Raw genomic sequence first — 57671 nt, 5'->3', positions numbered from 1 at the left:
GTTAGACAGTTTGATGGAGCTTTTAGAGCAAGTCAAGGCTTCTGGTCATCGCCCTTTGATTTTCTCACAGTTTACCAAAACCTTCCCTTATATTGAAGAAGCCATGGAAAAATTGGATCTCACAGCTTATAAGCTAACGGGTTCAACTCCAGTCAAAGAACGGTTAGAAATGGTACAAGCCTTTAATGCTGGAAGTCGTGATGCTTTCCTCATCTCACTGAAAGCAGGTGGTGTAGGTCTGAACCTTACAAGTGCTGATGTTGTTATCCTGGTCGATCTCTGGTGGAATCCAGCGGTTGAGGAACAAGCCATTGCAAGAGCTCATCGTATGGGGCAAAAGAGTACTGTTGAAGTCATTCGCTTGATTACACAAGGAACGATTGAAGAAAAAATCATGGAGATTCAGGAACGTAAAAAAGATTTGATTGCAAATGTTTTAGACGGTGATGTGATTGATAAGACGCTCAGCGAAGCAGAAATCAGAGAAATTTTGGGACTATAACTTTAAAAATCACTGAAAATGCGATATAATAATAATTGAAACACTTACCTAAGAAAAAAATAAGATTAAACAAACTTTTTAAGGAACGTAGAGGAAAAGTTTCAAGACAAACAAAAAATTAAGTAGGGCAAGCAATGAACGAAGGAAGAAGAGTCGTATTTCCAATCATCGATGATGATGAAATGCTTGAAAAAGACACACGCGTCATCATGACAAATTCACAACTGATTACTAAGAATCCTAGTCAACAAGACGAGGCTTCTTTTGGTGGTGTTCAAATGTCTGATAAAAAACGTTCAGATGTCTATAAGCCAATAAAAACAAAGGTCAGCTATAGCACTCAACATCGTCCATTAAATAGCAATCATAGTGGGTATAGTTCTTTTGATAAAATGCCTAAAAAAACGAGTGTTGATGAATCAAAAGAAAAGGCCAAAAGAGAAGCAGCGGTACCTCCTAAACGTCCAAAAGGCTATGTTCATCCGCTAGAGCGTGATAAAGATGATTTTTCTTTGCGCCGTTCATCAGCAGTACTTAATGCAGCGAAACCGGCATCGAGTGAAAAGAAGACAATCGAACAAAAGCCGATGTCTCCAAGACGTCCAGCCACTAATAATCCGATTCGGGATATGAAAAAACGAGGATTAAACCTCGACGAAGCTATTATTTCTGGCTCTCCTCAAAAAGGAGAAGATAAGGCTAAAACTGCAAAAAATGAGTATTTCGATAATAAACGGAAGAACTTATTTGACCGCGGACTTTAAATAAAAGAAGGAGAAAAGATTTCAGTTCCGACTGAAATTTCTTATTTATCATGGAAAAAGTATATCATTTTATAGGAATTAAAGGCTCAGGTATGAGTGCACTCGCTCTTATGCTCCACCAAATGGGTAAAAAAGTACAAGGTTCGGATACAACTGACTACTATTTTACACAACGTGGACTTGAGGAAGCGGGTATTCCTATTCTTCCTTTTGACGAGAAAAATATTACACCAGAAGTTGAGTTGATTGCAGGGAATGCTTTCCGTACGGACAATAATGTAGAAATTGCTTTTGCTGAAAAAAATGGCTTCACTTTTAAACGTTACCACGAGTTTTTAGGTCATTTCATGGAAGGTTTTATCAGTGTTGGGGTTGCGGGGGCGCATGGTAAAACTTCAACGACAGGAATTTTAGCTCATGTCATGAAAAACGCTGTGGATACGTCATACTTGATTGGTGATGGTACAGGACGTGGAAATGCGGACAGTGAGTATTTTGTTTTTGAATCTGATGAATATGAACGTCACTTCATGCCTTATCATCCAGAATATACAATTATTACAAATGTTGACTTTGACCATCCTGATTATTTCCAAAATATCGATGATGTAGCTTCTGCATTCCAAGACTATGCTCAAAATATTAAAAAAGGTATTTTCGTTTTTGGAGAAGATCCTTATTTACGTAAAATTACAGCAGAAGCACCGATTTACTATTATGGTTTTGAAGATGGAGATGATTATCAAGCAAAAGATATCATCCGCTCAACACGCGGCTCATCTTTTGATGCTTATTTCCGCGGTGAAAAAATCGGACACTTTGTCGTGCCTGCTTATGGGAAGCACAATATTGCAAATGCTTTAGCGGTAGTTGGTGTAACACATCAGCTTGGCTTGGATATGAATGATATTGCTGATCATTTGTTGACTTTCTCTGGTGTAAAACGCCGATTTACAGAGAAAAAAGTTGGCGAAACAATCATTATTGATGATTTCGCCCATCATCCTACCGAAATCGAAGCAACGATTGATGCAGCGCGTCAAAAATATCCAGATCGTGAAATTGTAGCCGTTTTCCAACCTCATACATTTACACGAACAATCGCCTTTGCAGATGAGTTTGCTCAAGTCCTTGATTCTGCAGATACTGTGTATCTTGCTGAAATTTATGGCTCTGCGCGTGAAGTTGACCACCATGAAATTACAGCACAAGACCTAGCGGATAAAGTACGTAAGCCTGCTCGTGTTATTTCAGTGGAAAATGTTTCGCCACTTTTGGATCACAACCGCGGTGTTTATGTTTTCATGGGCGCAGGCAATATCCAACAATATGAAGCAGCCTTTGAGGATTTGCTCAGTCAGTTGACAAAAAATACATTGTAAAAACAAAAAGACTTCCTCAACAGGAAGTTTTTTTATTTGTTAAAGTAGAAGATAAATGATTTAAAAGTAACAATCATTATCCCCAAAAAACTAGCACCATTAAATTATATACCCCAATCTGTAAACCTATACCGCTTATCAGCTCTATGATATAATAAAAGTATGCTAACATTTCCACTGGTCAATGATACGTCACGAAAAATCATCCATATTGATATGGATGCCTTTTTCGCTTCAGTAGAAATACGGGACAATCCAGAATTAAAAGGTAAGCCTGTGGTTATCGCACGGAATCCACTGGAAACAGGAGGACGTGGCGTTGTTTCAACGTGTTCCTATGAAGCTAGAGCCTTTGGAATCCACTCGGCTATGAGTGCAAAAGAAGCTTATGAACTCTGTCCACAAGCTGTTTTTATCAGTGGAAATTATGAAAAGTATCGTGCCATATCGGAACAAGTTCGGGAAATTTTTAATCGTTATACCGATGAAGTAGAAGCGGCATCCATTGATGAAGCTTATCTGGATGTTACGCGAAATAAGATTGGATCAACAAGTGCAATCAAAGTGGCGAAACTTATACAGCGTGATATTTTTATTGAGCTTGGTTTGACTTGCTCAGCAGGGGTTTCCTATAATAAATTTTTAGCAAAAATTGCTTCGGATTATGAAAAGCCTCACGGTTTGACTGTCATCTTGCCGGAGGCAGCAAAAGATTTTCTAGCAGAACTGCCAGTGGAAAAATTTCACGGTGTGGGTAAGGCTACTGGAGCAAAGCTGCATGAGCTGGGAATTTTTACCGGCGCGGAAATTCAAGCAGCTGACCCATTACTCTTGGCTGAACGCTTTGGGGTTTATGGCTGGAATCTTTTTTTGAAAGCCAATGGTATTCATCATGCTCCAGTTGTGACAAGTCGTCAAAGAAAGTCAGTAGGTAAAGAAAGAACTTATAGCAAACTCCTCTATAATAGTGAAGATATTAAGCAGGAACTCGCTAACCTCTCCGAACGTGTCTCTACTAATGTGAAACGCCACCAACTTCTGGGTGATACAGTTGTACTCAAGTTACGTTACTCTGATTTTAAGACAATTACGAAACGCAAAAAACTTTCCGAGAAGATAAATGAAGCAATTACACTTGCACATGTGGCTCAGGATTTACTGGAAGAGATTGATTATGATGAAACAATAGGAGTCCGCCTTCTTGGAGTGACCCTTACGGGATTTGGGGCAGAAGAATTACGATTAGATATGCAAAACTGAGAAAAGGAATAAAGGGGAGTTTTTTCCTTTTTTTAATGAGTAAAAAACATAGGCCAAACACACAAGCCATTTGGATAAGTAGGAGTATTTCTTCTAAAGATACAGAAAAAGATACCAAGAAAAGCCAGAGGAAGTCGCCAGCACCAATCCCAATATTGATAAAAAAAGAAACACAAGCAAGACCGAGCCAGAAATAGCTTATGGGACTGATAGGAAAGAAAATAAAAAAACAAGCAGTAAAGCCTAAACCAATATTTAAAGGATAAGAGTAAGTATCAATATCAAATTTGCTCAAAAGTAAGCTTATGGAGAGGGTTAAAAAGTGGATTAAGTCTAAATCAAACCAAAGTGCGCCAAAGAGAATTCCGGTAAGAAATTCTAAGATAAAATAACTGTAAGAAAATTTTTCTCCACAAAAGGCGCACCTACTTTTAAAGATGAATTGAGAGATTAAAGGAAGGAGTTGCCACCATTTGAGGACTTTTTGGCAAGAACTACATTGTGAACGCCCAAAAATAATTGAGGCCTCTGTACCCCAGCGCTCACTTACTAGACCGAGGAAAGAGCCAAAGATGGTCCCGATAATGAAGTAAAATATAAGCATGTTTATTAATACGATAAAAAGATAAAAAACTCACAATCTTAAGCAGAATATTTTATAATTGACCTCTTTTTTTATATAATTGTAATAGAAATAAAAAATTGGAGGTTTCTATGTCTAAGGAAAAAACACAAGAAGTTTTGAATCAAACAGTTGCAGATTTATCTCAAGCAGCAGCACTTGTTCATCAAACACACTGGTATATGCGTGGTTCTGGTTTCTTGACTTTGCATCCTAAAATGGATGAGTTCATGGATGGGCTTAACGAGCATTTAGATGAATTTGCTGAACGTTTAATTACGATTGGTGGTTCACCAGTTTCAACGCTTAAAGAGTTTGATGAGAAGTCAAAAATTGAACTTCAACCAGCAACTTGGGATAAATCAATGTCTGAACGTTTGCACGGTGTCTTGGATACTTACAAATACTTGGCTAAACTTTTCCAAGAAGGCATGGATATTGCTGAGTCTGAAAATGATGCAGTTACTGTTGACCTTTATACGGTTGCACTCGGAGATGTTGAAAAAACAATCTGGATGCTCGAAGCAGAACTTGGATAATAAAAAAGACCTTACACACGCGGTAAGGTCCTTTTTTATTATCCGTTTTTAATTTTTCCAGGCCAGTTGTTCAAGCCAGTTTTAAGAATATAAACTTCTGGTACGCCAGCTTTTTTGAGTTGTTTAGCAACTTTGACTGAAGCTGTTGGTTTACCATTTTCATAAAGTAACACAGGTTTCTTTTTGTTGATTGCGTTCAAACTTTGTTCTATTTGAGAAGCAGGTAAATTACGAGCACCAAGGATGTGTTTTACTCGGAAATCTGCTGCTTCGCGTACATCGATAAGTTGCGAAGTAGCCATCAAACGTTCAAATTCAGGTGCTTCAACAACTTTGGCGTTACGTTTGAGTGTCCAACGTGGATAGAGAAAGAAGACGACAATGAGGGCTAAAAGTATAAAGTCAATGATCCAGATCATTTAAGTTCTCCTAAGATTATTATTTGAATTTTAAAGCAAGGCTTGCGGCACCGATGATACCAGCATCATTTCCGAGCTCAGCAAGTTTAATTTTTGTAGAATCACGTACTGTTGAGAACGAATATTTTTGGAAATAAGTTTCAACTTTAGAACGAAGAAACTCTCCAGCAGCAGAAACGCCACCACCGATGACAATAGCAGCAGGATTCAGGGTACTTCCAAGGTTAGCACAAGCAAAACCAAGGTAATAAGCAAATTTATCCACAACGCTAAGTGCAAAGGCATCACCTGCTTCTGCTGCAATAAAGATGTCTTTTGAAGTTACTTCGTCACCATTGTCGATACTTGCTTTAATTTGGCTGCTTCCTTCGTATTCTTCAGCGAATTTTCTTGCAAGACGTACGACGCCAGTAGCAGAAGTGACTGTTTCTAAGCAACCATGGTTTCCACAAGTACAAGCAAAACCATCATGTGGTTCTACTACGATATGTCCGATTTCACCGGCAGCGCCAACAACACCGTGGATAAGATTTCCAGCAGCAACAATACCGCCACCAACTCCAGTTCCTAAAGTGATAAAGACAACATCTGGCTGATTTTCACCAGCTCCGACCCAACGCTCGCCTAAAGCTGCAACATTTGCATCATTGTCAAGAATGAATGGTAGACCGACACCTTCGCTAATAGGCGCACCAACTTCTTGAATATCGGCCCAGTTAAGGTTAAATGCACCTCGGACAGTAGCAGCTTCAATATCTACGGTACCAGGCGTGCCCATTCCAATACCAATAAAGTCAGACTTATCCAAGTTGTAAAGATTTAAACGGTGATTGATAGACTCAATGATATCAGGGACAATATGTTTTCCGTCACTGAGAATATTTGTCGGGATAGCCCATTTATCTTGAACTTCACCTTCAAGTGTCAAAATACCGAACTTGATAGAAGTTCCGCCGAGGTCAATACCAATAATTTTGTTAGCCATTTAGTTTTTCCTTCTCAATTCTTTCTTCACGACGTAAAATAAGTTGGGCAGTGAGGTATTCTTTATCACTTTTCTCAAAAATCCCCTGTTCAACCATATTTGTAAGTTCCTGTTGCATAAAATAAATCGCATCTAAGCGATTGGTCATGAAATTAATAAAACCGTATTTTTTTAACAATTCCTGTACATCATAAAGTGTTTTCATTGTTCTATTTTACCCTAACTGTAAGCGGTTTTCAAGTGTTGATAAGTTTTTAAGTGACTTTTTTGTCGTTATTTTTCTTAACCAACTGTTAACTTGTTTGGACTATTTCAAAAATATAAACTAATTTTCATAGTAGGAAGTGAGTCAAATTTGTTAATTTTATCCCTTAGAAAACTTGTAAACGCGTGCATTTTCGCCTTTGACAAAAAGTGTGCTATAATAAATCTGATATATTGTTTGGGCGCACCATAAAAGCTAGCGTTCAAGCTACGGAGACGCGATTTCCGTATGAATTTTTCGAAAGAATAGGTAGAAATAAATTGACTAAATTACGCGAAAACATCAGAAACGTTGCGATTATTGCCCACGTCGACCACGGTAAAACAACTTTGGTTGATGAGTTACTTAAACAATCACAAACGCTTGATGCCCGTACAAACCTTGCTGAACGCGCAATGGACTCTAACGCCCTTGAACAAGAACGCGGGATCACAATCCTTGCTAAAAATACAGCTGTAGAATATGGCGACACACGCATCAACATCTTGGACACACCAGGACACGCGGACTTCGGTGGTGAAGTAGAACGTATCATGAAAATGGTCGATGGTGTTGTTCTTGTCGTAGATGCTTATGAAGGTACAATGCCTCAAACACGTTTCGTGTTGAAAAAAGCTTTGGATCAAAACTTGACACCAATCGTTGTCGTGAACAAGATTGATAAACCATCTGCACGTCCACAAGAAGTTGTAGATGAAGTGTTGGAACTTTTCATCGAACTTGGTGCCGACGATGATCAATTGGACTTCCCAGTTGTTTATGCTTCAGCTATTAATGGATCATCTTCATTGAGCGATGATCCCGCAGATCAAGAAGCAACAATGGATCCAATCTTTAATACAATCATCGAACACATCCCGGCTCCTATCGATAACTCTGATGAACCTTTGCAATTCCAAGTTTCTCTCTTGGACTACAATGATTTCGTGGGTCGTATTGGTATCGGACGTGTTTTCCGTGGCACAATTAAAGTTGGGGACAATGTAACACTGTCTAAACTTGATGGTTCAACTAAAAACTTCCGTGTAACAAAACTTTTTGGTTTCTTTGGCCTTGACCGTCAAGAAATCACTGAAGCAAAAGCAGGTGACTTGATTGCTGTTTCTGGTATGGATGATATCTTCGTAGGTGAAACTGTTACACCTACAGATGCCATTGAACCATTGCCAGTTCTCCACATTGACGAACCAACACTTCAAATGACTTTCCTTGTAAATAACTCACCATTCGCAGGCCGCGAAGGTAAATGGGTAACTGCACGTAAAGTTGAAGAACGTTTGCAAGCAGAACTTCAAACAGACGTATCACTTCGTGTTGAAAATACTGATTCACCAGATAAATGGATCGTTTCAGGTCGTGGAGAATTGCACTTATCTATCCTTATCGAAACAATGCGTCGTGAAGGCTATGAACTTCAAGTTTCACGTCCAGAAGTTATCGTTAAAGAAATTGACGGTGTAGAATGTGAACCATTCGAACGTGTACGTATTGATACACCTGAAGAATACCAAGGATCAATTATCCAAGCCCTTTCAGAACGTAAGGGTGACATGTTGGACATGGAAATCACAGGTAATGGTCAAGCACGTCTAGTCTTCTTGGTTCCAGCACGTGGTTTGATTGGTTTCACAACAGAATTTATGTCAATGACACGTGGATATGGTATCATGAACCACACATTTGACCAATATATGCCAATGGTTAAAGGAACAATCGGTGGACGTAGCCGTGGTGCTTTGATCTCTATGGACCAAGGTTCTGTAACATCTTATGCTATGGGATACGTACAAGAGCGTGGTACACTTTTTGTTGAAGCGGGTACAGAAGTTTATGCAGGTATGATTATCGGTGAGCACTCACGTGATAATGACTTGACAGTTAACGTTACAAAAGCTAAACAACAAACAAACGTTCGTTCATCTAATAAAGACTCAACTTCAGTCCTTAACGCTTCTAAAATCTTGTCTCTTGAAGAATCATTAGAATTCTTGGGTGATGACGAATACATGGAAGTAACACCAGAATCAATCCGTTTGCGTAAACAAATTCTTGACAAAGCAATGCGTGAAAAAGCAACGAAAAAGAAAAAAACTGCTGAATAATAGTTTGCATATGGCGCTTGAAACAGCAGAGGAATTTGAGGAAAGACTAAGAAGCCAAAAATAAGGAGAAAAGCATGTTTTATCTGATACTTTTAGTTTTATTTGCCTTGGGCTATATCTTTTTAATGCCGAAGGATGTGAGAAGAAGTGCAGATATCTTTGTTTTTGCATCTGTGTCTGTCCTCATCGTGGCTGTAGCCATCGGTCAAGCGGTCAGTCACCGTGCTGCTTTATATGAAATTGCAATGGTGATTGCACTCTTAGCCCTCGCTGTTAAGGCTCTTGTGGAAATTGAAAAATTATAAAATAAGAAATAGTTTGTCTCGGGCAGACTATTTTTTGGAGGTTACATGGATATAGAGAAAATCGAAAAAGCCTTTGGATTAGTTCTTGAGAATATTATGGCAATTCAAGCAGAGCTCTTGACGGATTTTTATGATGCTTTTGTGGAACAAAATGCAGCTTACTTAGGCGCTTTAGAATTTGCGTCACTGACGAAGGAAAATAATGATAAGGTTCGTTCAATGAACCTCACGAAAAGTGAATGGCAAAAGCTGTTTCAGTTTGTTTTGCTTCAGGGGTCACGTGTCGCACCAATGCAGGCAAATCATAATTTAACTCCGGATTCTATTGGTTTCATCTTTAATTTTATCATTGAGGAGTTACACAAAGAAAGAAAGATTCGTTTACTAGAATTTGGCTCAGGAACGGGGAATTTGGCGGAAACGCTTTTGGTTCACATGCAAAAAGAAGTAGACTATGTTGGTTTTGAAGTAGATGACCTCTTGTTGGATTTGTCCGCTTCAATGTCAGAAGTCATGGGAACAGAAGCAAGTTTTCTCCAAATCGATGCCGTTAAACCACAGCCCTTGGAACCTGTGGATGTTGTGATGAGTGATCTCCCAGTTGGTTATTATCCAGACGATGAAACAGCCAGCCATTTTCAAGTGCATGACAAATCAGAACATACCTATGTGCACCATTTAATGGTTGAGCAATCTTTCAAATATCTGAAAGAGAGTGGTTTTGCGCTCTTCTTAGCTCCAGATAATCTTTTGACAAGTGCACAGTCTGAGTTTTTGAAGGCTTGGATTAAAGAGCATGCGCATGTTGCTGCAGTTATTACATTACCTTCATCACTCTTTAAAGGTGCAGGGAAATCAATTTATTTATTAAGTAAAAACCAGACAAATACACCGACTTTTGTTTACCCCTTGTCTGATTTAGCAGACCGTTCTATTTTGCAAGAATTTATGTCTGAGTTTGTGAAAAATGTTAAGATTTGACCAAAAACTCTTGGCCAGTCACTGCCTTCAAATTGGTTTTGTGATATAATTTAAGAGAAATTTGAAAGAAGAAGGATAGATAAAATGACAAAAACTCTTGCGGTTAATGCTGGTTCATCATCAATGAAATGGCAAATGTATGAAATGCCAGAAGAAAAAGTTCTTGCAAAAGGTTTAATCGAACGTATTGGCTTGAAAGATTCAGTCACAACCGTTAAATTTAATGATCAAAAAGAAGAACGTGTGTTGGATATTGTAGATCATACACAAGCCGTTCACATTTTACTTGAAGACTTGAAACGTTTCCATATTGTTGAAGAATTTTCAGAGATTACAGGAGTAGGTCACCGTGTTGTCGCTGGTGGAGAGTTATTTAAAAAATCTACTTTGATCGATCAGGAAGTACTGAAACAAATTGAAGAGCTTTCACCGCTTGCTCCCCTTCACAATCCAGCAAATGCTGCTGGTATAAAGGCTTTCTTGGAGTTGTTGCCTGAAGCAACAGCGGTAGCTGTTTTTGATACGGCTTTCCACACAACAATGCCTGAAAAAGCTTTCCGTTACCCATTGCCTAAAAAATATTACACTGAAAATGCAGTGCGTAAATATGGAGCACACGGAACTTCACACATGTTTGTGGCACAAGAAGCTGCAAAAATGTTAGGCAAAGATATTAAGGATACAAAAATCATTACTGCTCATATCGGTAATGGGGGCTCAATCACTGCTGTAAAAGGTGGCAAGTCCATCGACACTTCAATGGGCTTCACACCCTTAGCAGGTATTATGATGGGAACACGTACAGGCGATATGGATCCTTCTGTTTTCCCTTATCTTATTGCTAACGACGATTCACTCAAGGATGCTCAAGACGTTGTCAACATGATGAATAAAGAGTCAGGACTATTTGGTGTTTCTGGTTTGTCTTCTGATATGCGTGAAATTATTACTGCTCGTGATGCTGGGGATACAGATGCAGCCTTAGCATTCGAAATGTATGTTGATCGTATTCAAAAATTCATTGGTCAATACTTGGCTGTTTTGAACGGTGCCGATGCGATTGTATTTACAGCAGGTGTAGGGGAAAACTCAGCTCCAGTACGTGAAGGCGTCTTAAAAGGTTTGTCATGGTTTGGTATTGATGTTGACTTCTCTAAGAATGTTTTTGGATTTGAAGGAGAAATGTCAACACCAGAATCACGCGTTAAAGTCTTTGTTATTCCAACTGATGAGGAGCTTGTAATTGCACGCGATGTTGAAGCGGCAAAAGCGAAATAAAATAAAACGGCGTGTAAAATGCCGTTTTTTTAATATTTCTTTTAAGATATTTTTTAAAGTTATGTTATACTAGTAAGACAAAAAGAAAACACTTACATATTGAAGGGATTTTTAAAATATGGAAAAAACACTCGCTGTTAACGCTGGATCATCATCACTAAAATGGCAACTTTATGATATGCCAGAAGAAAAAGTTATTGCTAAAGGTATTTTTGAACGTATTGGTTTGAAAGATTCTATTTCAACAACGAAGTTTGATGATCAAGTGCATAAAAGAGAGCAGGATATTGTTGACCATCGTCAAGCAGTCTTGCTTTTGATGGACGAGTTGATACATTTTAAACTCATTAGTAGTTTCCGTGAGATTACAGCTATTGGTCACCGTGTTGTTGCGGGTGGAGAATTTTTCAATACGTCTACTGTAATTACTCCTGAAGTTTTAGAAGAGATAAAAAACCTTTCAACTTTAGCCCCTCTCCACAACCCAGCAAATGTGCTAGGGATTGAGGCTTTTAAACGATTACTTCCAGATGCACTTGCTGTAGCTGTCTTTGATACAGCTTTTCACACGACATTGCCAGAAAAAGCCTTCCGTTATCCCATTCCAACAAAATACTATACGGATTATGCTATTCGTAAATATGGAGCGCATGGAACTTCACACATGTATGTGTCACGTGAAGCAGCAAAAGTTTTAGGGAAACCATTAGAAGACTTAAAACTTATCACCGCTCACATTGGTAATGGTGCTTCGATTACTGCTATTGAAGGCGGAAAGTCTGTTGATACTTCAATGGGCTTCACACCACTAGCGGGTGTTATGATGGGCACACGTTCAGGAGAAATGGACCCTTCGGTGATTTCTTATATGCTTGAAAGTGATCCTAGCCTACGCTCAGCGCAAGATGTTATTGATGTGCTCAATAAAAAATCTGGCTTACTTGGTGTATCAGAGTTTTCAAGTGATATGCGTGACCTAGAGGAAGCACGTAACTCTGGCAATGAAAAAGCTATCTTAGCTTATGAAATGTTTATTGACCGTTTGAAGAAATTTATCGCACAGTACTTTGGGGTCCTCAATGGAGCAGATGCGCTTATCTTTACAGCAGGTATTGGGGAAAACGATACTGATGCTCGTCGTGATATTGTAGCAGGCTTGTCCTGGTTTGGTATGGAAATTGACCCAGAAAAGAATGTCCGCGGGGCGAATGGCATCATTTCTACTCCAGAATCACGTGTTAAAGTTTTGGTTATACCAACAGACGAAGAATTGGTTATTGCGCGTGATGTTGAAGCTGCAAAAAATAAATAATCTTGTTAAAAGACCATATGGTCTTTTTTTCAGCTAAATTTTATGGTAAAATAGTAGGGATAAAAAAGAATAGAGAAGAGATAGGTAACTATGGCTGATATTAAATATAAACGCGTACTTTTGAAACTTTCTGGCGAAGCTTTAGCTGGAGAAAAGGGTTTTGGAATTGATCCTGAAACAGTGAAAAAAGTTGCTGAAGAGCTCAAAGAAGTATACGCTCTTGGTGCAGAAATCGCCATTGTTTGTGGCGGTGGAAATATCTGGCGCGGCGTGACCGGTGAAAAGATCGGTATGGAACGTGCCCAAGCAGATTATATGGGCATGCTAGCTACGATCATGAACGGCTTAGCTCTTCAAGATACACTTGAAGCACTTGGTGTACCTACTCGTGTTCAAACAGCTATCGAAATGAAAGCTGTCGCAGAGCCTTATATCCGCCGTCGCGCTGAACGACACCTTGAAAAAGGTCGTGTCGTTATTTTTGCAGGTGGAACAGGTTCGCCATACTTCTCCACAGATACAACATCAGCACTTCGTGCAGCAGAAATTAATGCGGATGTTATTTTAATGGCTAAAAATGGTGTCGATGGTGTCTATAATGCAGATCCAAAACTTGACGAAACAGCAGTTAAATTTGACAACCTTACACACATGGACGTCATCACAAAAGGTCTTCACGTTATGGACTCAACGGCTTCAACAATGTCAATGGACAACCACATTCCACTTGTTGTCTTCAATATGAATGAATCTGGAAATATTAAACGTGTTGTTCAAGGTGAAGAAATCGGAACAACTGTAGAATAAATTTATAATAAAATAAAAAGGAAAAATCATGGCAAACGAAATTATTGATAATACAAAAGAACGTATGAATAGCTCATTGAACAGCTTGCAACGTGACCTTGGTCACATCCGTGCAGGTCGTGCCAATGCGAGCTTGCTCGACCGCATCTCTGTGGAGTACTATGGCGCACCAACACCACTAAATCAAATGGCATCAATCACAATTCCAGAAGCGCGTGTTTTGATGATTACACCATTTGATAAAACAATCTTGAAAGATATCGAGCATGCCTTGAATGCCAGTGATATTGGAATTACACCAGCAAATGATGGTTCAGTTATTCGCTTGGTTATCCCAATGTTGACAGAAGAACGTCGTAAAGAGTTGGTTAAAGAGATGGGTAAATACATCGAAGGTGCAAAAGTTGCAATCCGTAACATCCGTCGTGATGCTATCGATACAGCGAAAAAACAAGAAAAAGCAAAAGAAATCACAGAAGATGATTTGAAAGTACTTGAAAAAGACATTCAAACTATAACAGATAATGCTGTTAAAGAAGCAGATAAAATGGCTGCTGAAAAAGAAAAAGAACTTTTGGATGTTTAAGTTTGTATCGTCATTTGATTGTAAAAGATTTTATTCTATATAATCGAGAGAGAGCAAAAAAAAACAATCAGAAATAAACGGCTCTGCGGAGCCGTTTTTAAGGAAACAGAATGAATAATTTATTAGCAACAACATTTTCAGCGATTATTACAGCTGAGAATGATCAATTTTACTTTTTGCAGAAAGATGATAATATCATACGTCTTGCAAAATCAGAAGGCGAACACCAGGTAGGGGATATCGTCACAGGTTTTGCCTATGTGGATAAATCTGACAAAATGTGCATGACAACGCAAGAACCAACAGCAACACGTGAAAAATTCGGCTGGGGCACAGTGACCGATATTCGTCGTGACTTGGGAGCTTTCGTTGATATTGGTTTAGCTGGGAAAGATATCGTGGTTTCGCTTGATGATCTTCCGCTACCAGAAGATAAAGATCAATGGCCTAAAAAAGGGGATAAGCTCTTTGTTAAAATCGTCGTTGATGCGAAAGATCGTCTTTGGGGTAAATTAGCTTGGCACCAAGATTTCTGGGAAATGTCAGGACCGGCCTATGACAATATGCAAAACCAAGACTTACGCGGGATTGTTTACCGTAACAAAGAAACGGGCTCTTTCGTCTATCTTCCAGATAATAATATGCTTGGTTTCATCCATCCTAACGAAGCTTTTGGCACACTCCGTATCGGGCAAGAGCTTCAGGTACGTGTCATTGGCTTCCGTGATCAAGACCGTAGTTTAAACCTTAGTGCGAGACCACGTGCTTATGAAATGTTGGATGCTGATGCACAGATGATTCTCGCATATCTTGAGAGTATGGGTGGAAAAATGCCTTTTAATGATAAGTCAGCGCCAGATGATATCAAAGCGACATTTGGTATATCTAAAGGACAATTTAAAAAAGCGCTTGGCGGTTTGATGAAGAATAAAAAAATTAAACAAAGTCCAGAAGGTACAGAGCTCATTTGATAAAAACACTAAAAAGTTGGATTCATCCAGCTTTTTTTTCCCATAAATAAAAGCCGTTTGGAATTTAAAGAAAAAAATAAGTGCATGATAGAGTGAGTTTTGTTATAATATCTTCAACTAAGAAGAACGGGGAAAGAGTATGAGTAAAGAAAGAGCAATATTTGCCGGTGGCTGTTTTTGGTGTATGGTACAGCCCTTTGAGGAACAAACAGGGATTCTTGCTGTGACAAGTGGTTATACAGGCGGTCATGTTGATAATCCAACTTATGAGCAAGTTTGCAATCATCAGACAGGCCATACTGAGGCAGTGGAGATTATCTTTGATAATGAAAAAATCACTTACAAAGATTTAGTGGAACTTTACTGGGAGCAGACCGATCCAACCGATATGTTTGGTCAATTTGAGGATCGTGGCGATAACTATCGTCCAGTTATTTTCTATACTGCTGACTCACAGAGAGAAGTCGCTGAAAAGTCAAAAGAAGCACTTCAAAATTCTGGGCGTTTTGATCGTCCTATTGTTACCACAATAGAACCCGCACAAAAGTTCTGGCCGGCAGAGGATTATCATCAAGGATTTTATAAAACAAATCCTGAGCGTTATGCTTTGTCCAGCCGCTTACGTCATAAGTTTTTGGAGGAAAACTGGAAATGAGACAGCCTTTTTATACTTATTTGATGCGCCATCGGGCGCCAGTTGAGGTGGATGATGTCACACGTTTGGCTAATCTTGCCTTTGCAGATACACAGTTTCCCAAACAATCGAAAGACTTTGATGAAGTCTCCACATATCTGGAAACCTATGCTCCTTTTTACTTTAACTTGGGACTTTTTGACGATATCTGGGCAATGTACCTAGAAGCCTAAAAATGGAGGAAAACACAATGAAAATGGCACACACTTGTTACCGCGTCAAAGACTTGGATGCTTCAATCAAGTTTTATCAAGAAGCTTTCGGCTTTGAGGAAAAACGTCGTCGTGACTTTTTAGAATATGAATTTACTTTAGTTTATCTGACTTTACCTGGTGATGACTACGAATTAGAATTGACTTATAATTACAATCATGAAGCGTATGATTTGGGTAATGGCTATGGACATATTGCTATTTCGGTTGATAATTTGGAAGAACTGCATACAAAACAAAAACAAGCAGGGTTTGAAGTTACCGAACTTAAAGGCCTTCCTAACTCCGACACACGCTATTACTTTATTATTGATCCAGATGGCTATAAGGTTGAAGTGATTGCAGAGTAAATAAAAAAGAATAAAAAGACTGAATTATTTCAGTCTTTTTTTGATTTTCGCCTAAATGTAGCAGCCGCATTTTTCAAGCTTAAAGTATTTCTACTTTTTCATGAAAACTAAATGTAGAGGGAAAATTATCAGAGGATTCTCGTGTTAGACTAATAAATATAAAATAAAGGAAGGAGGCTAAAAAGTACTGTTGTCCTAGAAAAAAATAGTTGTATTTGAAAGGAAGCTTTATTATGAAAATCAAAAAAATTATTGCCGTATCAACTTTAGGGCTAGCTCTTTTTGGGGCAAGTCAGATTGCGACTGCTGAGAAAATATCTGCCGATGGTGTTTTTGGCGATAGTGTTGAAAAGATGGAACGTGCTGTTCGTATTTTGCAAAATAATTTTACGAAACACGGCAAACAGGTGGCATATTATAAAACTTTTCCAGATGCCGCTTTGGGGAAGAAAACCTTGACATCAGAGTATTATAATTGGGCTGTAAAGCATCAAAGCACTGCTTATGTCCAAGGCGGAGGAAATCAAAGTAGTGGCTGGTATCCGGCAGGTTATAAAGTTTGGGTATCTTCTACAGGTTATCGTTATGGAGGATATAGCTGGGGCTATCAGGCAGTTGGAAATAAATGGTAAATCGTGATGAATAAGCTGTTGAAATTTACCTTATTACTCCTTTTTTCTTTGATTACTTGCATGATTGCTTATATGCGTTATACCGATAAAGAAGCCACACGGTTGAGGGAAGCTGTTCAACTTCCAAATTATACCCAGATTTATCAGCCCAAAATAAATAATCCCAATAATGACCTTAACGACCTTGATGTGAAGGTAGAGTTTATAAATCGTAAAGATTTTATTAAGGCAATAAAAGAGGTTTCGCAAGAATTTGATGTTCCTTTTATTATCCGTGTGCGTTTTCTAGGGCATAAAAATGATGGAAAAGGTAATGTTGATTATGGATCCCCTCTATCAAATATTACTTATTTTGAAACACACTATCATCCTAGAAAAGAAAAGAAGTTTAGAGACCTCGATTATAAGGTAAAGATAAATAATAGCCCTATAGAAGATTTGACAGATGAGCAATATCAAGGAGCCAGTATATTTTTCAAATCTGACGATAAAAAAAGAGTTTTAGAAGCTTTATCCCAAAAGTTTAATCAAATCTCAAAAGTTCAAACAAGCTCTGCCAGTTTAGAGAATCAGCCGTCATGGTATATTCCGAGCAGTCCAATTATTAGAGTCAGTGATATCTATGTATTCCTTATTAAAGTTGTTCTTTTCTTTTCTTTTACTTTGTTTTTATGTTTATATGGATAATTTTAAGAAATAAAGAAATAGCTATATTTTCTCTTAATGGCTTGAGCAACTTCATAATCCTCAAACGAATCTATCTTAAATCTTTTGTTGGAACACAGCTTTTGGTACTTTTTTTGGCAAATATACTGATAATAAGAGCAATTGATACAGAATACATAGGATTGATTTTTTTAATTTCAATTTTGAGTGTGTTTGGTGTATTGCTTATTATTGGAGTTATTGTGAGGTTTTCTCTGGCTCAGCAAGTCAATAATAAACCATTTTTTAAAAGATTTTATGTTGCTGTCTATCTTGTCAAGGTATATATTTTTGCAGCAAGTGTAGCAACAAGCATGGGATTGATGCTCTTGTTCAACAGTAGTATAGGAGTGTTACAATCCTCGCCTATAAAAGGTTATGGTACTTTTCATGGCGGCGGTTCGGGTTATTTAGAAAGTTTGAAGAGTCATACACAGCACGAATCCCTTTTTAAATACATGGAGAATAATGGTGGTTTACACGCTGCAAAGAAATTTTTACCGCAGAAATTTTTGGAGAAATATCAAGGCATGGAAATTAATTCAGCTTATCTTCAAAAATATAAGATAGAAGATGTTAATGGAAATGATATTAAAATCCCGACTGAAACAAGTGAAGCGGTGATTTTAATTAACGAACGCTATAAAGATAAGTTGCATGAGATAAAAAAAGGATATTTGGAACTTCTAGATATGTCTGGTCTTTGGTTTAAAGGAAAGAATAGTCGTTTCATTATCATCAAAGATAAGCAAAAAATACCAGCTTTTCAAGGGGAACGAGGCGGAATTTTTTCTAATGGAAGAAAAGAGGAAATACGAGCAGATATAGTAGAGGTCCATACGGTAAATAATGCGGGAGTAAACACCTACATCAATATGTTTTATAATGGGAACACTCTTGGTGCTTTATTTCCTATTAAGAAAAGTGCGGAAAAAACTTATTTAGATCTACTCCCTAGTTTAAGGAAGGATAAGGTAGAAGCTAGTTTTACTTCATTTGTTTCTAGCTCAAAAATTGCAGAGAATGATATGAAGATGTATATTGGAGAGCGCTGGTCATGGGTATTTATGAACCTTCTGGCATTCATTCTCTTTATCATCATGATACTATCCACAACAATGATTTATTTCAGAGTCAATAAAGAAAAGCTTGCCCTTTTTCGGATACAAGGATTTTTCTGTCTAAGAAGCTATCGCTTTCTATTTATAATCATTATCATTCAAAACATAGTGTTTTTTACTCAATCGATGATTTTAGGCTATGATTTCACAGTCATTGAGGCTTATATACTTTATGCTTTGATTGAGATATTTTTAGTCTTCCACCTCCTCACTCGCCTCGAAAAGAAAGAGTTAGTCAACACCTTGAAAGGAGCATAATACAGCATGATAGAACTGCAAGAAGTGAGTAAAAAGTTTGGGAAACATCAGATTTTTGAAAATTTTTCCCTCAGTATTCCAGCTCAGAAAATGACAGCGATACTCGGAAGAAGTGGCGCCGGAAAGTCCACGCTTCTTAATCTTATCGGACTGATTGAAGGCGCAGATTCTGGGAGGTTATATATATCAGGGAAAAAAGCACCTAAGATAAACAGCAAAGAAGCGTTACTTATGCGGCGCAACCTGATAGCATTTCTTTTTCAAAACTTTGCCTTGATTGAAGATGAGAGCATTGAGCGAAATCTCAATATCTCTCTAGTGTATGAGAAAATAAAAGGCAAAGAAAAGCAACGTAGGATGAGAGAGATTTTAAATCAAGTAGGTATTGCTCATAAGCTAAGCGAAAAAGTATACGCTTTGTCTGGTGGGGAAAAACAGCGTGTAGCTCTGGCGCGTGCTTTGTTGAAACGCAGTAAGATTATCTTGGCTGATGAGCCGACCGGCTCTTTAGATGAACAAAATAGATCCTTGATACTGGGATTGTTACGCCAAGAAGTAGAAAAGGGAAAAACAGTCATCATTGTCACGCATGACCCAGCTGTTGTTGCAGCATGTGATGAATTCGTTGAAATATAGAGACTTGACAAAAATAACTATATTTGGTAGACTGTTTAAGTATGTTTTTAGCATATAGGCGTGGAAGATAGAATGGTCTATCATCATACCACATCACGAAAACAATATTATAAGGAGAAATTTATCGTGGCTAAACAAGTAGAAAAACTCGTTAAATTGCAAATTCCTGCCGGTAAAGCAACACCAGCTCCACCAGTTGGTCCAGCTTTGGGTCAAGCAGGTATCAACATCATGGGATTCACTAAAGAATTCAACGCGCGTACAGCTGACCAAGCTGGTATGCTCATCCCAGTTGTAATCTCAGTATATGAAGATAAATCATTTACATTCATTACAAAAACTCCTCCAGCAGCAGTTCTTTTGAAAAAAGCAGCTAAAGTTGAAAAAGGTTCAGGTGAACCTAATAAAGTTAAAGTTGCAACTGTAACAAAAGCACAAGTTGAAGAAATTGCAAACACTAAGATGGCTGACCTTAACGCTGGTTCACTTGAAGCAGCAATGTCAATGATCGAAGGTACTGCGAAATCTATGGGATTTGTAGTAGAAGGTTAATTTTTAATTAATCATCGCTCATTTTCCACACAAGTGGAAGGCTGTTATAATAACAGACAACCGATATTACCACAAGGAGAAATATAGAAATGGCTAAAAAAAGCAAATCAATGCGCGCTGCTATCGAAAAAGTAGACGCAACTAAACTTTACAGCGTTGAAGAAGCAGTAGCACTCGCTAAAGAAGCTTCAATCGCAAAATTTGATGCATCTGTAGAAGTTGCATACAATCTTAACATCGATACTAAAAAATCTGACCAACAAATCCGTGGTGCAATGGTATTGCCAAACGGTACTGGTAAAACTGCTCGTGTTCTTGTTTTCGCTCGTGGCGAAAAAGCTAAAGAAGCAGAAGCAGCTGGTGCAGACTTCGTTGGTGCTGATGAACTCGTAACTAAAATCAACGGTGGTTGGTTGGACTTTGACGTTGTAATCGCAACACCTGACATGATGGCTGTTGTAGGTCGTCTTGGACGTGTCCTTGGCCCACGTAACCTCATGCCAAACCCTAAAACTGGTACTGTAACAATGGACGTAACTAAAGCTATTGAAGAATCAAAAGCTGGTAAAGTTAACTACCGTGCTGATAAAGCGGGTAACATCCACGTACCAATCGGTAAAGTTTCATTCGACAACGAAAAACTTATCGAAAACTTCAAAGCTATCAATGCCGTAGTTGTTGCTGCTAAACCAGCTACAGCTAAAGGTACTTACATCACAAACCTTTCAGTTACTACAACTATGGGTGCTGGTGTTAAAGTTGATACAACAAGCTTCTAAGTTGAAAATTAAAAAAGCTCCTCAGGGAGTTTTTTTTGCATATCTTAGAAACTAATATGTAATTTTTGTAATTTGGATTAGAGAAACATGCTTTTTCATGTTACAATAGTAATATGAAACGAATGACTCTATTAATAGGCTTTATAGCAGCTGTTTGGATAACTATATATATCGGAACAGTATTTGAATTTCCCTTAATAAGTTTACAAATAATTTCATTGTTGTTACTTTTTACGACTTTTTACTTGGTGAAACTTGATGGAACTTGTGCTTGGCCCTATTTACTCATTATTGATATTTTCTTGGTGTTTTTCCTTTTTACCTTTTATAATTCTCGTTATTTTTTCACATATATCCAATATGATAGCGATGTGACTGAAATTTTAATTATCGCTGGATCATTTATTATCTCCCAAATTTTAGGAATTTTTTGGGGCAGTCAATTTTATATTAATCCAAATAAAAAGTAGTGAATCATCCTTCACTACTTTTTTCTGAAAGTTTTTCTAAAATTTCATTGATTTTATCAACTTTAGGTTGAGCAAGGGTTTGAAATTCGTTCACTTTTCTTTGAATTTCTTGTCCGGTAAGCTCAGCCTTTTTTGCTTCAATTTTTACATTTTCTAAGTTCGCTTTGACCTCATCTATTTCTTTACTTAACCGTGAAAAGATTTCTGAGACGTCATTGATGAATTCTTTCATAAGATTTCCTCCGCAATTGCATTAAGATCATAAGTATGTGCTGTGAAAGCAGCAGAGAAACCATCATCTTCAGCATAACGTGGAATAAGGTGTACGTGAGTGTGGAAGACGGTTTGTCCAGCTATTTCCTCGTTGTTTTGCAGGATATTCATCCCCTTGGCGCCTAGAGAATCCACAAGTTTATTGGCGATTTCTGGAATTTTAGAGAAAAGCTGAGAGGCTTGCTCGGGTGCCATTGCTAATAAATTTCGTGTATGTGTTTTAGGTACAACTAAAGTATGCCCTTTTGTGGTCTGTGTGATATCAAGAAAGGCTACCAAGTTATCGTCTTCGTAGATTTTCGTACTTGGAATTTCACCCGCAATTATTTTACAAAAAATACAATTATCCATAAGAAATCTCCCTGTCCATTTGTAGAGTCTCAAAAGTTGAGCACTACTTTGTTATAAGTAAATTATAACAAATTCTTCTGTTTTTGCTTAGTGTAACTTGTTTAGAAAATTTTTTAGAAAGCGTTAAGACAAATAAATAGTTTTTAATGTTTAAAATTGGTATTATCATGGTAAGAAAAACAAAATAGGAGGTAAAGTCATGAAAAAAATTACAAACCAATTATTGCTTTTCATCCTCATGTTGGGGAGCATTTTGAATCTTACCCCATTGGTGAGTGCTGAAACAACGTCTCCAAGTGCAATACAATTTGTAGATCAAGTTGTTCTAAGTAATAACAATGGTCCAATAACCTCAAATAAAATAAGCGATGCTTCTTTGGTCAACGCTACCTACACGCTTAGTATTCCAAACGGTACAGTCATTGATACGGCGCAAACGTACTCAATGCCATTACCACAGGAATCAAAGTATACAGGAACTGCTCCAATTTTGCTGACTAAAGAAGATGGTACATTGTTAGGTTCAGTGACTATCCAAAATAATATGCTTAATATTGTTTTTGCGCCTGTTATCAACAATTTATCTAATCGTACATTATTTTTTAACTTTTGGTCTGGCTTTAATAAAAATACTTTAAATTATGATGCGGGGAATGATTTAGCCTTTCCGACAAAAAATAATTTAAATAATAGTATTCACGTTAATTTTTCAAAAAGTAGCTCAGGTGAAGGGTCAGGGAACAGTGCAATTGCTAAAACGTTGCACTATGAAGCAAATGATATAGTGACTTGGACTATTACCATAAACAATGGTGGTTATGAAATTTCCGATGCGAATTTTGCTGATACGATGAGCAACACGCAGGACTATATACCGGGTTCGACCAGTATACATTATAGAAACTATAAAAACACTGTTATTAAAACAGAGTCAACGGATTTGGTTTTTAATCCTAATGCAGATGGGAGTCAATCCACCTCCTTAAATCTTGGACATCTCCATGGTGACACAGAAGCATCTCTCACCGAACCCAATTCAGTGGTCATACATTATCAGACAAAATTAAAATCTAATCCTCTGAATAATAAATACCCTAATCAAGCTTTTTCCTATGATGGGACAACTCTAATTGATAGTGCAGTTTCCACTGCAACTTATCATGGACAAGGTGGAGGAGGAACAGGTGATCTTGCTGGTGATGTACTTATCAAATATGTTGACGAATTGGGAAATAAGCTCATAGATAATATTACACTCAAGGGAAACATTGGTCAACCTTACACTTCCGAGCAAAAAGAAATTGAGGGTTATACCTTTAAAGAAGGGCTCTTTGTCAAATCGGACTGATGAGTCGGATATATAAGATGATAAACTTGAGATTACTCTCAGATTTATCATCTTTTTTAGTTATTTAATTTTAATAAGGCCGTTTATCAAGAAAATTCTTATACGCATATTTGTAAATGAGTTGAATCCATAGGAAACTCTTTTAAGTGTTTTTATATGAGTGTTCTTAGCTTCAATTTTTCCATTGGAAAAATTATATTTAAGAGCGTTTCTAATACCTTCTTCATAGGAAATCAGATTTTCTATTTTATCTCTAAATTGTGTATCCAAGCTATCAGGTAGATTTTTCAATAGTTCGAAAAAGGAACGGTCATCTTTGTTTCTAAAGTGATACATTAATAAATGGAAAATGTCATAAGCTTCTTTTAGTTCAGAAGAAAATGAGAGTAGTCGATCAATCACCATAGATTCCGTTAAAAGATGGTACTTTGGAGAAGGAAAACTTCTCCAAGTTTTGAACTCTGAAATGGAAATATTTGTTTGATTTTTTAGAAGTAATTTCCAGTTTGATTTTAATTTATTTGCTTTTGACTTTTTCTTATTGGTAATTAATCTCTTCATTTCTCGGACTCTAAAATCATTAAAAGCGGTGTTCAAATGCTTCACAATATGGAACCTATCAATGATTAATTTAGCAGTAGGAAAGACATTTTTAGTTAATTGAAAGTAAGCAGCATTCATATCTGTTACTAAAAATTTAACTTTTTCCCTTTCCTCCAACGGAGAGCGATTGAAGTAAGGGATTATTTTATCTAATTTCCTACTAGGTAAAATATCTACTAATTCACCTGTTTCTCCATCAGCACATATGAAGCTCATTTTATCTTCATAACTAGCGTGAGATCTAAACTCATCTACCATTAAAACTTCTGGAAAACTCCGTGGTTTAAGTTGTTGCGGGAGTTGTGATTCAACTGACTTAAGAACTCTTAAAACTGTAGTTAATGAAACGTGGCATTGTTTAGCTATAAATGTCATAGAGATTTTCTCAGTTAATAATTCTAAAATTTTCAAAGTAATAAATTTACTGATATGACAGTTTTTTTCAACAATAGAACACTGTGCCGTCCAATTGTGCGAACAGCTTTTACAATGGAATCGTTGTTTCTTCAGTTTTAAAATAGTGGGCATATTTTGATAAGAATCTAACTGAATAGTTACTTCCTTTTTTCCATTTCTAACAACTACACTTTTCCCTTCATTATCAACAATAGTTGAACCACAGTTCCTACAAGCCGAAGGCATGGGAGAATAGACTCCAAAGATAACTAAAGTGTTCTTCCCTTTAATTTTATATTCCTCCGTATTTGTTAAATCTAAATGTTCATCTGTAATTCGTAGCATTTTTTTGATATGATTATTCAAGACATGTCGTCCTTTCTATCTTAGATTTTTGGTCGTACTTAAATTTTACTAGATAGACGACATGTTTTATATTTAAATAAACTAAAAAAGGACTGATGAATCAAAATTTGATTCATCAGTCCTTTAAATTATAGAGCCTAAAGAAGTACAAGGGAATCCCACAGGAATCTTTACAGATCAGGCGCAAACCATCACTTATGTTTATACTAAGATTCCTGCTGCAGTAAATGGAGATGTTACAGTTCAGTATGTTGACGAAACAGGTAAGAAACTTTCAACTGACGAGAAACTGACTGGAAAAGTCGGAGATCCTTATATATCAGAGCAAAAAGAAATTGAAGGTTATACCTTTAAAGAAGTACAAGGGAATCCCACAGGAACCTTTACAGATCAGGCGCAAACCATCACTTATGTTTATACTAAATTACCAGTAAAAGGTGAAACAGTAACTGTAAAATACACAGGCGATGATGGTAAAAAAATAGCAGAAGATACAGTTCTTACAGGGAACATTGGTGAAGAATATGTTTCGACACCAAAAGAGCTCCCAGGTTATAGTATAAAAGGCGTGCAGGGAAATCCAAAAGGTGTATTTACCTCTACCAAACAAGAAGTAAAATACTTGTACGCGAAAAATCAAACGTATCAAGCTAATCTTCCGGCGACAGGAGAAGATAATGGAAAATTTTTGACCATCATTGGTGTTATTCTCTTATTTTTAATAGGAGGAGTAATAGTCTTTGTGCGAAAAATAAACAAATATAAGTAAAGCATCCTACCATTTTCAACCATAAAAAGATAAATAGATTAAAAACATTAAAAAAATCAAATCTATGTTATAATAATTTTTAATAAATTATAAATAAGGAGAAATTTAATATGGATGCGTATATTTTTGACTTCGATGGGACATTAGCAAATTCGGGGAGTACGGGTATATTGGCAACACAATCTGCTTTTCAGCAGTTTAACTTAAGTATTCCCTCAAACGAGACAATTAACTACTATACAGGTATTCCGATTGAAAAGTCTTTTAAGAAAATGGCTGTGGGGCATACATTTAAGGAAGAAGAATTTGATGAGTTGTTAAGTGCCTTTCGAAAATACTATAAGGCATATGAGCAAGAAAATCTTACACTTTTTCCTCAAATAAAAGAAGTGCTTCAAAACCTGCGCCATTCCGGTAAAAAGCTTTATGTGGTCTCAAGTAAGCACTCTACAGCTTTAAAAAGAAATTTAGAATTTCTTGAGATTGCTTCTTATTTTGAAGGTGTGATTGGTTCAGATCAAGTAGAAAATTATAAACCTGCACCAGATGGTGTACTCTACATAGTAAAACAATACGGCTTGAGCACGCATCAGACCGTAATGATTGGTGATGCCATTTTCGATATACAGATGGGGAAAGCCGCAGGGGTACAGACATGTGCTGTAACTTGGGGTGCACATGATGCTGCTGAATTAGCAGGCCAGCATCCCGACTTTTTGATAAAACAAGTAGACGAGTTGCTGAATCTTTAAGGGAGATGTATGAATAAAACTTTTAGTTATTTAACTTTAGGGGAATGAGTTTTATGATTTACAAAAAATACGGGGAAATCTTTAAAAAATTACGTGTCCAACATAAACTTTCTTTGCGTGATTTTGAGCGCATTGGTTTATCAAAGTCAACTATATCTTCCTTTGAAAATGGAAAAACACTGATTTCATTTGATAAACTAGATCTTGCCTTGCAGGAAATGCATATAACGTTCAGATCTTATATGCTGATGCTCAATAATGATGAAGAAGATTATTGGTTAAATCAGTTTAAGAAAATAGAGCAAGCTTATTTTAACAAGAATTTCTCTTTATTAGAGCAAGTCTATTTAGACAATATTGAATATGATTTAGAAGAAAATAAAGTTATTGCACTTTCTGCTAAAGCTTGTTATAGCCATTTATCTCCAGTGGAAGTTTCTTATATTGAAACGAGATTAAAAAGCTATCATATTTGGCATAGTTATGAACTTTATATTTTAGTAAATACCTTAGAGGAGATTGATCCCAGGTTATTGCAAGATCTTGTAGGGCAAATGCTTTCCCAAAACGAACATTACTTGAAAGAAATAACAGAATTTAGAAATCTGCTTATTCGTGTTGTTCTCCGAGCGACACTTGTAATGATACGTCACGGCTACAGAGATGATTCAGAACGATTTCTCAAAGCGTTTGAAGGATTAACGATAGTCTTTGACACCTATGTTCGAATATCCTCCCTTTTTGTAAAGGGATGTTGGATATACGCGTTTGAAAACCAAATTACGGGTAAAAAACTGACTGCACGTGCTTTAAAAATATTATCCGAAATCGGAGCTTTAGAACTACGGGAAGTTTTCCAAAAAGATTTTGAGAAAATCAGCAACAAATCAAGTGCATGAATGATAAGGGACTTTTCTACATAGTCCCTCATTTTTTTAGTAGAAAAATTAAGAAAAAGAGATAACATTAGAGGAAAGCAAAAGAAGTTGGGATATGATAAAATTAACTTATACTAAATTTGATTAGAAATGGAGATATTAATGTGGCTCTAAAAATAAATAACGTGACTGGAGGCTACTTTGGTAATCCGGTTCTTGAAGATGTAAGCTTTGAGATAGCGGATGGAGAACTGGTTGGACTTATTGGTCTTAATGGTGCGGGTAAATCAACAACTATTCAGGAAATTATGGGACTGCTCACGCCTTACTCAGGTCAGATCGAATTGGATGGAATTACGCTCCAAGAAGATCTTGAAGGTTATCGTAAAAAGATTGGCTTTATTCCAGAAACACCAAGTCTTTATGAGGAACTAACTTTGCGTGAGCACATTGAGCTTACAGCTTTAGCTTATGGAGTTCCTGGAGAAGAAGCAATGCCTCGGGCAGAAGAACTCCTAAAAACCTTCCGTTTGGAAGATAAGTTAGACTGGTTCCCGGTCAATTTTTCTAAAGGAATGAAGCAAAAAGTAATGATTATTTGCGCCTTTTTGACGGATCCAAGTCTTTACATTATTGATGAACCCTTTCTAGGATTAGATCCTTTAGCGATTCAAGATTTAATCACACTTATGCTTTCTATGCGTGATGCTGGTGCTTCGATTTTGATGAGTACACATATTCTCTCAACAGCAGAGAAATTCTGTGACAAATTTGTCATCCTTCATGAAGGTAAGGTATTGATTGCGGGAACGATGGAAGATTTGCGTGCCAAATTTGGCAAGGAAGATGCCAGCCTTGATGAAATTTATTTAGAATTGACGAAAGGTGTAAATGCTCATGAATAGCTTATTTGAAGAACGCCGCAAAGTATACTATCGGCAAAATCTCAAATATTTGCGTTATGTGTTTAATGATCATTTTGTTCTCTTTTTGATGATTTTATTGGGCGCTTTAGCCGTACAGTATGCTCAATTTTTACAAGCTCACAGTTTAAATACTGCTGGAAAAGTTGGTTTAGTTCTTTTAATCACCATTCTAAGCCAGATTTTCGGAAGATTAGCCAGCTTCGTGGAACCTGCGGATAAGGTGTTTCTCTTACCGCAAGAGAAAGCAGTGCGCAAACATTTACTTCTGTCTTGCTTGCGTTCGCTTCTTTTCCCTGCGCTTATTAGTCTTGTTTTAGTCGGAATTGTGGCGCCTCTTTTAAAATGGTCTTTCTTCTATCTTTTGCTATGGTTTATTCTTTTAGTTTTGTTAAAAGCAGCTGGTTTAGGCCTTCGCTTACGTCAACTCATGCCCAATGGAATTATTTCTTGGGAGAGACTTATTGCTTACGAAGAAAACCGCAAAACGAATACATTACGCTTTTTTGCCCTTTTTACCAATGTTAAAGGACTGAAAACACAAAGCCGTCGTCGCAAATATTTAGATTTTCTCTTACCGAAAACGCTGCGAACCTATGAATATCTCTTTAGTCGTGCTTTTTTGCGCTCCGGAGACTATCTCTCGCTGACGTTGCGTTTGATTGCTCTTAGTGTACTTTCTTTAATTTTTATTGGTAACCCGATTCTTGCGGTTATTTTGGCATCGGTCTTTAATTATTTGTTGCTTTTTCAACTTTTTGCCCTCCAAGATTCTTTTGATTACCAAGTGTTGACGCGAATTTATCCACTCCGTCAATCATCAAAATTTGCAGCAATTAAAAATGTCCTCTCACGTATAATGCTTTTCGCGACAGTCGTAGAAGTCATTTTCGGTTTAGTCTTTCTGCAACCACGCCTTTATCTGATTGTACTTTTACTGGTGAATTTCTTGTTAGTGAAATTTTATATAAAAATGCGTTTGAAGTGAAAATAAAAAAACAGCTTAAGCTGTTTTTTTATTTTGCAATAATTTTTGTTCCATGGACAAAGTTTGTACCTGTTAAGTTTGCGTATTCTTCATAGTTATCAACAGTTACACCACCACCAATAATAATAGCAATTCTTCCTTTCGCATATTTAACAAGATCTGCAATTTTTTCGGTATTGAGTGGCTTGTCGAGACTGTCTCCATGCATAAGAATTTTTTCGACGCCAGCTTCGACCAATGTATCGATGGCAGCATGCTGGTCCTCAATCTCATCAAAGGCCATGTGGAAGGTCACAGGAAGACCTTGAGAAGCCACCATAAGTGTTTCAAGGGCTTCAACGTCAATTTGATTGTCTTCTGTTAGAGCGCCTAAAACGAGATTTTGTGCACCAGCTTCGATAGCTTTGAGAATATCATTTTCCATGATTTTTAATTCATAAGAATTATAGACAAAATTGCCTCCACGTGGGCGGATGATAACAGCTAAAGTTGTCTTTTGGTCTCTGATAAATTCAGCGGCTTGCTGAATGACACCATAGCTTGGTGTTGTTCCACCCACAGCAAGGTTATCACAAAGTTCAATACGCTCGACTCCTGCAGCAATTGCTTGAGGAATTTCAGTAAAATTTTCAACACAAAGTTCACGAATAATCATTGGCTTCTTTATTTCCTTTTCTGACTTTTTCTTTATTATAACAAAAAAAGTAGCTTTGCTGTTTTTAATGAATAAAAAGCTAGTGTATAGCAAACGAGGCATGCGATTTGATATAAAATACTGCATAAATAGAAAAAATATTTTCTTGGATATTTGTGATTCCTACGCTTTATGGGATTACTTGGATCCAGAAAAGTTAAAGCATCTGATGAAATGATATAATAGGTTTATGTTAAAAAAAATTGAAAAAGCCTATGTTTATTTAGAAAAAAATCTTGAAAGTCTCAGCTGTCCTTTATGCCGCGCTTCCTTTTCTTTGGAGCCTTATGCACTGCGTTGTGAGAATAAGCATACCTTCAATTTAAATAAAAAAGGGTATGTTAACTTTTTACAAACAAAAGCAGATACGGAACATTATACAAAGAAGATGTTTGAACCCAGACGTCGCTTAATAGCTGCTGGCATGTACACACCTGTACTTAAGGAAATTGAAAAAGCCCTTTTACCTGGAAATTTGTTGGATGTGGGCACAGGTGAAGGCAAGTTTTTGGAGTTGTTGTCTTACCAAGGGAACAAATTTGGCTTTGATATTGCAAAAGATGGTATTGAAATGGCGACTGATTTGCCTTTTTCAGCTTTTCTAAGTTTGGCAGATTTGACAAGACTACCTTTTGCTGATGCTTCTATTTCGAGTGTCTTAAATATTTTTACACCTTCAAACTATAAAGAGTTTAATCGAGTGTTACAGTCAGGGGGGAATATCATCAAGATTGTACCAGATCGATATTATCTTCAAGAGTTGCGTAAAGTATATGGCTTTCCAGTTAACTATGACAATACAGAGGTTATTCAACGCTTTGAGCAGGAATATCCTAATGCCGTGGAAAAAGAACTTCATTATAGTTTTGAGATTCCTGAGGCCCTTCGTTTAGATTTTCTGGAAATGAGTCCTTTAGAATGGGCGGTATCCTCTAAGATAAAAGAAGCAGCAAGAAAAAATCCCCCCACCCAGGCAACTATTCATGTGCAAGTTTTAATAGGGCAAAAATAAAAAACCTCTTCTTGAGGTTTTTTCTGTTAGAACATAAAATTTATTATTTCATGAGGAGGTGTACAATCTTTTTGATTCCTTTTTTACAAACAAGGAAAACGATAAAACCAACAACAAGAGCAGCTGGAACAGCAACTAAACTGCTTGTCATTGTAATAAAAATATAGACCATCATTGCCATGATGACTGAAAAGCTTGCGACATTAAGAAAGAAAGTCAGCTCGTGCACACGTTTGGTAAGATGGCTTTCTTGTTCATGTAGCTCATCATATGAATAGTATTCTTGCTTCTCATAGAAATCGTTTAAATTTTTTAATTCCATAGTTTTTTTCCTAAGTTTTCCTGATAATTAAGCTCTATACTACATCATAACAAATTATGTAAATGTTTGCAATACAATTTCATGTCTTATATTACTTTTTTGTTAATCGGAAAATAAAATAAAATGAAAATCTGACGTGTCAAGAGCGATAAATAGTGATATAATTTAGTCTATGATTAAAATTACTACTACCGCAGAAAGTGTGGAGCAAGCCAAGGCTCTACTTGCTGCTGGAACTGACAACCTTTATATTGGTGAAGCCGAGTTTGGGTTACGCTTACCCACAGCGCTTAGCTACGATGAAATTCGTGAGATTACAGCTCTTGCACATGAAGCAGGAAAAACAGTGACTGTTGCTGTAAATGCATTGATGCACGTTGATATGATGGCTAAAATAAAACCCTACTTAGACTTCTTGCAAGATATTCAAGTAGATCGCATAGCCGTAGGAGATGCGGGAGTTATCTTCGTGCTTCAAAGAGACAAATATGACTTGCCTTTTACTTATGATGCTTCTACCATGGTGACTTCAAGCCGCCAAATCAACTTCTGGGCGGGCCAAGGTGCTGTCGAAGCTGTGTTAGCACGGGAGCTTCCCAAACCGGAACTTGAAGCCATGACGGGAAACTTAGATGTACCCGGCGAGGTATTGGTTTATGGAGCAACTGTTATTCATCAAAGTAAACGTCCTTTAGTGCAAAATTACTACAATTTTATTAAGACAGAAGAGACAGGAAAAGATCGTGAACGTAATCTTTTTGTTTCGGAACCCAAAAAGGAAGATACCCACTATAGTATCTTTGAAGACAATCATGGTACACACATTTTTGCTAACGATGATCTTAATATGATGAGCGAGCTCTCGGAACTGGTAAAAATGGGCTTTGACCATTGGAAACTGGACGGTATCTTTACACGCGGTGCGGATTTTGTTGCCATTACGAAGTTGTTTGTAGAAGCGAAAAAGGCCATTGAAGCAGGAAATTTCACTGCAGATAAGGCCTTTCAGCTTGAAGAAGAAGTGCGTAAACTTCATCCAGCAGGGCGTACTTTATCACATGGTTTCTATGACTTAGACCCAGGTAAAATTAAATGATGAAAGCTTTGTATTTTGAAGAATTTGGGGATAGTGATGTCCTTAAATATGGCAAAGTTCCCTTGCCACAAGTGCTAGAAGATGAAGTTTTAGTCAAAACGGCATATATTGGTCTCAATTTTGCAGATATTTATCGCCGCCGAGGAGGCTATCATATCGAGGAACACCATCCTTATATTAATGGATACGAAGGTTCTGGTGAAATTGTCGAAGGGAAGCAGAAAGGAAGAAAAGTTCTTTTTGTCGATGTTCCCTTTGCTAATGCTGAATATGTTGCTGTGCCTAAAGAAAAGCTGATTTATTTGCCTGATAATATTGATTTAAAGTTAGCCGCCAGTATTGGTCTTCAAGGTTTGACTGCAGATTTCTTAGCGCATGATTTAGGGAAAAATCAAATAGGGGACAAAGTATTTGTTACAGGAATTAGCGGTGGTGTCGGGCAGATCTTGTCTCAAATTCTTGTGGCAGATGGTATGGAAGTATATGGTACGGCATCAAATGCAGAAAAACAAGCTTTGGCCCTTTCTCGTGGAGTGTGTCAAGTCTATCCAAGCCGAACGGATGAGTGGCGACAAGCGTTGTCTATTAAATTTGATACGGTTTATGATGGTGTGGGCAGTACTGTGAATAAAAATTTAGAGCTTTTGAGGAACAGAGGAAGCCTGATTTTCTTTGGTATGGCGGGAGGCAATCCACCACAAATTGATCTCGTGAAGATGATGTCTCAATCCAAAAATATCCTAACGGGTGACTTATGGGATTTTTTGACCAGCTTTTCTGAAAGGGAACGCCGAAGTCAGCGTCTCTTTGCTTACTTTGAAAGAGGAGAAGTTGAAACAGCTGAAGCAACTGTCTTCCCTTTATCTGAAGGCAAGGCAGCTCATCAGTATTTAGAGTCTGGAAAAAATATTGGCAAGGTTTTATTAAAACCATAGTTTATTATTAAGAAGTTTTGGTCGGCAGACCTTATCAAAAATCTTATCTTGAAAATAGGAGAAAAAATGCAAGAAAATTATACAAGACCTGAGGTACTTTCACCTGCAGGCACACTGGAAAAACTCAAAGTAGCGATTGATTATGGCGCAGATGCTGTATATATCGGTGGACAAGCCTACGGTTTGCGATCACGCGCAGGTAACTTTACCTTTGATGAGATGCGTGAAGGCGTAGAATATGCTTCAGCCCACAATGCTAAGGTATATGTTGCGGCCAATATGGTCACACACGAAGGGAATGAGGAAGGTGCAGGCGAATGGTTCCGTACACTGCGTGATTTAGGAATTTCTGCAGTAATCGTTTCGGATCCTGCATTGATAGCAATTTGTGCAGCCGAAGCACCAGGTTTACCAATTCATCTCTCTACGCAGTCTTCAGCAACGAATTACGAAACTTTAGAATTCTGGCAAGGTTTAGGATTGGAACGTGTCGTCTTAGCCCGTGAAGTTTCTATGGAAGAATTAGCAGAAATCCGAAAACATACATCTGTGGAAATTGAAGCCTTTGTCCATGGTGCTATGTGTATTTCTTATAGTGGACGCTGTGTACTTTCAAACTATATGAGCATGCGTGATGCCAATCGAGGTGGCTGTTCACAATCATGCCGTTGGAAATATGACCTTTATGATATGCCTTTTGGTAGTGAGCGCAAATCAATCAAAGGTGAAATTCCCGAAGAATTTTCAATGTCTGCAGTTGATATGAGCATGATTGAACATATTCCTGATATGATCAAAAATGGTGTAAATTCCTTGAAAATTGAAGGACGTATGAAATCTATTCACTACGTTTCAACAGTTTCAAATGTTTACAAAGCGGCCATTGATGCTTATCTAGAAAGTCCGGAAAAGTTTGAGGCTATTAAGCCAGATTTGGTTGATGAACTTTGGAAAGTGGCGCAACGTGAATTGGATACAGGCTTTTATTATGGTATTCCTGATGAAAATAAACAACTTTTTGGTGCACGTCGTAAAATTCCAGAATACAAGTTTATTGGCGAAGTTGTTGCTTACGATGAAGACAGTAAGGTTGCGACGATTCGTCAACGGAACGTCATTACAGAAGGTGATACGATTGAATTTTATGGGCCTGGCTTCCGTCATTCTGAAACAACAATTAAAAACTTACGTTTGGCAGAAACAGGAGAATCTATCGACCGTGCACCAAATCCAATGACCCTTTTACATATTGATGTGGAAACGCCTGTACAACCTGGAGATATGATCCGTAAATCAGGTGCAGGCTTAATCAATCTTTACGAAAAATCAGGTGCGGCTAAAACAGTGCGTGCTTAAAAAGATCAAATAGAGGAGCGTAATGACAGAAAAGATAAGATTAGGCGTTTATTTTGGTACTTTTGCTCCTTTTCATAAGGGGCACCAGCAACAGATTTACAAGTGTGCTGCACTTAATGATCAGGTTCTCTTAGTCGTATCAGGCTATACTCATGATCGAGGTGATAAGATTGGCTTGCCTTTAACCCTACGTTATCACTATTTACAGGAAGCTTTTGCTGATGAAGAGGACATTGAGGTTGCAATGTTAGATGAAACGGATTTACCTCCGATGCCACAAGGATGGGATGCTTGGTTTAAACGTTTGTTTGACTTATTAAAAAATTACCAGAGCCAGGAAATTACTTTTTATGTGGGAGAGCCGGAATATGTAACTGAGCTCAGTGCACGTTTTCCGCAAGATTTGCGTACCTATAAGGTAGAAATGGCTGATAGGCAAGACATTAAGATATCCGCAACAGACATACGTGAAAATCCATTGTTGCACTGGAACGAGATAAATCCCGCCTTTCGTAGACATTTTACTAAAATTGTTGGCATAATCGGTGGCCGACAAAGTGGTAAGTCAACCTTGGCTAGACGTTTAGCACGTACTTTTAACAATGCCCCCTTTGCAAAGGATATTGAACAGGCTATCACTTCAGCCGGAAATCAAGGTATAATCTTTATTGATAATACTCTATCTCCGGATATGGATCTGGTGCTTTTAATTCCATCTGATAATGACGAAGCACTTTTAAGGGAGATAGCAGAGCAAGGACTTGCTGAAAAAGTTGTACGTTTAGATGATGAAGAAACGACGCGTGACACACGCGCTTATCTCGGGCGCTATTATCATGCTATTGATGCAATTAGTCAGTATACAGGGAGTCAAATTGACCGTTTAAAATATTAGGAGAGGAAACATGGTTAACCAAAAGTTATCAAGTGCCGAAGCCTATACATGGCAAGTAATTCAAGAGCATTATGATGAAATTCCCCAACTTTCTATTACAGATTTGGCAGAATTAGCTCATTGCTCTTTATCAACGATTAATCGCACAGTGAGGAAAAAAGGTTTTTCGGGCTATGCCGAATTTCGCTATTCGATAAAAGAAAAGCCACTTCCCAATATTAATGGTTTTTCAAATGAAGTTTTGGCCGCAATTGGTAAAAACGAAGAAGAACTCCTACGGACCATTCATAATATTTCGGCTCCTGCTATCGAACAAGCCGTGCGTGCTATTGACCAAGCTGGTGAGATCATTCTCTTTGCGCGTGGTCTTTCCACTCATGCTGCTGTAGAGATGATGAAGAAGCTTCAACTTTTCCATAAGCCAGTGACACTTCATGATGACTATAAATATATGGCTTATTATGCAAGTTTTGTCAAAGAGAACAGCTTAATCATCAATCTGTCCTTGAGTGGCGAAACTTTAGAACTGATTGAAGCAACCGAAGTGGCGAAAATCCATGGTGCAAAAATTTTGACCTTGACTGTAACGGAGCAAAGTCCATTAGTACGTCTTGCAGATGTCTCCCTAATTGGCTATAAAAGCTCTTTAGAAGTTAATTACTTTGATCTTGATGTCCATAGTCGACTGCCCTTGTATATTTTAGTACGTGTCCTCTTTGATGCTTACTCTATTTATAAAAAACAATGAAAAACAAATAATAAGCAAAGCCAAGGAGCTTTGCTTTTATTATCGTTCTTTTTGCTTTAGCAAATTAGAACGATAATACGCAGGGAGCGAAGCGAGTTGTGAACAACAACTTACATTCTTAGGTTTTGTAAGCGGTGTTTTAGGAAGTATTTCCTGCCTTCTTTACCCAATGGGAAACTTTTCCAAATAAGAAAATGCTATCATATTAATGTAAGCGATTTCGGTGTAAGGAAATCGAAAAAGGAGGTTCCCGATGGAGGGAGGAAAAATGAAACAAAGAATTTCGTATGCTTTAGGTGCTTTGGGTCACGATACCTATTATGCAGCAATTAGCGTGTTCTTTATTGCTTTTGTTACGAGTCAAATGTTTGCAGGTAGTGAACATGAAGATGCAATGATTGCCCTTGTGACATCACTTGTCGTCATTATTCGATTGGTAGAAATTGTTTTTGATCCCATTATTGGGAGTATTATTGACAACACACGCACGCGTTGGGGAAAATTTAAACCTTGGTTGGTTGCTGGCGGTTTAATATCATCTGTAATGATTGTATTGATGTTTTCAGACTTCTTTGGATTAGCCAAAAGTTCAAATACAACCTTATTTATTATTGTCTTTATCATTTCTTTTGTCATTCTGGATGCTTTTTATTCCTTCAAGGACATTGCCTTTTGGTCAATGATTCCTGCGCTCTCTGAAAAGAATGAAGAACGTGAGTCACTCGGAACATTTGCCCGTTTTGGTTCAGCTATTGGTGCTCAAGGAACAACTATTCTCGTTATCCCGATTACCTATGGATTCACTCAACTCATGACGGGGCACCATGCCCAAGGTGCATCAGGTTGGTTTGCATTTGGTGTCATTGCTGCGATTGTTTCAGGTGGAACAGCCTTAATTACAGCTTGGGGTACCCAAGAAAAGGATTCTGTTATCCGTCAACAATCACAAAAAACAACAACCATTGATGTGTTTAAAGCTTTATTGAAAAATGATCAGCTGATGTGGTTGTCATTGTCTTATATCTTGTTTGCTTTAGCCTATGTCGCAACAACAGCAACTTTGATTTTGATGTTTACCTTCGTTTTAGGACAAGCTGCACTGTATTCAATTACAGGGATTGTCGGCTTCATCGGTTCTATCGTCTTAGTACCACTGTTCCCTGTCTTAGCGAAGAAATTTGGCCGTCGTAAAGTTTTGACAGGTGCAATTCTCTCGATGCTTGTCGGTTATGCTTTCTTTATCTTTGGAAGTTCAGTGCCAATGACAATTCTCGGTCTTATCTTTCTGACTACACCTTATCAGCTTGTGTTCTTATCAGTTTTGATGACAATCACAGACTCTGTAGAATATGGTCAATGGAAAAATGGTGTGCGTAATGAAGCAGTCACTTTGGCAATGCGTCCGTTACTGGATAAAATTGCCGGTGCTTTCTCAAATGGGATCTTTGGGTTTGTGGCGATTGCAGCTGGTATGACCGGTTCAACTTTTGATCCACATAAAGTTTACGGGGTAACAACATTTAAGCTTTACGCCTTCGCTCTTCCAGCCGTTCTGATGATTATCTCACTCACGATTTATCTTCTTAAGGTAAAATTAACAGAGAAACGTCATAAAGAAATTGTTGCGGAACTCGAAAATAAATTAAAATAAAGATAAGGACTAGCGGTGACGCTAGCTCTCCTTATTTAAAGACAGGTGAATTATGGAAATAACAACAAAAGACTTTGGCTTAGGCGCGCATTTGATTTGTTTAACAAACAAGGCAGGAGATACGCTCTCATTGAGCAATTACGGTGCCCGAATCGTGGATTGGACAGTCAATGGTAAGAAAATCGTTTTGGGCTTTGATTCTACACAAGAATATGTCGAAAAAGATAACTATCCTGGTGCCACAATTGGCCGAACAGCTGGCCGTATCAAAGACGGTCAAGTGAAGATAGCAGGCAAGAACGTACAATTGCAACAAAATGAAGCTGCGCAAACCTTACATGGAGGGCAAGATTCCTTTGAAAGTAAACTCTGGCAGTTTGAAGTTTTTCAAGAAGCAGAACAAGCCAAAGTTCAATTTTACTTGACGTCAAACGATGGTGAAAATGGCTATCCAGGACAGATACAAGTTACTGTAACTCACAGTTTTGATGAAAATGGCGCTTGGTCCATTGAATATGATGCCGTTTCTGATAAAGACACGGTATTTAACCCTACAGGTCATGTTTACTTTAATTTGTCTGGAGATGTAGCTCAAAGTATAGACAACCATTTCTTGCGTTTAGGCGCCTCTCGTTTTGTTCCTTTGTTAGACAAGAGCGAGGTAGTACGTGGAGATATTGCGGAGTTAGCGGGTACAGACTTAGATTTGCGTTCAGGCAAAAGGCTCTCGGAAGTCTTTCAAAGTACTATGGAGCAAGTGATTTTGGTTGATGGCCTTGATCATCCTTTCCTTTTAGATGAGCCAAGCATAGAGAAGGAGCAAGCACGTTTAAGCTTTGAAGAGTTAAGTATCTCTGTTTATACTGATCGTCCAAGTATTGTTATTTTTTCAGCAAATTTTGGCGAATCTGGTGCAGTGTATCAAGGAAAAAAAGAAGTAAACCATGGCGGAATCACTTTTGAAACACAAGTGGCGCCGGGCAGTCAACAAATTCCGGAGTTGGGTGATATCACACTCAAAGCAGGTGAGAAATACTATTCAAAAACAATTTATAAACTCCATAAAGAAGAGAAAAAATGAGGAAAAGAAAATGACAACAATCGTGGAAAACAGTAAAGTTTTAACAGCATTAACAAACAGTTTTGAAAAAGTATTTGGGGATACAGAAAATGTGGAATACTTCTTTTCGCCAGGTCGTATTAACTTGATCGGTGAACATACTGATTATAACGGCGGATACGTCTTCCCAGCCTCAATTACAATTGGGACAACAGGTTTGGCCCGTTTACGTGAAGATACAAAAATCCGACTTTTTTCACAAAACTTTCCAGAAGCAGGTCTTATCGAATTTGATTTAACAGAGGTCAAGGAAAAAGATGATGACAGTTGGTCAAATTACGTTAAAGGAATGATAGTGATGCTTCAAGGTGCAGGCTATACCATCGATAAAGGTTTTGAACTACTTATCAATGGTGAAATTCCAACAGCTTCTGGTTTATCATCTTCAGCTTCTTTGGAACTTTTAGTCGGTGTAGTTTTAGACGACCTGTTTAATTTACAAGTCCCACGCTTGGAGTTGGTACAACTCGGACAAAAAACGGAAAATGAATTCATTGGTGTCAACTCTGGTATTTTAGACCAGTTTGCGATTGGTTTTGGTGAAGTGAAAAAAGCGATTTTATTGGACTGTAATACTCTTAAGTATGAAATGGTGCCGGTAGAATTACGTGATTATGATATTGTCATCATGAACACAAACAAACCACGTGCTTTAACAGAATCAAAATATAATGAGCGTTTTGCTGAAACACGTGAAGCATTGAAACGTATGCAAAGTAAATTAGCTATTGAATCACTGGGTGAACTTTCTAATGAGGAATTTGATGCCAATACAGACTTGATTGGTGATGAAACTCTGATTAAACGTGCGCGCCATGCCGTATATGAAAATAACCGTACAAAAATAGCACAAAAAGCTTTTGTTGCTGGTAATTTGACGAAGTTTGGTGAATTACTTAATGCTTCACACGCTTCCCTCAAAGACGACTATGAAGTGACTGGGATTGAACTTGATACGCTGGCTGAAACCGCACAAAAACAGGCAGGTGTATTAGGCGCACGTATGACAGGTGCAGGCTTTGGCGGTTGTGCAATTGCTTTAGTCGCTCATGATAAAGTCGCAGATTTTGAAGAAGCAGTTGGAGCGGAATATGAAAAAGTAGTTGGCTATCCAGCAAGCTTTTATGTCGCCCAAATTGGTTCAGGATCAACAAAACTGGATGTGGAGTAGGAAAAGTAAAAATGGAAAAATATCAAGCTGTTCAAGAATTTATTAATTTAGCAGAAAAAAATCATCGAATTGAAACGCTTGATAAAATATATTGGCGTAATCAATTACTCCATTTCTTGGGGATGAACGATTGGGACGAACCACAAGTTAAAGAAGAACATGATGCACTAACTTTAATGGATCAGCTCATGATCCTTGCACGCGACAATCAAGCTTTTTCGCCAGAAGAAGAAGAATTTTATGAAGCGGCTCTGATGGACTTTATTAGTCCAACACCAAGTCAAATTAATCGTGAGTTCTGGAAGAATTATCAAGAGAGTCCTAAAAAAGCAACAGATTATTTTTATGGACTGACTCAGGAAATTAATCAGGTCAAGACGAGAGATATCGCAAAAAATATCGCCTTTAATTATCACTCAAAATATGGCGATTTAGAAATCACAATCAATCTCTCAAAACCGGAGAAAGATCCAAAAGCTATCGCTGCAGCTAAATTAGTCAAGGATTCTAGTTATCCAGCCTGTGCGCTCTGTATTGAAAACGAAGGGCTTTATGGTGGAGGGAATAAAGCTGCACGAAGCAATCATCGCCTCATCCGTTTAAAATTACAGGATGAAGAATGGGGCTTTCAGTATTCGCCTTATGCTTATTATAATGAACACTCAATTGTGCTCAACAACTTGCACAAGCCAATGAAAATTAATCGCCGATCTTTTAGTAATCTCTTGGACTTTTTGGATTTGTTCCCTCACTATATGATTGGATCCAATGCTGATTTACCAATTGTTGGGGGTTCTATTTTGACACATGATCACTATCAAGCAGGACGTCATGAATTTCCGATGGCTAAAGCTAAGTTAAGAGAACAAGTAGCCTTTAAAGCTTTTCCAGAAGTAGCAGTTGGCATTGTGAATTGGCCTATGAGTGTGTTACGTTTGTCTTCTGAGGACAAAGGGCAGCTTTTGACACTTGCGGACTACATTTTGAAGAAATGGCAACAGTATTCGGATACAAGCATTGATGTCATTGCTCATTCTGCTGATGGTACGCCACACCATACGATTACGCCAATCGCTCGTAAACGTGAGGGGGCTTACGAGATGGATTTAGTCTTGCGAGACAATAATGTTAATGAAACATATCCTGATGGGATTTTTCATCCTCATGCAGACCTGCATCATATCAAGAAAGAAAATATTGGCCTGATTGAGGTCATGGGTTTGGCTGTTTTACCTCCGCGATTGAAAAATGAACTGCAAGAAGTGGAACAGTATCTCTTAGGAAAGCCACATCATATGAAAGATATGCACTTACCTTGGGCACAAGAGTTAAAAAATCAAGGGGGGGTTACTGAAGAAAATGTCTCAGAGTATGTCCGTGAAGCAGTTGGAGCTGTCTTTACAAGAGTATTGCAAGACGCGGGAGTATTTAAAGATGACAAAGCAGGATATGCCGGGTTTAAGCGCTTCATTGATTTTATAAATGAATAAGGTTATACTTGTAAGTGATTGATAAATAGTATTTAAAAACTTTGTACATCAAAGTAATGGAGGATAAATAAATGACAGTCTTAGTACTTGGAGGCGCAGGTTATGTAGGTAGCCATGCTGTTGATATTCTAGTATCACGTGGTTATGATGTGGCCGTTGTAGACAATCTTGTGACAGGACATCGTGAAGCTGTCCCAGCAGATGTACGCTTCTATGAAGGAGATGTGCGCGATCAAGCTTTTTTGGCTGATGTTTTTACAAAAGAAAAAGATATCGAAGGTTTAATGCACTTTTGTGCCTATTCATTGGTGGGTGAATCAATGCAAAAACCCCTGATGTATTTTAATAATAATGTTGGTGGGGCACAGGTTATTCTTGAAACCATGGAAAAATTTGGTATTAAGCATATTGTCTTTTCAAGTACGGCTGCAACTTTTGGAATACCCGACGAAAGCCCTATTTCTGAAAAAACTCCACAAAAACCAATCAATCCTTATGGCGAAAGCAAACTCATCATGGAAAAAATGATGAAGTGGCAATCAGAGGCAACGGATATGACTTATGTAGCACTGCGCTACTTCAATGTTGCTGGTGCTAAACATGACGGAAGCATTGGTGAAGCACATAAAAATGAAACACATTTGATTCCGCTTATTTTACAAACAGCTTTAGGCCAACGTGAGTTTATCACTATCTATGGCGATGATTACAATACGCCTGATGGTACATGCGTACGTGACTATATTGACATGGAAGATTTGATTGAAGCACACATCAAAGCCTTAGAATATCTTAAAGCGGGCGGTGCTTCGGATCAGTTTAATCTTGGCTCTTCAAAAGGCTACTCTAACCTTGAGGTCTTGGAAACTGCACGCCGTGTTACCGGTAAAGAAATTCCATCACAAATGGGAGAACGTCGTCCTGGCGATCCAGATATGTTGGTGGCAGACTCGACGAAAGCAGGAGAAGTCTTGGATTGGCACGTGAAAAATAATTTAGAATATATTATCGAGAATGCTTGGAAATGGCATAGCTCTCATCCAAATGGATATTAATACAAATGGAAAAAGCAATCTTTTAATTTGGGTTGCTTTTTCGTTATTTTTGTAAGAAAACGCTTCAAAATGTAAAAATATAAAGAAAACAGGATTGAAAGCAGATGAAACTTGCATGAAAATGCAAAAAATGTTATATTAAGAAAATATTTCAATATAAATAAAATGGAATTATAGGAAAAATAAATGGAAAATAAAAAAGGGATGGGGCTGATAGCCCTTGTCTCCATCGTTGTCTCCAGTGCTATTGGTGGTGGGGTATTTAACCTTTCCAACGATTTAGCCAATGGAGCTACTGCAGGTGGTGTAATCATAGCATGGCTCTTCGTTGGTTTAGGGCTTTTAGCGCTTGTCTTGAGCTTAAACTATCTGATTATTAACAAACCACAACTTTCAGGGGTTTCTGATTATGCGCGAGAAGGCTTTGGCGATTTGGTAGGTTTTCTTTCTGGGTGGGGTTACTGGTTGTCCACATGGTTAGGTAATATTGCCTTTGCCGTGCTCATGATGATATCTATGGATTACTTTTTCCCTGGTAAATTTGCAGATGCAAATGGAAGTCTAAGCGTTTTTGCAGTAGTGTCCGTATCTATTCTTTCTTGGCTTTTAGCTTTGATGGTGAGTAAAGGGGTCGAATCTGCAGCGATTGTGAATACCATTGTTCTGGTTTGTAAATTAATCCCAATCTTTGTTTTCATGATTACAGGGATCTTTATGTTCAAAGCAGGAGTATTCACTGCAGGTTTTTGGAACAATATTACAGAAAATACTCAAGGCTTGGTTCAAGCTCAAGGGTCAATGACCGCTGGCGGCTTGCTCGATCAAGTTAAAAGCTCTCTTATGGTCATGATTTGGGTCTTTGTCGGGATTGAAGGTGCGGCAATGATGGGCGATCGTGCCAAGAAAAAATCTGATGCAGGCCGCGCGACAATCATTGGTCTTATCGTTTTACTTTTTATCTACATCTTGCTTTCACTCCTACCTTTCGGCTATTATGATCAAGCAGAATTAGCTGCCATGAAAACGCCAGGCATGGTTTATATGCTAAAAGATATGCTTGGTAGCTTTGGAGGCGCATTGATGGCCAGTGGTCTTGTTGTTTCCGTTTTAGGGGCTTGGATATCATGGACGATGCTTCCAGTAGAATCCACAACACAGTTGGCCAATCAAAAATTACTCCCAGAATGGTTTGGGCGCTTAAATAAACATAACGCTCCTGCAAATTCTCTTTGGCTTACACAAATCTTTGTTCAATTTTTCATCATCGTTACTTTTTATGTCGCAAATGCTTATAATGTAATGGTGTACCTCTGTACAGCATGTATCATGATCTGTTACGCTTTGGTCGGTGCATATATGATGAAACACGGTCTTGAAGAAAAAAATACAAAAAATATAGTTATTGGCTTTGTGGCCCTTGCTTTCCAAATTTTAGCGCTATGGCTTTCAGGCTGGCAGTATGTTTGGATGGCTTCGATTCTCTATGCAATTGGTTTTATTTTCTACTACTTAGCGAAGAAAGAAAATGGTAAGACACTTTCTCGTGTAGAAATTATTGTTCTTTTTGTAATTATCGGTTTGTCTATCTTTGCAGCTTTTGGCTTGATTGGCAATCATTATGGTTTAAGAGAGTTACTTGGCTTATAAATAACGTAAAAAAATTCGGAATTAATGTTCCGAATTTTTTTGCTCTAATTGTGAGTAATGGCTATTTTTGATATGAACCAATACACGTAAATCTTCTTCGAGTTTATCTTTTTGTTGACGTAATTCACGTTCTTGTTCAACAAGAAGGGAAATACGTTTTAATAACGTAGAATCCCCTTCTGCCTCCAGTGCCTTAAATTTGATCAGGTTATCCTCAGTCAGTGGTGGTTCTTTCTTGTCCATTTGTTTCAATTTCTCCTTGCTTCACATTGAAAATACTTAAGTTTTCTGGCAGGTTTTTGAGGTGGTCAAGCGTCGTTGTAGTAATAAAGGTTTGTGTTTTTCCGAGCGTTGTTTCTAAAAGATCCAACTGACGGCTATTATCGAGCTCACTCATGACATCGTCGAGCAAAAGAATAGGATATTCTCCAGTCTCTTCAAAAATTAAATCAATCTCAGCGAGCTTGACAGATAAAGCAACGGTTCTTTGTTGGCCTTGGCTGCCAAAGTCCGCAACATTAATACCATTGACAAAAAAAGTCAAATCATCTCGGTGAGGACCGACAGAGGTCTGATGACGAAAGATATCCTTATCACGTGCGCTTTTCAAATCTTCTAAGAGAGCTGTAGAATTAACTTTATAATTAATCTGCAGCTCCTCAAGCCCATGAGTGAGTTGAGCATGAATTTTTTGTGCCAGCTTTTCCAGTTTGTCAATAAAATTTTGACGTTCAGTACTAATCTTCTGACCGTGTTCTGCCAGTTGGCTGTCTAAAACATCTAAAAAAGTAGTGTCAATTTGTTTGCGTTCCATCTTGAGGTAAGCATTGCGCTCTTTTAAAGCGCGGTTATAGCGCACCGAATCATAAAGATAAACGGGACGTATTTGACCAATCTCCATATCAAGGAAGCGACGGCGAATGCTTGGTGCACCTTTGATAAGTTCTAAATCTTCAGGTGCAAACATGATAAGGTTTAGCTGACCAATATAGTCTGCTAAGCGATTTTCTTTCAGATGATTGACATGAGCCGTACGTCCTTTAGGAGTCAAAGCAACTTCTAGAGGGATATTACTGTGGCCTTTTGTAACAGTACCAGAAACCTTCATTTCTTTGGCATTCCACCGAATCAGTTCCCGATCATGATGGGTGCGGTGGCTACGTGTTAAAGCAAGAAAGTAGATACTTTCTAAAAGATTTGTTTTACCTTGGGCATTCTGTCCTAAAAAGATATTGAGATTGGGATGAAATTCAAGGGAAAGCTTATCATAATTTCGGAAATTATAGAGCTGTATATTGTTAAGTTTCATGCTTATTTAGCGCCGGGGAATCTTGGCTTGGCCGCTTTTTTGGGTTTTTGAGTTTTGACTTGAGCGTTCATTTTCTTGACAAGTGCTTTGACGCGTTCTTCCTCGGCCTTATCTTCTTCACGTTCAGCAATTTCTTCTTCAGAAGCTTGGACAAATGTGAGAATCAGTCCAAATTCAGGAATCTCCAAAACATCTCCCGCACGAAGTTTTTTGCCACGGCGATTTTCAGCTTCCTTGTTTAAGAAAATATTGCCTTCATTTTCAGCGAGAAAAAGCTTAGCTTGGCCTCCTGTATTGACAATTGCCAATTCTTTAATGACTTGTCCTAAGGTGATGTATTCTTCAAATAAAATGTAATTTTGCATAACTCTATTTTAGCATAAAGAGTCTCAAAAATAGTGGAAAATTTGCTATAATAGAGATATTACAGCTCCTGCTCTTTTTAGGATTAAAAGAAGTTCCTTTAAACTTAAAAAGAGGAGTAGACAAGGGATATCTATGAAACTAGCCAGCGGAGTAAATCTCCATGTTATAAAAGAAACAAAATTCAAAACAATACGTCTCATGGTGCGCTTTCGTGAAGAACTTTCGCGAGAAAATATTGCTAAGCGTGTGATTATCTCTAATTTATGGGAAACGACCAATGCAGCATACCCAACAGCTCAAGCATTTTCAAGCCGCTTGTCAGAACTTTATGGGACATCTTTCTCAACTGCAGTAAATAAAAAAGGCAGTCAACATTTGTTGAGCATTCATATGAATCTTGTTAATCCTAAGTTTGTTGATGTGGATACTTTGGCAGGTGCCGTTGACTTTATGCATAAAGCGCTCTTTAGTCCAGATAATAATGTTGAAGTTTTCCAGCGGGAAAAGACAAATCTCATCAACTACCTTAAAGCTATGAATGAAGATCGCTCTTATTATGCCAGCCGTCAGTTGGCTACCCTTTTCTTTACGGATCCAAAACAATCTCTCCCAGGTGTAGCAACGGTGGAACTTTTGCAGGCAGAAACAGCAGAAGCTGTTTTTAATTATTACACTGAAATGCTTAATCACAATCTGATTGATATTTTTGTTCTAGGTGATGTGGAAGAAGCTGAAGTTGTACGTTTGTTCCAAAACTTTGACTTTAAGGATCGTCAGGGGCATTCTGAAATTTTTTATAAGCAAGAGCTCAAGGATTATCAAGAAAAAATCGAAGCTAAGGAGGTGCAACAGTCTATTTTACAAATGGCTTTTGCGCAACCAACAACTTATGGCAGCAAGGATTACATGACTTTACAAGTGATGAATGGCCTTTTTGGTGGTTTTGCACATTCTAAATTATTTATGAATGTCCGTGAAAAGGCAAGCTTGGCTTACTATGCAAGTTCAGCTTTTGATAGTTTTACAGGCCTGCTAAGAGTTAATGCAGGAATTGATGCAGGAAATTATCAACAGGCACGAGAGCTGATTCTAGAACAACTTCAAGCCATGCAATCTGGAGACTTTACCGCACAAGAAATTGAGCAAACTAAAACAATGCTAAAAAATTCTTACTTCATGTCGCTTGACTCTTCTTCGAATCTCATCGAACAAGCTTTTATTCACGAAGTTTTGCCTGAACTTTATGTTGATGAAGCAACTTTTTTGAAAGCATTAGAAGCTGTGAGCAAAGAAGATATTATGCGCTTGGCGCAAAGTTTAAAACTACAGGCTCAATATTTCATGAAAGGAGAAGTTTATGCAGAAGAAGAGATATGAAAAAACGGGTGAAATCTTATATACTGATGTTCTAGCCAACGGTTTAACGGTTTATTACTTACCGAAACCTGATTACAATCGTACCTACGGTCTTTTTACGACAAACTTTGGGTCATTGGATACCTCTTTTGTCCCTATGGGAAGTCAAGAGATAAAGACTTTTCCAGAAGGTATCGCTCACTTTTTGGAGCATAAACTCTTCGAGAAAAAAGAAGGGGATGTAATGTACAAGTTTGGAGCCTATGGGGCGCAAACCAATGCTTTTACAAGCTTTTCGAGAACGTCTTATCTTTTTTCGACACGTGAAAATATCTATGAGTGTGTGAACTTACTGCTTGATTTTGTGCAAGAACCTTACTTTACGGAAGAAAATGTTGCAAAAGAGCAAGGTATTATTCAACAAGAAATCCAAATGTATCAAGATGATAGTGACTGGCGTTTGTTTGCAGGGCTTTTAGCTTCGCTTTATCCTGAGTCACCATTGGCAGATGATATTGCTGGTACTCCACGTTCGATTAAGGAAATTACCGCAGCTGACTTGTATGTTAACTATGAAACTTTTTATCATCCCTCAAACATGAACCTCTTTTTAACAGGTCCTTTTGATGTGGATTACATGGCTGCATTTGTAAATGAGAATCAAGAGAAGAAAGCTTTTGTTAAAGCTGAACCCATACAGAGAAAAACTGTTGAGGGGAGTCAGCCGATTGCAGGAAAAACTCTTGCGTTTGAAGTTGCGATGCCCAAGTTGGCTCTTGGTTTTCGTGGAGAAGATGCTTTACCAACTGATGCCCGCGAATTATTAGAATATAAACTTTCAAATCAGTTGCTTCTCGATATGCTTTTTGGGAAAACAAGTCATCGTTATGAGGAAATGTATAATGCAGGTTTAGTCGATGATTCTTTTGGCTATGGTTTTGATATGGATAAAAGTTTTCACTTTGCGAATATTACCGTAGATACTGAAAAACCAGAGCAAGTAAGTAAAGTTTTGCAGGAAGCCCTAAAAAGTTATAAAATAGATAAGGATTTTGAAAAAGAAAATCTAGAAATACTGAAACGTGAAACACTAGGGGACTATTATAAATCCCTAAACTCTTTAGAATATATCGCCAATCAATTTTCATCAAATATTTATGGCGAGATTAACTTCTTTGATTTACCTGAAATTTTATCAGGATTAACCCTTGAAAAAGTCAGCAAACACGCTGAAAAATTTGTTGAGAATCTGCAAACTGTAGATTTTATCATCTACCCTAAATAATACGAACAGTTATGAATAAATCCATGTATTTCATAAAGCTGAGAGGAGGACATGGTGGCAATTAAAACAATAGGCGAAGTCCTCAAAGACAAGAGGACGGAACTTGGCCTCGGGCTAAGTGAAGCCGAAAAACTTACAAACATTCCGAAATTATATATTATTGCTTTAGAAACAGGGGATTATAAGGCTTTACCCGGTGATTTTTATATTAAAGCTTATCTTAAACAATATGCAGAAAAGTTGGATCTTGATGCAGATCAAATCATGTTTGCATATGAGAAGGATGGATCAATGTCTGTTGAAGAACACGAAGACATCCAAGAAACTTATCGATTTGTGAAACCAAGTGAACGCGTAGAAGAGGATGAGGAAGAGGAAGAAAGTAATAAGCCTGCATGGCGTCATTATGTCCCCATTATCTTGCTTTCTGCTGTTGCACTAGCCATTGTCGGAAGTGTCACAGCTGTTGTATTACTTACGCGCCCGCCAAAGCCTGACTTGAGTGATACATCTTATACTTATAAAACGAGCGAAACAAAAAAGGCAACAGAAGAACAAAAGAAAACAACAGAATCATCAGAAAAGCCTGTTGAATCAAAACCAGAGCCCCAAAACCAAATTTCGGTTACTGGAAGTGGTGCGCAACTCAATGTCAAGGTAGAAAATGCTACGAGCCCAACACAAATTGTCTTTACAACAGCAGCTGGTGCAGTGACAACTGTTTCATTGACCAATGCGGATTGGGCAACAGTACGCACGCTATCTGATGCCGAAAATACAGCTACAGCAACGCTGGGGGCAGGATTAACTAACTCCGTGATTAACCTGTCCAATACCCAAGGACTTACAATGACAATCAACGGTAGCACTGTCGATTTGTCTGCTCTTACAGTAGGCGTTCCAGTTCAAGTGCAATTAACGGTGACTTATGCAAGCACTACAGCACCTGTAACACAATAAAAAGTTGAGTCACGAGCAGGCCAACTCTAAGAAGCGAAGAAAGTAATTATGAAAAAAGAAAAACTCCCTAATCAACTAACGATACTAAGAATCTTTATGATTCCTGTCTTTCTCATTGTCCTTTATCTGCCACATGGTGCAGCTGTGGGTGCCAGCTATGTTTCATGGATTGTTGCAGCAATTATCTTTGCTGTAGCTTCAATTACAGACTGGCTTGATGGCTATTTGGCACGCAAGTGGAAAGTTGTTTCTAATTTTGGTAAATTTGCAGATCCTTTAGCGGATAAAATGTTAACGATGGCTGCATTTGTGATGCTAATTGCTCTAGGCTTAGCTCCAGCTTGGGTTGTTGCAATCATCGTATGTCGTGAACTTGCTGTGACTGGACTTCGCCTTTTACTGGTTGAACAAGGTGGTGCAGTCTTGGCTGCAGCTATGCCAGGAAAAATTAAAACATTTACACAAATGTTGTCTATTATTTTCTTACTAATTGGTGATCCCATTTATATTGGCACAATCTTACTTTATGTTTGCCTTATCTTCACGATTTATTCCGGCTATGATTACTTTGCCAAAAATATGCAAGTTTTTAAAAATTAATGTGAATTTAAAGCTTGAAAAAAATAGAAGTCTGCGTTATACTTAAACATACAGAGAGTAAGACTTGGCTGAAAGCTTACAAAACCTAAAGTGACGATAAAAAACGGTAGCAACGTTATAGCTAAACTGAGGTTCTGGAAGACAGGACAAATTTAGGTGGTACCGCGATAAGATTACTGACGCCCTAGAGCTTTTATGCTTGGGGCGTTTTAATTTGCTACCAGCATTGCACCTAAAGGTGCTAATGCTGGACGGCAAGCCCAATAGGGCTTTGCCTAAGCAACTTATTAGGTAAAATGTAAAAAAATTATCGTTTTTTACATTTTACCGTCATAATTATTCGTCATTGCGCCTGAAGGCGCTAATGCATTATGGCAAGGTTCACGTGAGCTTTCTTAATAATGTTTAAATCATAAATGTATTCGCTACAAGGAGATAATATGAAATTACAAAAACCAAAAGGTACGGCAGATATTCTGCCTCAAGAGTCACAAAAATGGCAATATGTAGAAATGATGGCACGTGCAGTATTTGAAGATTACAATTTCAAAGAAATCCGTACACCCCTTTTTGAAAGTTATGAGCTGTTCAGTCGTGCAACAGGTGAAACAAGTGATATTGTGACGAAAGAAATGTATGACTTTGACGATAAAGGTGGACGTCACATTGCCTTACGTCCTGAAGGAACTGCTTCAACTGTTCGCGCTTATATTGAAAATAAACTCTTTGCCCCAGAAGTGCCAAAACCTGTAAAAATGTATTATATGGGCTCAATGTTCCGCTATGAACGCCCTCAATCTGGACGTTTACGTGAATTCCACCAATTTGGTGTAGAGTGTTTCGGAGCAAAAAATCCGGCAATTGATGTCGAAATTATCGCCATGGCACAATCATTATTTGAACAAATCGGTATTTCTGGTGTGACGCTTCACTTGAATTCTTTGGGGGATTTAGAAACACGTAAGGCTTATCGTACAGCTTTGGTTGATTATTTGACACCTTTTGAAAAACAACTTTCAAAAGATAGCCAACGTCGTCTTCACGAAAATCCTCTTCGAGTACTTGACAGCAAGGAAAAAGAAGATAAAGAAATCGTCAAGGATGCACCATCTATCTTGGATTTTCTTACAGAAGAGTCTCAAAATCACTTTGACATGACACGTGAACTGCTCGATGGTTTAGGCATTGAATATGTCATTGATACAAATATGGTTCGTGGTTTGGACTATTATAATGATACAATTTTTGAATTTATCGTAGATGTCAAAGGACAAGAATTGACGGTTTGTGCAGGCGGCCGTTATGATGGTTTGGTTGAATACTTTGATGGTCCAGCCACACCAGGTTTTGGATTCGGACTGGGCGTAGAGCGCTTGTTGATGATTGCTGAAATGCAAGGTGTTGATTTCCATGAAGAAGATACACTTGATGTTTATATTGCCGTTATGGGAAATAAAGCCAGCTTAGCAGCGACACAACTCGCAGAAAGCCTCCGTGCTCAAGCCTTTAAAGTCGAACGTGATTTCTCTAATCGCAAGCTTAGCGCACAATTTAAATCAGCAGAAAAAGCAAAAGCAGAAGTGATAATTACGCTTGGGGATAATGAAGTGGAAACAGGTGAAATTACAGTTAAACATAACCAAACGCGTAAAGAAGTGAAAACAACTTTGGCAGAAGTTGCGAAAGGATTTGCGCCTATCTTTGAAGAAGCGCTTGGAGAATAACAAAGTTCAGTAGTTCTAGAGAACACGAGTACTAAAAAACATAAGGAGATTAAATTTGAAGAGAACAAACTATGCAGGAAATATTACCGAAGAATATTTAAATCAAGAAGTTACCGTAAAAGGTTGGGTTGCGAAGCGTCGCAATCTTGGAGGCTTAATCTTTATTGATTTGCGCGACCGCGAAGGTATTGTCCAGATTGTCGTTAACCCAGAAACAGCAGCAAAAGAAATTGTTGAGGTAGCAGATAAAGTCCGGAACGAATACGTCCTTGAAATTACAGGTAAAGTTGTTGAACGTGCCAGCAAAAACGAAAATATTAAAACAGGTGGAATTGAAATTGAAGCCAACCAAATGCAAATTCTCAGCACTTCAAAAACAACGCCCTTTGAGATTAAAGATGGAGTTGAGGTGCTTGATGATACACGGTTGAAATACCGTTATCTCGACTTACGTCGTCCGGAAATGCTTAATAATATTACGATGCGTCATGCGACAACACGTGCTATCCGTAGCTACTTAGATAATCAAGGCTTTATCGATGTTGAAACACCTTTCTTGAATAAATCAACTCCAGAAGGTGCACGTGATTACCTTGTTCCTTCTCGTGTTAATAAAGGCGAATTTTATGCTTTACCACAAAGTCCACAACTTATGAAACAATTGTTGATGACTGCGGGCCTTGATCGTTACTATCAAATCGTGAAATGTTTCCGTGACGAAGACTTGCGTGGTGACCGTCAACCAGAATTTACACAGGTCGACTTAGAAACAAGTTTTCTTGGGGAAGAAGAAATTCAAGATTTAACTGAAGGTTTGATTGCGAAAGTTATGAAGGACGTTAAAAACGTTGATGTAACTTTGCCATTTCCGCGTATGAAATACGATGATGCTATGAATTTCTATGGTTCAGATAAGCCAGATACACGCTACGAAATGCTTTTGACAGATTTGACAGACCTTGTGAAAACTGTAGATTTCAAAGTGTTTAGTGAGGCGCCAGTTGTTAAAGCCATTGTTGTTAAAAATAATGCCGATAAGTACTCTCGTAAAGCTATTGATAAATTAACAGAGCAAGCCAAACAAAATGGTGCCAAAGGCTTAGCTTGGGTCAAGTTTGAGGACGATAAATTGGCAGGTCCAATTGCTAAATTCTTGACAGATAAAACATCAGAATTCGTTGAAACTTTGGGCTTAGAAAACAACGACTTGGTTCTCTTTGTGGCGGACAGTTTAGAAGTGGCAAATTCAGCACTGGGTGCTTTACGTCAAACGATTGCCAAAGAGCAAGGCTTAATTGATTATTCGAAATTCAATTTCCTCTGGGTTATTGATTGGCCAATGTTTGAATGGTCAGAAGAAGAAGGTCGTTATATGAGTGCGCATCACCCGTTCACTTTACCAACTGCTGAAACACAAGGGGAACTTTCAGGAGATCTTAGTAAAGTGCGTGCGCATGCTTACGACATTGTTTTGAATGGTTACGAACTCGGTGGTGGTTCACTTCGTATTAATACGCGTGAATTACAAGAAGAAATGCTCAAAGCGCTAGGCTTTAGTTTAGAAGATGCCAAAGAGCAATTTGGTTTCTTGTTGGAAGCTTTAGATTATGGCTTCCCACCACACGGAGGATTGGCCCTTGGTTTGGACCGTTTCGTTATGTTGCTTGCAGGAAAAGACAATATTCGTGAAGTTATTGCCTTTCCTAAGAATAATAAAGCCACAGACCCGATGACACAAGCACCATCAGTAGTCAGTGAGAGCCAACTGGAAGAATTGAGAATTAAACTTGAAAAACTTGACTAAATTTATCAACATGTTTGGTGGCTGGGAAAAGTTGACACATCGTTTCTCAGCATCTGTCTTATATGGAATCACATCTGCTTTTGCATTGAACTTCTTTTATCAACCCGGAAGAGTTTATGCAAGTGGCGCGACAGGGGCAGCACAGGTGGCAACGGAAATTTTAACACGAATTTTGGGGCACAACTATCTTCCCATATCAGCCACGCTCTTCCTGATCAATGTCCCCTTAATGATTTTAGCTTGGTTCCGTTTAGGGAAACAGTTTACTCTGTTTACTTTGTTAACGGTTACCATGAGCTCCATTTTTATCCACTTTGTTCCTGAAACAACGCTGACACCTGATCCAATCATCAATGCCATCTTTGGTGGTACCATCATGGGTGCAGGTGTTGGATATGCCATGCGTAATGGTATCTCAAGTGGTGGTACGGACATCATTGCCCTTTATATCCGGAAGAGAACAGGCCATAATGTTGGTACACTAGGTTTCATCGTCAACGGAGTAATTATCTTTACTGCAGGCGTACTCTTTGGCTGGGAATATATGCTATATTCTATGATTGCTATCTTTGTGAGCTCACGTGTCACAGATGCAATCTTTACGCGTCAAAAACGTATGCAGGTGATGATAGTTACCGAGAATCCTGAAATCATCATCCGCAAACTCTTTGAAAAAATGCATCACAGTGCAACAATTTTGAACAATGCTGAAGGCGCATACTCACATGAGAAACGGACAATTTTGTTTACGGTTATCACCATGTATGAGTATCAAGATTTTAAAGAAATCATCACAAAATATGATCCGAAAGCTTTTGTCTCTATCTCAGAAAACGTTCGTGTAATAGGGAACTTTAGTGAGATTACTGATTAAGTTGACAAAATGACCGTTTTAGTATAAATTAGAGAAGGCCTCTGTCAACTGTGACAGAGGTTTTACAAGAAATTATAAAGCCATTTTTATAAGGTAAAAATGGTATTAGATTGGAGAGTTGTATGAAGGATATGAGCCTCATTAAAATCCATTTTCGTAACTTTATTGCCATCAGCTTAGGCGCAATTATCTTTGCTTTTGGTTTTGTAAAGTTAAATATGGCCAATCAGTTGGCTGCAGGTGGCCTTTCCGGTATTACCTTGATCTTGCACGCATTATTCAAGTTGGATCCGGCCCTAAGTCAGTTTATTCTGAATATCCCCTTGCTTTTTATTGGTTACCGTTTCCTAGGACAACGGACCTTTACCTATACGGTCTATGCGATTGTTAACATCTCGCTTTTCCTTTCAGTTTTCCAAGCATTTGATTTTAGTATTAATCTTTTGCATGATAACTTAGTCGCAGCTCTCCTGGCCGGGGTATTTGCCGGAACGGGGATTGGGATTATCTTCCGCTTTGGCGGAACAACTGGAGGTTCAGACATCATTGCTCAGCTGTTGCAAATTAAGCGAGGCACAGCAGTGGGGCGTGTGATTTTCACAATAGACCTTTTTGTAATGACACTTTCTCTCACTTACATTGATGTTAATCATATGGTTTATACATTAATTGCAAGTTTCGTAAGTGCTCAAGTTATTAACCTTATCCAATCTGGTGGTTATACCGTTCGTGGGATGCTTATTATCAGTCCTAAGTATCAAGAAATTTCAAATGCCATCCTGGCAGAACTTGGACGTGGTGCAACATTCTTACATGGTGAAGGCGCATATTCAGGTACAGAAAAACGTGTGGTCTATGTGGTGCTTAACCCTCGAGAAGTCATGACGGTTAAAGCTCTGATTGCTGAAATAGATCCTCAAGCCTTCTCAACAGTAATAAATGTGCATGAAGTTATGGGAGATTTTACTTATCCACAAAGTAAATATAAACGTAAGAAAAAATAAAAAAGAGCCAGATTTTGGTTCTTTTTATTTTAATGGCTATTATTGAAAAAGTTTTGAAGTTAGACGTTCGCCTTCAAGTCGGCCTACAGAAGAAACACCTTCTACATCAGAAGAATCAGCATTAACGCCGTCCTTAAGAATTTGTAAGCGATCGATAGCTTGATTGATCTGAATGAGGCTTTGAGTTTGATTTTCAAAGCTATAATTACTAATCTCACGTTTAGCTTTCTTGAGGTGAATAATTGCCTTTTCGATTTCGACAAGAGCTTTTGATGTACGCATAGAGTCCCTCCTTGTTTTATGATACTAACCTTATTATAAACAAAAAGACTGGCAAAAGCCAATCTCTTAATTTTGGGCAACGAAATCATCTAAAATCTTGACAATTTCTGCTTGTGTTTCTGCTTGATTTACAGCTACTTTAACTTTTGCAGCACGTTTTGCACCTTTGAGGTAGTAAGCTGCATGTTGACGAAATTCGCGTGACGCTAAGTTATCGCCTTTGAGGTCAACAAGACGTTGCAAGTGAATCTTAGCGATACGCATTTTTTCATCCACAGTTGGTTCAGGGAGTAATTCCCCTGTGCGAAGGTAGTGTTCCGTACGGTGAAGCATCCACGGATTTCCGAGAGCTGCTCGACCAATCATGACTGCATCAACACCTGTCTCATCAATCATGCGTTTAGCATCTTCAGGTGTTTTAACATCACCGTTTCCGATGAAAGGAATGTTAATATTGCTTGCTACTTTTTCAAGCCATGTCCAGTCAGCTTTACCTTCATAGAGTTGAGCGCGTGTCCGTGCGTGCATTGCAACAGCTGCACCACCAGCTGCTTCAATAGCTTTGGCATTTTCGACAGCGTAGAGATGATCAGAATCCCAACCGATACGAATTTTTACAGTGAGTGGTAGATCAATCGCAGAGCTGACAGCTTTCACTACATCGTAAACCTTATCTGGGTCAAGTAGTAAGCGACTTCCCGCTTCATTTTTGGTTACCTTCGGAACAGGACAGCCCATATTGATATCAATGATGTCTGCTACTGTATTTTCTTGAACAAATTTCGCTGCTTCAACCAGTGTATCAACTTCACCACCAAAAATCTGCATGGAAAGTGGATGCGGAACGCCTTCAAAGTCCATCATTTGAAGCGTTTTTTTGTTACGATGTTCGATACCTTTATCAGAAATCATTTCAGTAACAACAAGTCCGGCTCCAAACTCTTTAGCTGTTGTCAGGAAGGCTTTATTATTAATTCCCGCCATTGGAGCGAGTACAATTTTATTAGCAATTTCTATATCCCCAATTTTCCATGGGCGTGTGTATTTTGAATCCATAGTCATAGAGAATATTTTACCATTTTTTAGGGGATTTGCTAAAACTTTGCACTGAAAAAACCTTCGTAAATAAATTAACGAAGGTTTTTTATCTTAATCGGTAAATAAGTGCTTTATTTTTTGGCGTACAGAAACTTCCTGAGCTTGAGTGGTTAAAAAGGTTGCAACATCTCCAGCATGGAGTAGTGTATCTCCTCGTGGAATAATTTTTTCACCATTTCTTTGAATAGCAATCAGAAGACTATCTTTAGGAAGATGGAGATTTTGAACCGGTTGATGGTCAGCTTCCGAATCAAACTGTACCAAGGCTTCAATCATAATATGACCTTCTTTTTCAGTAGCTATTTCCGAATCAACAGTAAGTAGATTGTGGAGTAATGAGTGGTAGATTGGCTCAGAGTGTAAAAGCTCGGCCACAAGATAGGAAATTAGAGAAACAAAAGCCAGAGGTAATAAATGATCAAAGGAACCTGTCATCTCGACTAAAAGGAGAATTCCAGTCATTGGTGCACGAACGATAGCAGTAAAAGTTGCAGCCATCGCTAAAATAATAAAATTTGGGAAAAGGTTGGGCGACAAATGCAAGAGAGGAATGACTGTTGTAGCAAAAATGCTACCAAGACTAGCACCGAGTACTAAGAGGGGGAAGAATATTCCTCCGGGAACACCTGAAGCATAGCTGATGAGGGAAATCAAAAACTTTGCAACAAAGACCAGACAGAG

General features: G+C 38.1%; 64 protein-coding genes (2 of these 64 only partly in view). 49 read left to right on the top strand and 15 right to left on the bottom strand.

The window, feature by feature from the left end; genetic code table 11:
* The 4 genes from J0J33_RS01180 to dinB all read left to right on the top strand — a co-directional run.
* Nucleotides 1–502, top strand: the 3' end of a protein-coding gene (locus tag J0J33_RS01180) for a DEAD/DEAH box helicase (RefSeq protein WP_019292250.1). It extends 2609 nt beyond the left edge of the window; the window shows 502 of its 3111 coding nt (coding positions 2610–3111); the start codon falls outside the window, past its left edge; it ends in the stop codon at nt 500–502.
* A 134-nt stretch (nt 503–636) separates the two neighbouring features.
* A complete protein-coding gene (locus J0J33_RS01175) occupies nt 637–1266 on the top strand; it encodes a hypothetical protein (protein WP_019292249.1) in 630 nt (209 codons plus the stop codon).
* A gap of 50 nt (nt 1267–1316) precedes the next feature.
* Entirely contained in the window at nt 1317–2648 is a 1332-nt protein-coding gene (gene murC, locus J0J33_RS01170) for a UDP-N-acetylmuramate--L-alanine ligase (protein WP_165720164.1), read from the top strand.
* Nucleotides 2649–2810: 162 nt separating this feature from the next.
* A complete protein-coding gene (gene dinB / locus J0J33_RS01165) occupies nt 2811–3908 on the top strand; it encodes a DNA polymerase IV (RefSeq protein ID WP_206888035.1) in 1098 nt (365 codons plus the stop codon).
* On the opposite strand, the gene J0J33_RS01160 is transcribed toward dinB, so the two are convergent.
* Nucleotides 3862–4512, bottom strand: coding sequence for an A24 family peptidase (locus tag J0J33_RS01160; protein ID WP_206888032.1), 651 nt, complete (start codon nt 4510–4512; stop codon nt 3862–3864). The genes dinB and J0J33_RS01160 overlap by 47 nt on opposite strands.
* Before the next feature lie 110 nt (nt 4513–4622).
* Here J0J33_RS01160 and J0J33_RS01155 point away from each other — a divergent pair, with 110 nt between their 5' ends.
* Nucleotides 4623–5069: a DNA starvation/stationary phase protection protein gene (locus tag J0J33_RS01155; RefSeq protein ID WP_003133306.1), complete on the top strand. Its 447-nt coding sequence runs from the start codon at nt 4623–4625 to the stop codon at nt 5067–5069.
* A gap of 38 nt (nt 5070–5107) precedes the next feature.
* Here J0J33_RS01155 and J0J33_RS01150 read toward each other — a convergent pair whose 3' ends face one another.
* Genes J0J33_RS01150 through J0J33_RS01140 form a run of 3 tightly spaced genes read right to left on the bottom strand, consistent with a single transcriptional unit; the run spans nt 5108 to nt 6678 of the window.
* The gene (locus J0J33_RS01150; protein ID WP_019292245.1) at nt 5108–5488 is read right to left on the bottom strand and encodes a rhodanese-like domain-containing protein; all 381 of its coding nucleotides are present in this window, start codon (nt 5486–5488) and stop codon (nt 5108–5110) included.
* Nucleotides 5489–5507: 19 nt separating this feature from the next.
* The gene (locus J0J33_RS01145; RefSeq protein WP_061414320.1) at nt 5508–6473 is read right to left on the bottom strand and encodes an ROK family glucokinase; all 966 of its coding nucleotides are present in this window, start codon (nt 6471–6473) and stop codon (nt 5508–5510) included.
* The gene (locus J0J33_RS01140) at nt 6466–6678 is read right to left on the bottom strand and encodes a YqgQ family protein (RefSeq protein ID WP_003133311.1); all 213 of its coding nucleotides are present in this window, start codon (nt 6676–6678) and stop codon (nt 6466–6468) included. Before J0J33_RS01140 ends, J0J33_RS01145 begins: the two co-directional genes overlap by 8 nt.
* A gap of 320 nt (nt 6679–6998) precedes the next feature.
* Here J0J33_RS01140 and typA point away from each other — a divergent pair, with 320 nt between their 5' ends.
* From typA to J0J33_RS01050, 18 genes are all read left to right on the top strand, one after another.
* Nucleotides 6999–8840, top strand: a complete 1842-nt coding sequence (typA, locus tag J0J33_RS01135) for a translational GTPase TypA (RefSeq protein WP_206888029.1) — start codon at nt 6999–7001, stop codon at nt 8838–8840.
* A gap of 74 nt (nt 8841–8914) precedes the next feature.
* Complete coding sequence (locus tag J0J33_RS01130) at nt 8915–9145, top strand: DUF3165 family protein (RefSeq protein ID WP_019292242.1); 231 nt, start codon at nt 8915–8917, stop codon at nt 9143–9145.
* Nucleotides 9146–9190: 45 nt separating this feature from the next.
* Nucleotides 9191–10126, top strand: a complete 936-nt coding sequence (locus J0J33_RS01125) for a class I SAM-dependent methyltransferase (RefSeq protein ID WP_019292241.1) — start codon at nt 9191–9193, stop codon at nt 10124–10126.
* 84 nt (nt 10127–10210) lie between these two features.
* Nucleotides 10211–11404, top strand: coding sequence for an acetate kinase (locus tag J0J33_RS01120; RefSeq protein WP_019294232.1), 1194 nt, complete (start codon nt 10211–10213; stop codon nt 11402–11404).
* Between the two features lie 118 nt (nt 11405–11522).
* Entirely contained in the window at nt 11523–12716 is a 1194-nt protein-coding gene (locus J0J33_RS01115) for an acetate kinase (protein WP_165720166.1), read from the top strand.
* Nucleotides 12717–12806: 90 nt separating this feature from the next.
* Nucleotides 12807–13523, top strand: coding sequence for a UMP kinase (gene pyrH, locus J0J33_RS01110; RefSeq protein WP_019292238.1), 717 nt, complete (start codon nt 12807–12809; stop codon nt 13521–13523).
* Between the two features lie 28 nt (nt 13524–13551).
* On the top strand, nt 13552–14109 hold the full coding sequence (frr, locus tag J0J33_RS01105) for a ribosome recycling factor (RefSeq protein WP_206921747.1): 558 nt from the start codon (nt 13552–13554) through the stop codon (nt 14107–14109).
* 110 nt (nt 14110–14219) lie between these two features.
* Entirely contained in the window at nt 14220–15080 is an 861-nt protein-coding gene (locus J0J33_RS01100) for a S1 RNA-binding domain-containing protein (protein WP_206888026.1), read from the top strand.
* 139 nt (nt 15081–15219) lie between these two features.
* Complete coding sequence (msrA, locus tag J0J33_RS01095; RefSeq protein WP_206888023.1) at nt 15220–15735, top strand: peptide-methionine (S)-S-oxide reductase MsrA; 516 nt, start codon at nt 15220–15222, stop codon at nt 15733–15735.
* A complete protein-coding gene (locus J0J33_RS01090) occupies nt 15732–15947 on the top strand; it encodes a YozE family protein (RefSeq protein ID WP_003133330.1) in 216 nt (71 codons plus the stop codon). Before msrA ends, J0J33_RS01090 begins: the two co-directional genes overlap by 4 nt.
* Before the next feature lie 17 nt (nt 15948–15964).
* A complete protein-coding gene (locus tag J0J33_RS01085; protein WP_003133332.1) occupies nt 15965–16336 on the top strand; it encodes a VOC family protein in 372 nt (123 codons plus the stop codon).
* Between the two features lie 233 nt (nt 16337–16569).
* Nucleotides 16570–16968 (top strand): hypothetical protein, encoded by a 399-nt coding sequence (locus J0J33_RS01080; RefSeq protein ID WP_019292234.1) that lies wholly within the window; start codon nt 16570–16572, stop codon nt 16966–16968.
* 6 nt (nt 16969–16974) lie between these two features.
* Nucleotides 16975–17655 carry a hypothetical protein gene (locus tag J0J33_RS01075; protein ID WP_206921746.1) on the top strand — a complete coding sequence of 227 codons (681 nt, stop codon included), beginning with the start codon at nt 16975–16977 and terminating at the stop codon, nt 17653–17655.
* The gene (locus tag J0J33_RS10725; RefSeq protein ID WP_240265590.1) at nt 17640–19052 is read left to right on the top strand and encodes a DUF1430 domain-containing protein; all 1413 of its coding nucleotides are present in this window, start codon (nt 17640–17642) and stop codon (nt 19050–19052) included. The genes J0J33_RS01075 and J0J33_RS10725 overlap by 16 nt, the downstream gene beginning before the upstream one ends.
* A 6-nt stretch (nt 19053–19058) precedes the next feature.
* Nucleotides 19059–19688, top strand: a complete 630-nt coding sequence (locus J0J33_RS01065) for an ABC transporter ATP-binding protein (RefSeq protein WP_206888016.1) — start codon at nt 19059–19061, stop codon at nt 19686–19688.
* 126 nt (nt 19689–19814) lie between these two features.
* Nucleotides 19815–20240: a 50S ribosomal protein L11 gene (rplK, locus tag J0J33_RS01060; protein ID WP_003133340.1), complete on the top strand. Its 426-nt coding sequence runs from the start codon at nt 19815–19817 to the stop codon at nt 20238–20240.
* An 89-nt stretch (nt 20241–20329) separates the two neighbouring features.
* Entirely contained in the window at nt 20330–21019 is a 690-nt protein-coding gene (gene rplA, locus J0J33_RS01055) for a 50S ribosomal protein L1 (RefSeq protein WP_003133341.1), read from the top strand.
* A 113-nt stretch (nt 21020–21132) separates the two neighbouring features.
* Nucleotides 21133–21489 carry a hypothetical protein gene (locus tag J0J33_RS01050; protein ID WP_019292231.1) on the top strand — a complete coding sequence of 119 codons (357 nt, stop codon included), beginning with the start codon at nt 21133–21135 and terminating at the stop codon, nt 21487–21489.
* 4 nt (nt 21490–21493) lie between these two features.
* Here the strand turns inward: J0J33_RS01050 and J0J33_RS01045 are convergent, their stop codons facing one another.
* Together J0J33_RS01045 and J0J33_RS01040 are read right to left on the bottom strand one after the other, a co-directional pair.
* The gene (locus J0J33_RS01045; RefSeq protein ID WP_019292230.1) at nt 21494–21721 is read right to left on the bottom strand and encodes a hypothetical protein; all 228 of its coding nucleotides are present in this window, start codon (nt 21719–21721) and stop codon (nt 21494–21496) included.
* Complete coding sequence (locus tag J0J33_RS01040; RefSeq protein ID WP_019294226.1) at nt 21718–22113, bottom strand: HIT family protein; 396 nt, start codon at nt 22111–22113, stop codon at nt 21718–21720. The genes J0J33_RS01045 and J0J33_RS01040 overlap by 4 nt, the downstream gene beginning before the upstream one ends.
* Before the next feature lie 199 nt (nt 22114–22312).
* On the opposite strand from J0J33_RS01040, the gene J0J33_RS01035 reads away from it, so the two are divergent.
* Complete coding sequence (locus tag J0J33_RS01035; protein WP_242526933.1) at nt 22313–23461, top strand: MucBP domain-containing protein; 1149 nt, start codon at nt 22313–22315, stop codon at nt 23459–23461.
* Nucleotides 23462–23521: 60 nt separating this feature from the next.
* Here J0J33_RS01035 and J0J33_RS01030 read toward each other — a convergent pair whose 3' ends face one another.
* Nucleotides 23522–24826, bottom strand: coding sequence for an ISL3 family transposase (locus J0J33_RS01030; RefSeq protein WP_089202021.1), 1305 nt, complete (start codon nt 24824–24826; stop codon nt 23522–23524).
* Nucleotides 24827–24953: 127 nt separating this feature from the next.
* On the opposite strand from J0J33_RS01030, the gene J0J33_RS10865 reads away from it, so the two are divergent.
* From J0J33_RS10865 to J0J33_RS01000, 5 genes are all read left to right on the top strand, one after another.
* Nucleotides 24954–25595, top strand: coding sequence for a MucBP domain-containing protein (locus tag J0J33_RS10865; protein ID WP_371815447.1), 642 nt, complete (start codon nt 24954–24956; stop codon nt 25593–25595).
* Nucleotides 25596–25705: 110 nt separating this feature from the next.
* A complete protein-coding gene (locus J0J33_RS01015; RefSeq protein ID WP_206888010.1) occupies nt 25706–26347 on the top strand; it encodes an HAD family hydrolase in 642 nt (213 codons plus the stop codon).
* Nucleotides 26348–26400: 53 nt separating this feature from the next.
* Entirely contained in the window at nt 26401–27246 is an 846-nt protein-coding gene (locus J0J33_RS01010) for an Rgg/GadR/MutR family transcriptional regulator (protein WP_206921745.1), read from the top strand.
* Between the two features lie 143 nt (nt 27247–27389).
* On the top strand, nt 27390–28130 hold the full coding sequence (locus J0J33_RS01005) for an ABC transporter ATP-binding protein (protein WP_285123689.1): 741 nt from the start codon (nt 27390–27392) through the stop codon (nt 28128–28130).
* Nucleotides 28123–29136: an ABC transporter permease gene (locus J0J33_RS01000; protein WP_206888008.1), complete on the top strand. Its 1014-nt coding sequence runs from the start codon at nt 28123–28125 to the stop codon at nt 29134–29136. The genes J0J33_RS01005 and J0J33_RS01000 overlap by 8 nt, the downstream gene beginning before the upstream one ends.
* Before the next feature lie 28 nt (nt 29137–29164).
* On the opposite strand, the gene J0J33_RS00995 is transcribed toward J0J33_RS01000, so the two are convergent.
* Nucleotides 29165–29791 carry a copper homeostasis protein CutC gene (locus J0J33_RS00995; protein ID WP_206888006.1) on the bottom strand — a complete coding sequence of 209 codons (627 nt, stop codon included), beginning with the start codon at nt 29789–29791 and terminating at the stop codon, nt 29165–29167.
* A gap of 229 nt (nt 29792–30020) precedes the next feature.
* Between J0J33_RS00995 and J0J33_RS00990 the strand changes: the two genes are divergently transcribed.
* Nucleotides 30021–30842, top strand: a complete 822-nt coding sequence (locus tag J0J33_RS00990) for a putative RNA methyltransferase (protein ID WP_165720174.1) — start codon at nt 30021–30023, stop codon at nt 30840–30842.
* Nucleotides 30843–30885: 43 nt separating this feature from the next.
* On the opposite strand, the gene J0J33_RS00985 is transcribed toward J0J33_RS00990, so the two are convergent.
* Complete coding sequence (locus J0J33_RS00985; protein ID WP_019294186.1) at nt 30886–31164, bottom strand: DUF3270 domain-containing protein; 279 nt, start codon at nt 31162–31164, stop codon at nt 30886–30888.
* A gap of 172 nt (nt 31165–31336) precedes the next feature.
* Between J0J33_RS00985 and J0J33_RS00980 the strand changes: the two genes are divergently transcribed.
* From J0J33_RS00980 to J0J33_RS00930, 11 genes are all read left to right on the top strand, one after another.
* The gene (locus tag J0J33_RS00980) at nt 31337–32260 is read left to right on the top strand and encodes a peptidase U32 family protein (RefSeq protein ID WP_019294185.1); all 924 of its coding nucleotides are present in this window, start codon (nt 31337–31339) and stop codon (nt 32258–32260) included.
* Nucleotides 32257–33195 carry a zinc-binding dehydrogenase gene (locus tag J0J33_RS00975; RefSeq protein WP_206888004.1) on the top strand — a complete coding sequence of 313 codons (939 nt, stop codon included), beginning with the start codon at nt 32257–32259 and terminating at the stop codon, nt 33193–33195. The genes J0J33_RS00980 and J0J33_RS00975 overlap by 4 nt, the downstream gene beginning before the upstream one ends.
* Before the next feature lie 66 nt (nt 33196–33261).
* Nucleotides 33262–34551 carry a U32 family peptidase gene (locus J0J33_RS00970; protein ID WP_003133356.1) on the top strand — a complete coding sequence of 430 codons (1290 nt, stop codon included), beginning with the start codon at nt 33262–33264 and terminating at the stop codon, nt 34549–34551.
* 22 nt (nt 34552–34573) lie between these two features.
* Complete coding sequence (locus J0J33_RS00965; protein WP_206888002.1) at nt 34574–35446, top strand: adenylyltransferase/cytidyltransferase family protein; 873 nt, start codon at nt 34574–34576, stop codon at nt 35444–35446.
* A 10-nt stretch (nt 35447–35456) separates the two neighbouring features.
* Complete coding sequence (locus J0J33_RS00960; protein WP_206888000.1) at nt 35457–36194, top strand: MurR/RpiR family transcriptional regulator; 738 nt, start codon at nt 35457–35459, stop codon at nt 36192–36194.
* A gap of 253 nt (nt 36195–36447) precedes the next feature.
* The gene (locus tag J0J33_RS00955; RefSeq protein ID WP_019292216.1) at nt 36448–37845 is read left to right on the top strand and encodes a glycoside-pentoside-hexuronide (GPH):cation symporter; all 1398 of its coding nucleotides are present in this window, start codon (nt 36448–36450) and stop codon (nt 37843–37845) included.
* A gap of 52 nt (nt 37846–37897) precedes the next feature.
* The gene (locus tag J0J33_RS00950) at nt 37898–38926 is read left to right on the top strand and encodes a galactose-1-epimerase (protein WP_206887998.1); all 1029 of its coding nucleotides are present in this window, start codon (nt 37898–37900) and stop codon (nt 38924–38926) included.
* Between the two features lie 10 nt (nt 38927–38936).
* On the top strand, nt 38937–40136 hold the full coding sequence (locus J0J33_RS00945) for a galactokinase (RefSeq protein ID WP_086582997.1): 1200 nt from the start codon (nt 38937–38939) through the stop codon (nt 40134–40136).
* A gap of 11 nt (nt 40137–40147) precedes the next feature.
* Nucleotides 40148–41626, top strand: coding sequence for a UDP-glucose--hexose-1-phosphate uridylyltransferase (galT, locus tag J0J33_RS00940; protein WP_206887995.1), 1479 nt, complete (start codon nt 40148–40150; stop codon nt 41624–41626).
* 71 nt (nt 41627–41697) lie between these two features.
* Complete coding sequence (gene galE / locus J0J33_RS00935) at nt 41698–42681, top strand: UDP-glucose 4-epimerase GalE (protein WP_117516966.1); 984 nt, start codon at nt 41698–41700, stop codon at nt 42679–42681.
* 186 nt (nt 42682–42867) lie between these two features.
* Complete coding sequence (locus J0J33_RS00930) at nt 42868–44328, top strand: basic amino acid/polyamine antiporter (RefSeq protein ID WP_206887993.1); 1461 nt, start codon at nt 42868–42870, stop codon at nt 44326–44328.
* Nucleotides 44329–44349: 21 nt separating this feature from the next.
* On the opposite strand, the gene J0J33_RS00925 is transcribed toward J0J33_RS00930, so the two are convergent.
* Genes J0J33_RS00925 through J0J33_RS00915 form a run of 3 tightly spaced genes read right to left on the bottom strand, consistent with a single transcriptional unit; the run spans nt 44350 to nt 46002 of the window.
* Nucleotides 44350–44571, bottom strand: coding sequence for a hypothetical protein (locus J0J33_RS00925; RefSeq protein WP_064305340.1), 222 nt, complete (start codon nt 44569–44571; stop codon nt 44350–44352).
* Nucleotides 44543–45637 carry a DNA replication/repair protein RecF gene (recF, locus tag J0J33_RS00920; protein ID WP_206887990.1) on the bottom strand — a complete coding sequence of 365 codons (1095 nt, stop codon included), beginning with the start codon at nt 45635–45637 and terminating at the stop codon, nt 44543–44545. Before recF ends, J0J33_RS00925 begins: the two co-directional genes overlap by 29 nt.
* A gap of 2 nt (nt 45638–45639) precedes the next feature.
* Entirely contained in the window at nt 45640–46002 is a 363-nt protein-coding gene (locus J0J33_RS00915; protein ID WP_019292208.1) for an RNA-binding S4 domain-containing protein, read from the bottom strand.
* 133 nt (nt 46003–46135) lie between these two features.
* Here J0J33_RS00915 and yfmF point away from each other — a divergent pair, with 133 nt between their 5' ends.
* The 8 genes from yfmF to J0J33_RS00875 all read left to right on the top strand — a co-directional run bounded on the left by yfmF (nt 46136) and on the right by J0J33_RS00875 (nt 55610).
* Nucleotides 46136–47380, top strand: coding sequence for an EF-P 5-aminopentanol modification-associated protein YfmF (yfmF, locus tag J0J33_RS00910; protein ID WP_165720061.1), 1245 nt, complete (start codon nt 46136–46138; stop codon nt 47378–47380).
* Complete coding sequence (gene yfmH / locus J0J33_RS00905; RefSeq protein WP_206887985.1) at nt 47361–48644, top strand: EF-P 5-aminopentanol modification-associated protein YfmH; 1284 nt, start codon at nt 47361–47363, stop codon at nt 48642–48644. Before yfmF ends, yfmH begins: the two co-directional genes overlap by 20 nt.
* Nucleotides 48645–48695: 51 nt before the next feature.
* Nucleotides 48696–49604, top strand: coding sequence for a RodZ family helix-turn-helix domain-containing protein (locus J0J33_RS00900; RefSeq protein ID WP_206887983.1), 909 nt, complete (start codon nt 48696–48698; stop codon nt 49602–49604).
* Between the two features lie 48 nt (nt 49605–49652).
* Entirely contained in the window at nt 49653–50204 is a 552-nt protein-coding gene (gene pgsA / locus J0J33_RS00895; protein WP_017368606.1) for a CDP-diacylglycerol--glycerol-3-phosphate 3-phosphatidyltransferase, read from the top strand.
* A gap of 440 nt (nt 50205–50644) precedes the next feature.
* Complete coding sequence (hisS, locus tag J0J33_RS00890; protein WP_206887981.1) at nt 50645–51928, top strand: histidine--tRNA ligase; 1284 nt, start codon at nt 50645–50647, stop codon at nt 51926–51928.
* A 55-nt stretch (nt 51929–51983) separates the two neighbouring features.
* Entirely contained in the window at nt 51984–53732 is a 1749-nt protein-coding gene (aspS, locus tag J0J33_RS00885; protein ID WP_173817155.1) for an aspartate--tRNA ligase, read from the top strand.
* A gap of 10 nt (nt 53733–53742) precedes the next feature.
* Nucleotides 53743–54606 (top strand): YitT family protein, encoded by an 864-nt coding sequence (locus J0J33_RS00880; protein WP_029343371.1) that lies wholly within the window; start codon nt 53743–53745, stop codon nt 54604–54606.
* A 122-nt stretch (nt 54607–54728) separates the two neighbouring features.
* The gene (locus J0J33_RS00875; protein ID WP_017368602.1) at nt 54729–55610 is read left to right on the top strand and encodes a YitT family protein; all 882 of its coding nucleotides are present in this window, start codon (nt 54729–54731) and stop codon (nt 55608–55610) included.
* Between the two features lie 39 nt (nt 55611–55649).
* Here the strand turns inward: J0J33_RS00875 and J0J33_RS00870 are convergent, their stop codons facing one another.
* The 3 genes from J0J33_RS00870 to J0J33_RS00860 all read right to left on the bottom strand — a co-directional run.
* Nucleotides 55650–55892, bottom strand: a complete 243-nt coding sequence (locus J0J33_RS00870) for a hypothetical protein (protein ID WP_019292200.1) — start codon at nt 55890–55892, stop codon at nt 55650–55652.
* Between the two features lie 66 nt (nt 55893–55958).
* Nucleotides 55959–56954, bottom strand: coding sequence for a tRNA dihydrouridine synthase DusB (dusB, locus tag J0J33_RS00865; protein WP_003133380.1), 996 nt, complete (start codon nt 56952–56954; stop codon nt 55959–55961).
* A gap of 87 nt (nt 56955–57041) precedes the next feature.
* On the bottom strand, nt 57042–57671 hold the 3' end of the coding sequence (locus J0J33_RS00860; RefSeq protein ID WP_173817156.1) for a ClC family H(+)/Cl(-) exchange transporter. It continues 915 nt past the right edge of the window; only the last 630 of its 1545 coding nucleotides appear in the window; its start codon lies off the right edge, out of view; its stop codon occupies nt 57042–57044.

The sequence above is a fragment of the Lactococcus sp. LG1267 genome (assembly GCF_017309545.1).
Lineage (GTDB): Bacteria > Bacillota > Bacilli > Lactobacillales > Streptococcaceae > Lactococcus > Lactococcus petauri.
The sequence above is the reverse complement of the archived record's forward strand: the minus strand, read 5'-3'. Positions and strand labels throughout refer to the sequence as shown.

Coding starts and splice junctions, on each gene's coding strand:
- J0J33_RS01045 (WP_019292230.1), bottom strand. CDS start 21,721: ATGAAAGAATTCATCAATGACGTCTCAGAAATCTTTTCACGGTTAAGT.
- J0J33_RS00965 (WP_206888002.1), top strand. CDS start 34,574: ATGACAGAAAAGATAAGATTAGGCGTTTATTTTGGTACTTTTGCTCCT.
- J0J33_RS01150 (WP_019292245.1), bottom strand. CDS start 5,488: ATGATCTGGATCATTGACTTTATACTTTTAGCCCTCATTGTCGTCTTC.
- J0J33_RS01090 (WP_003133330.1), top strand. CDS start 15,732: ATGAGACAGCCTTTTTATACTTATTTGATGCGCCATCGGGCGCCAGTT.
- pgsA (WP_017368606.1), top strand. CDS start 49,653: ATGAAAAAAGAAAAACTCCCTAATCAACTAACGATACTAAGAATCTTT.
- galE (WP_117516966.1), top strand. CDS start 41,698: ATGACAGTCTTAGTACTTGGAGGCGCAGGTTATGTAGGTAGCCATGCT.
- yfmH (WP_206887985.1), top strand. CDS start 47,361: ATGCAGAAGAAGAGATATGAAAAAACGGGTGAAATCTTATATACTGAT.
- dusB (WP_003133380.1), bottom strand. CDS start 56,954: ATGACTATGGATTCAAAATACACACGCCCATGGAAAATTGGGGATATA.
- galT (WP_206887995.1), top strand. CDS start 40,148: ATGGAAAAATATCAAGCTGTTCAAGAATTTATTAATTTAGCAGAAAAA.
- J0J33_RS00950 (WP_206887998.1), top strand. CDS start 37,898: ATGGAAATAACAACAAAAGACTTTGGCTTAGGCGCGCATTTGATTTGT.
- J0J33_RS01040 (WP_019294226.1), bottom strand. CDS start 22,113: ATGGATAATTGTATTTTTTGTAAAATAATTGCGGGTGAAATTCCAAGT.
- hisS (WP_206887981.1), top strand. CDS start 50,645: ATGAAATTACAAAAACCAAAAGGTACGGCAGATATTCTGCCTCAAGAG.
- J0J33_RS01065 (WP_206888016.1), top strand. CDS start 19,059: ATGATAGAACTGCAAGAAGTGAGTAAAAAGTTTGGGAAACATCAGATT.
- murC (WP_165720164.1), top strand. CDS start 1,317: ATGGAAAAAGTATATCATTTTATAGGAATTAAAGGCTCAGGTATGAGT.
- dinB (WP_206888035.1), top strand. CDS start 2,811: ATGCTAACATTTCCACTGGTCAATGATACGTCACGAAAAATCATCCAT.
- J0J33_RS10725 (WP_240265590.1), top strand. CDS start 17,640: ATGTTTATATGGATAATTTTAAGAAATAAAGAAATAGCTATATTTTCT.
- J0J33_RS00945 (WP_086582997.1), top strand. CDS start 38,937: ATGACAACAATCGTGGAAAACAGTAAAGTTTTAACAGCATTAACAAAC.
- recF (WP_206887990.1), bottom strand. CDS start 45,637: ATGAAACTTAACAATATACAGCTCTATAATTTCCGAAATTATGATAAG.
- pyrH (WP_019292238.1), top strand. CDS start 12,807: ATGGCTGATATTAAATATAAACGCGTACTTTTGAAACTTTCTGGCGAA.
- J0J33_RS00985 (WP_019294186.1), bottom strand. CDS start 31,164: ATGGAATTAAAAAATTTAAACGATTTCTATGAGAAGCAAGAATACTAT.
- yfmF (WP_165720061.1), top strand. CDS start 46,136: ATGAAACTAGCCAGCGGAGTAAATCTCCATGTTATAAAAGAAACAAAA.
- J0J33_RS00970 (WP_003133356.1), top strand. CDS start 33,262: ATGCAAGAAAATTATACAAGACCTGAGGTACTTTCACCTGCAGGCACA.
- frr (WP_206921747.1), top strand. CDS start 13,552: ATGGCAAACGAAATTATTGATAATACAAAAGAACGTATGAATAGCTCA.
- J0J33_RS01155 (WP_003133306.1), top strand. CDS start 4,623: ATGTCTAAGGAAAAAACACAAGAAGTTTTGAATCAAACAGTTGCAGAT.
- J0J33_RS01010 (WP_206921745.1), top strand. CDS start 26,401: ATGATTTACAAAAAATACGGGGAAATCTTTAAAAAATTACGTGTCCAA.
- J0J33_RS00930 (WP_206887993.1), top strand. CDS start 42,868: ATGGAAAATAAAAAAGGGATGGGGCTGATAGCCCTTGTCTCCATCGTT.
- J0J33_RS01175 (WP_019292249.1), top strand. CDS start 637: ATGAACGAAGGAAGAAGAGTCGTATTTCCAATCATCGATGATGATGAA.
- J0J33_RS00880 (WP_029343371.1), top strand. CDS start 53,743: ATGTTTGGTGGCTGGGAAAAGTTGACACATCGTTTCTCAGCATCTGTC.
- J0J33_RS00915 (WP_019292208.1), bottom strand. CDS start 46,002: ATGCAAAATTACATTTTATTTGAAGAATACATCACCTTAGGACAAGTC.
- J0J33_RS01050 (WP_019292231.1), top strand. CDS start 21,133: ATGAAACGAATGACTCTATTAATAGGCTTTATAGCAGCTGTTTGGATA.
- J0J33_RS01115 (WP_165720166.1), top strand. CDS start 11,523: ATGGAAAAAACACTCGCTGTTAACGCTGGATCATCATCACTAAAATGG.
- J0J33_RS00900 (WP_206887983.1), top strand. CDS start 48,696: ATGGTGGCAATTAAAACAATAGGCGAAGTCCTCAAAGACAAGAGGACG.
- J0J33_RS01140 (WP_003133311.1), bottom strand. CDS start 6,678: ATGAAAACACTTTATGATGTACAGGAATTGTTAAAAAAATACGGTTTT.
- J0J33_RS01035 (WP_242526933.1), top strand. CDS start 22,313: ATGAAAAAAATTACAAACCAATTATTGCTTTTCATCCTCATGTTGGGG.
- J0J33_RS00925 (WP_064305340.1), bottom strand. CDS start 44,571: ATGGACAAGAAAGAACCACCACTGACTGAGGATAACCTGATCAAATTT.
- J0J33_RS01160 (WP_206888032.1), bottom strand. CDS start 4,512: ATGCTTATATTTTACTTCATTATCGGGACCATCTTTGGCTCTTTCCTC.
- J0J33_RS01000 (WP_206888008.1), top strand. CDS start 28,123: ATGAATAGCTTATTTGAAGAACGCCGCAAAGTATACTATCGGCAAAAT.
- J0J33_RS00955 (WP_019292216.1), top strand. CDS start 36,448: ATGGAGGGAGGAAAAATGAAACAAAGAATTTCGTATGCTTTAGGTGCT.
- J0J33_RS01075 (WP_206921746.1), top strand. CDS start 16,975: ATGAATAAGCTGTTGAAATTTACCTTATTACTCCTTTTTTCTTTGATT.
- rplA (WP_003133341.1), top strand. CDS start 20,330: ATGGCTAAAAAAAGCAAATCAATGCGCGCTGCTATCGAAAAAGTAGAC.
- J0J33_RS00870 (WP_019292200.1), bottom strand. CDS start 55,892: ATGCGTACATCAAAAGCTCTTGTCGAAATCGAAAAGGCAATTATTCAC.
- J0J33_RS01125 (WP_019292241.1), top strand. CDS start 9,191: ATGGATATAGAGAAAATCGAAAAAGCCTTTGGATTAGTTCTTGAGAAT.
- J0J33_RS01100 (WP_206888026.1), top strand. CDS start 14,220: ATGAATAATTTATTAGCAACAACATTTTCAGCGATTATTACAGCTGAG.
- J0J33_RS00980 (WP_019294185.1), top strand. CDS start 31,337: ATGATTAAAATTACTACTACCGCAGAAAGTGTGGAGCAAGCCAAGGCT.
- msrA (WP_206888023.1), top strand. CDS start 15,220: ATGAGTAAAGAAAGAGCAATATTTGCCGGTGGCTGTTTTTGGTGTATG.
- J0J33_RS01080 (WP_019292234.1), top strand. CDS start 16,570: ATGAAAATCAAAAAAATTATTGCCGTATCAACTTTAGGGCTAGCTCTT.
- J0J33_RS00995 (WP_206888006.1), bottom strand. CDS start 29,791: ATGATTATTCGTGAACTTTGTGTTGAAAATTTTACTGAAATTCCTCAA.
- J0J33_RS00975 (WP_206888004.1), top strand. CDS start 32,257: ATGATGAAAGCTTTGTATTTTGAAGAATTTGGGGATAGTGATGTCCTT.
- J0J33_RS00960 (WP_206888000.1), top strand. CDS start 35,457: ATGGTTAACCAAAAGTTATCAAGTGCCGAAGCCTATACATGGCAAGTA.
- J0J33_RS01085 (WP_003133332.1), top strand. CDS start 15,965: ATGAAAATGGCACACACTTGTTACCGCGTCAAAGACTTGGATGCTTCA.
- J0J33_RS01120 (WP_019294232.1), top strand. CDS start 10,211: ATGACAAAAACTCTTGCGGTTAATGCTGGTTCATCATCAATGAAATGG.
- J0J33_RS01145 (WP_061414320.1), bottom strand. CDS start 6,473: ATGGCTAACAAAATTATTGGTATTGACCTCGGCGGAACTTCTATCAAG.
- J0J33_RS00990 (WP_165720174.1), top strand. CDS start 30,021: ATGTTAAAAAAAATTGAAAAAGCCTATGTTTATTTAGAAAAAAATCTT.
- J0J33_RS01015 (WP_206888010.1), top strand. CDS start 25,706: ATGGATGCGTATATTTTTGACTTCGATGGGACATTAGCAAATTCGGGG.
- J0J33_RS00875 (WP_017368602.1), top strand. CDS start 54,729: ATGAAGGATATGAGCCTCATTAAAATCCATTTTCGTAACTTTATTGCC.
- J0J33_RS01130 (WP_019292242.1), top strand. CDS start 8,915: ATGTTTTATCTGATACTTTTAGTTTTATTTGCCTTGGGCTATATCTTT.